Annotated in this window: 57 protein-coding genes, 1 tRNA gene and 2 other RNA genes (1 of these 60 cut by a window edge); 21 read left to right on the top strand and 39 right to left on the bottom strand. The window is 53.5% G+C overall.

What is annotated here, in order from left to right:
* The first annotated feature begins 116 nt into the window (after positions 1-116).
* Both mdtG and HVZ37_RS08950 read left to right on the top strand, forming a co-directional pair.
* A complete protein-coding gene (mdtG, locus tag HVZ37_RS08955) occupies positions 117-1337 on the top strand; it encodes a multidrug efflux MFS transporter MdtG (protein WP_044266048.1) in 1221 nt (406 codons plus the stop codon).
* 81 nt (positions 1338-1418) lie between these two features.
* Positions 1419-1793, top strand: coding sequence for a MysB family protein (locus tag HVZ37_RS08950; RefSeq protein ID WP_043001020.1), 375 nt, complete (start codon positions 1419-1421; stop codon positions 1791-1793).
* Here the strand turns inward: HVZ37_RS08950 and HVZ37_RS08945 are convergent, their stop codons facing one another.
* From HVZ37_RS08945 to mdoG, 3 genes are all read right to left on the bottom strand, one after another.
* Complete coding sequence (locus tag HVZ37_RS08945; RefSeq protein WP_043001952.1) at positions 1794-2021, bottom strand: YceK/YidQ family lipoprotein; 228 nt, start codon at positions 2019-2021, stop codon at positions 1794-1796.
* Positions 2022-2105: 84 nt separating this feature from the next.
* Positions 2106-4634: a glucans biosynthesis glucosyltransferase MdoH gene (gene mdoH / locus HVZ37_RS08940; RefSeq protein ID WP_181628353.1), complete on the bottom strand. Its 2529-nt coding sequence runs from the start codon at positions 4632-4634 to the stop codon at positions 2106-2108.
* Positions 4627-6162 (bottom strand): glucans biosynthesis protein MdoG, encoded by a 1536-nt coding sequence (mdoG, locus tag HVZ37_RS08935; RefSeq protein WP_181628352.1) that lies wholly within the window; start codon positions 6160-6162, stop codon positions 4627-4629. The genes mdoH and mdoG overlap by 8 nt, the downstream gene beginning before the upstream one ends.
* 280 nt (positions 6163-6442) lie before the next feature.
* Here mdoG and mdoC point away from each other — a divergent pair, with 280 nt between their 5' ends.
* Complete coding sequence (gene mdoC, locus HVZ37_RS08930; protein WP_043001023.1) at positions 6443-7603, top strand: glucans biosynthesis protein MdoC; 1161 nt, start codon at positions 6443-6445, stop codon at positions 7601-7603.
* 14 nt (positions 7604-7617) lie between these two features.
* On the opposite strand, the gene HVZ37_RS08925 is transcribed toward mdoC, so the two are convergent.
* The 6 genes from HVZ37_RS08925 to csgB form a co-directional block, all read right to left on the bottom strand.
* Positions 7618-9099, bottom strand: a complete 1482-nt coding sequence (locus tag HVZ37_RS08925) for a phospholipase D family protein (protein ID WP_196010554.1) — start codon at positions 9097-9099, stop codon at positions 7618-7620.
* Positions 9041-9574, bottom strand: a complete 534-nt coding sequence (ymdB, locus tag HVZ37_RS08920; protein WP_044258045.1) for an O-acetyl-ADP-ribose deacetylase — start codon at positions 9572-9574, stop codon at positions 9041-9043. The genes HVZ37_RS08925 and ymdB overlap by 59 nt, the downstream gene beginning before the upstream one ends.
* 89 nt (positions 9575-9663) lie before the next feature.
* Entirely contained in the window at positions 9664-9987 is a 324-nt protein-coding gene (locus HVZ37_RS08915; protein WP_054176590.1) for a type 1 fimbrial protein, read from the bottom strand.
* A gap of 145 nt (positions 9988-10132) precedes the next feature.
* On the bottom strand, positions 10133-10465 hold the full coding sequence (gene csgC / locus HVZ37_RS08910; protein ID WP_043001026.1) for a curli assembly chaperone CsgC: 333 nt from the start codon (positions 10463-10465) through the stop codon (positions 10133-10135).
* Between the two features lie 60 nt (positions 10466-10525).
* On the bottom strand, positions 10526-10978 hold the full coding sequence (gene csgA, locus HVZ37_RS08905) for a curli major subunit CsgA (RefSeq protein WP_044258048.1): 453 nt from the start codon (positions 10976-10978) through the stop codon (positions 10526-10528).
* Between the two features lie 40 nt (positions 10979-11018).
* Positions 11019-11474, bottom strand: a complete 456-nt coding sequence (gene csgB, locus HVZ37_RS08900; RefSeq protein ID WP_181628351.1) for a curli minor subunit CsgB — start codon at positions 11472-11474, stop codon at positions 11019-11021.
* A 762-nt stretch (positions 11475-12236) separates the two neighbouring features.
* On the opposite strand from csgB, the gene csgD reads away from it, so the two are divergent.
* Genes csgD through csgG form a run of 4 tightly spaced genes read left to right on the top strand, consistent with a single transcriptional unit; the run spans position 12237 to position 14583 of the window.
* Positions 12237-12887, top strand: a complete 651-nt coding sequence (csgD, locus tag HVZ37_RS08895; RefSeq protein WP_044258049.1) for a biofilm master transcriptional regulator CsgD — start codon at positions 12237-12239, stop codon at positions 12885-12887.
* Between the two features lie 4 nt (positions 12888-12891).
* Positions 12892-13281 carry a curli production assembly/transport protein CsgE gene (gene csgE / locus HVZ37_RS08890; RefSeq protein WP_043001029.1) on the top strand — a complete coding sequence of 130 codons (390 nt, stop codon included), beginning with the start codon at positions 12892-12894 and terminating at the stop codon, positions 13279-13281.
* 26 nt (positions 13282-13307) lie between these two features.
* Positions 13308-13724, top strand: a complete 417-nt coding sequence (gene csgF / locus HVZ37_RS08885; RefSeq protein ID WP_044258050.1) for a curli production assembly/transport protein CsgF — start codon at positions 13308-13310, stop codon at positions 13722-13724.
* A gap of 25 nt (positions 13725-13749) precedes the next feature.
* A complete protein-coding gene (gene csgG, locus HVZ37_RS08880; RefSeq protein WP_044258051.1) occupies positions 13750-14583 on the top strand; it encodes a curli production assembly/transport protein CsgG in 834 nt (277 codons plus the stop codon).
* A gap of 32 nt (positions 14584-14615) precedes the next feature.
* Here csgG and HVZ37_RS08875 read toward each other — a convergent pair whose 3' ends face one another.
* From HVZ37_RS08875 to ghrA, 4 genes are all read right to left on the bottom strand, one after another.
* Positions 14616-15107, bottom strand: coding sequence for a DUF1097 domain-containing protein (locus HVZ37_RS08875; protein WP_043001032.1), 492 nt, complete (start codon positions 15105-15107; stop codon positions 14616-14618).
* Between the two features lie 100 nt (positions 15108-15207).
* Entirely contained in the window at positions 15208-15762 is a 555-nt protein-coding gene (locus HVZ37_RS08870) for a molecular chaperone (protein ID WP_043001033.1), read from the bottom strand.
* Between the two features lie 23 nt (positions 15763-15785).
* Positions 15786-16523: a phosphatase gene (locus HVZ37_RS08865; RefSeq protein WP_043001034.1), complete on the bottom strand. Its 738-nt coding sequence runs from the start codon at positions 16521-16523 to the stop codon at positions 15786-15788.
* Between the two features lie 86 nt (positions 16524-16609).
* Positions 16610-17548: a glyoxylate/hydroxypyruvate reductase GhrA gene (ghrA, locus tag HVZ37_RS08860; RefSeq protein ID WP_043001035.1), complete on the bottom strand. Its 939-nt coding sequence runs from the start codon at positions 17546-17548 to the stop codon at positions 16610-16612.
* 234 nt (positions 17549-17782) lie between these two features.
* Between ghrA and HVZ37_RS08855 the strand changes: the two genes are divergently transcribed.
* The 3 genes from HVZ37_RS08855 to HVZ37_RS08845 all read left to right on the top strand — a co-directional run bounded on the left by HVZ37_RS08855 (position 17783) and on the right by HVZ37_RS08845 (position 18221).
* Positions 17783-17870: transfer RNA gene (locus HVZ37_RS08855), tRNA-Ser, on the top strand.
* 42 nt (positions 17871-17912) lie between these two features.
* Positions 17913-18045: non-coding RNA, RtT sRNA (locus HVZ37_RS08850), on the top strand.
* Positions 18046-18088: 43 nt separating this feature from the next.
* Positions 18089-18221: non-coding RNA, RtT sRNA (locus HVZ37_RS08845), on the top strand.
* A gap of 188 nt (positions 18222-18409) precedes the next feature.
* Here the strand turns inward: HVZ37_RS08845 and phoH are convergent.
* The 5 genes from phoH to putP form a co-directional block, all read right to left on the bottom strand.
* A complete protein-coding gene (phoH, locus tag HVZ37_RS08840; RefSeq protein WP_043001036.1) occupies positions 18410-19198 on the bottom strand; it encodes a phosphate starvation-inducible protein PhoH in 789 nt (262 codons plus the stop codon).
* A 518-nt stretch (positions 19199-19716) separates the two neighbouring features.
* Complete coding sequence (efeB, locus tag HVZ37_RS08835; protein ID WP_043001038.1) at positions 19717-21000, bottom strand: iron uptake transporter deferrochelatase/peroxidase subunit; 1284 nt, start codon at positions 20998-21000, stop codon at positions 19717-19719.
* Positions 21001-21005: 5 nt separating this feature from the next.
* A complete protein-coding gene (gene efeO, locus HVZ37_RS08830) occupies positions 21006-22133 on the bottom strand; it encodes an iron uptake system protein EfeO (protein WP_043001039.1) in 1128 nt (375 codons plus the stop codon).
* A gap of 56 nt (positions 22134-22189) precedes the next feature.
* Positions 22190-23023: an iron uptake transporter permease EfeU gene (gene efeU, locus HVZ37_RS08825; RefSeq protein WP_043001040.1), complete on the bottom strand. Its 834-nt coding sequence runs from the start codon at positions 23021-23023 to the stop codon at positions 22190-22192.
* A gap of 223 nt (positions 23024-23246) precedes the next feature.
* On the bottom strand, positions 23247-24755 hold the full coding sequence (gene putP / locus HVZ37_RS08820; RefSeq protein WP_043001041.1) for a sodium/proline symporter PutP: 1509 nt from the start codon (positions 24753-24755) through the stop codon (positions 23247-23249).
* A gap of 397 nt (positions 24756-25152) precedes the next feature.
* Here putP and putA point away from each other — a divergent pair, with 397 nt between their 5' ends.
* Both putA and HVZ37_RS08810 read left to right on the top strand, forming a co-directional pair.
* Positions 25153-29115, top strand: a complete 3963-nt coding sequence (gene putA / locus HVZ37_RS08815; RefSeq protein WP_181628350.1) for a trifunctional transcriptional regulator/proline dehydrogenase/L-glutamate gamma-semialdehyde dehydrogenase — start codon at positions 25153-25155, stop codon at positions 29113-29115.
* A 59-nt stretch (positions 29116-29174) separates the two neighbouring features.
* Positions 29175-29570: a lysozyme inhibitor LprI family protein gene (locus HVZ37_RS08810; RefSeq protein ID WP_043001955.1), complete on the top strand. Its 396-nt coding sequence runs from the start codon at positions 29175-29177 to the stop codon at positions 29568-29570.
* Here the strand turns inward: HVZ37_RS08810 and rutR are convergent.
* Together rutR and HVZ37_RS08800 are read right to left on the bottom strand one after the other, a co-directional pair.
* Positions 29567-30205 carry an HTH-type transcriptional regulator RutR gene (rutR, locus tag HVZ37_RS08805; RefSeq protein WP_044258058.1) on the bottom strand — a complete coding sequence of 213 codons (639 nt, stop codon included), beginning with the start codon at positions 30203-30205 and terminating at the stop codon, positions 29567-29569. The genes HVZ37_RS08810 and rutR overlap by 4 nt on opposite strands.
* A gap of 163 nt (positions 30206-30368) precedes the next feature.
* A complete protein-coding gene (locus tag HVZ37_RS08800; protein ID WP_043001044.1) occupies positions 30369-30542 on the bottom strand; it encodes a general stress protein in 174 nt (57 codons plus the stop codon).
* Between the two features lie 383 nt (positions 30543-30925).
* Here HVZ37_RS08800 and wrbA point away from each other — a divergent pair, with 383 nt between their 5' ends.
* On the top strand, positions 30926-31522 hold the full coding sequence (gene wrbA, locus HVZ37_RS08795; RefSeq protein ID WP_043001045.1) for an NAD(P)H:quinone oxidoreductase: 597 nt from the start codon (positions 30926-30928) through the stop codon (positions 31520-31522).
* A gap of 20 nt (positions 31523-31542) precedes the next feature.
* Complete coding sequence (locus tag HVZ37_RS08790; RefSeq protein ID WP_042319758.1) at positions 31543-31770, top strand: YccJ family protein; 228 nt, start codon at positions 31543-31545, stop codon at positions 31768-31770.
* 36 nt (positions 31771-31806) lie between these two features.
* Here HVZ37_RS08790 and agp read toward each other — a convergent pair whose 3' ends face one another.
* The 16 genes from agp to HVZ37_RS08710 form a co-directional block, all read right to left on the bottom strand.
* On the bottom strand, positions 31807-33048 hold the full coding sequence (gene agp / locus HVZ37_RS08785) for a bifunctional glucose-1-phosphatase/inositol phosphatase (RefSeq protein ID WP_181628349.1): 1242 nt from the start codon (positions 33046-33048) through the stop codon (positions 31807-31809).
* 87 nt (positions 33049-33135) lie between these two features.
* Positions 33136-33843, bottom strand: coding sequence for a winged helix-turn-helix domain-containing protein (locus HVZ37_RS08780; protein ID WP_044258062.1), 708 nt, complete (start codon positions 33841-33843; stop codon positions 33136-33138).
* A 49-nt stretch (positions 33844-33892) separates the two neighbouring features.
* A complete protein-coding gene (locus HVZ37_RS08775; RefSeq protein ID WP_044258064.1) occupies positions 33893-34651 on the bottom strand; it encodes a sulfite exporter TauE/SafE family protein in 759 nt (252 codons plus the stop codon).
* 86 nt (positions 34652-34737) lie between these two features.
* On the bottom strand, positions 34738-35226 hold the full coding sequence (locus tag HVZ37_RS08770) for a hypothetical protein (protein ID WP_181628348.1): 489 nt from the start codon (positions 35224-35226) through the stop codon (positions 34738-34740).
* A gap of 24 nt (positions 35227-35250) precedes the next feature.
* Positions 35251-35736, bottom strand: a complete 486-nt coding sequence (locus tag HVZ37_RS08765) for a TlpA disulfide reductase family protein (RefSeq protein WP_043001050.1) — start codon at positions 35734-35736, stop codon at positions 35251-35253.
* Complete coding sequence (locus HVZ37_RS08760) at positions 35723-36418, bottom strand: ABC transporter ATP-binding protein (RefSeq protein WP_043001051.1); 696 nt, start codon at positions 36416-36418, stop codon at positions 35723-35725. Before HVZ37_RS08760 ends, HVZ37_RS08765 begins: the two co-directional genes overlap by 14 nt.
* A gap of 4 nt (positions 36419-36422) precedes the next feature.
* Positions 36423-37553: an FtsX-like permease family protein gene (locus HVZ37_RS08755; protein WP_181628347.1), complete on the bottom strand. Its 1131-nt coding sequence runs from the start codon at positions 37551-37553 to the stop codon at positions 36423-36425.
* Positions 37543-38826 carry an ABC transporter permease gene (locus HVZ37_RS08750; protein ID WP_181628346.1) on the bottom strand — a complete coding sequence of 428 codons (1284 nt, stop codon included), beginning with the start codon at positions 38824-38826 and terminating at the stop codon, positions 37543-37545. The genes HVZ37_RS08755 and HVZ37_RS08750 overlap by 11 nt, the downstream gene beginning before the upstream one ends.
* Before the next feature lie 2 nt (positions 38827-38828).
* Positions 38829-40208, bottom strand: a complete 1380-nt coding sequence (locus HVZ37_RS08745; protein WP_044258071.1) for a Fe-S-containing protein — start codon at positions 40206-40208, stop codon at positions 38829-38831.
* Positions 40209-40274: 66 nt separating this feature from the next.
* Complete coding sequence (locus HVZ37_RS08740) at positions 40275-40802, bottom strand: iron transporter (protein WP_042319779.1); 528 nt, start codon at positions 40800-40802, stop codon at positions 40275-40277.
* 29 nt (positions 40803-40831) lie between these two features.
* Positions 40832-42769, bottom strand: a complete 1938-nt coding sequence (locus HVZ37_RS08735) for an FTR1 family protein (protein ID WP_054177336.1) — start codon at positions 42767-42769, stop codon at positions 40832-40834.
* Positions 42770-43032: 263 nt separating this feature from the next.
* On the bottom strand, positions 43033-43785 hold the full coding sequence (gene nqrC / locus HVZ37_RS08730; RefSeq protein WP_181628345.1) for an NADH:ubiquinone reductase (Na(+)-transporting) subunit C: 753 nt from the start codon (positions 43783-43785) through the stop codon (positions 43033-43035).
* A gap of 191 nt (positions 43786-43976) precedes the next feature.
* The gene (locus HVZ37_RS08725; RefSeq protein ID WP_044258074.1) at positions 43977-44483 is read right to left on the bottom strand and encodes a protein disulfide oxidoreductase; all 507 of its coding nucleotides are present in this window, start codon (positions 44481-44483) and stop codon (positions 43977-43979) included.
* Positions 44473-45096 (bottom strand): DsbA family protein, encoded by a 624-nt coding sequence (locus HVZ37_RS08720; RefSeq protein ID WP_181628344.1) that lies wholly within the window; start codon positions 45094-45096, stop codon positions 44473-44475. The genes HVZ37_RS08725 and HVZ37_RS08720 overlap by 11 nt, the downstream gene beginning before the upstream one ends.
* Complete coding sequence (locus tag HVZ37_RS08715; RefSeq protein WP_181628343.1) at positions 45093-46973, bottom strand: protein-disulfide reductase DsbD domain-containing protein; 1881 nt, start codon at positions 46971-46973, stop codon at positions 45093-45095. The genes HVZ37_RS08720 and HVZ37_RS08715 overlap by 4 nt, the downstream gene beginning before the upstream one ends.
* A 48-nt stretch (positions 46974-47021) precedes the next feature.
* The gene (locus HVZ37_RS08710) at positions 47022-47384 is read right to left on the bottom strand and encodes a hypothetical protein (protein WP_044327077.1); all 363 of its coding nucleotides are present in this window, start codon (positions 47382-47384) and stop codon (positions 47022-47024) included.
* Positions 47385-47565: 181 nt separating this feature from the next.
* Here HVZ37_RS08710 and cbpA point away from each other — a divergent pair, with 181 nt between their 5' ends.
* From cbpA to HVZ37_RS08695, 3 genes are all read left to right on the top strand, one after another.
* Positions 47566-48486, top strand: a complete 921-nt coding sequence (gene cbpA / locus HVZ37_RS08705) for a curved DNA-binding protein (protein ID WP_044258080.1) — start codon at positions 47566-47568, stop codon at positions 48484-48486.
* Positions 48486-48791, top strand: a complete 306-nt coding sequence (gene cbpM / locus HVZ37_RS08700; protein WP_044258082.1) for a chaperone modulator CbpM — start codon at positions 48486-48488, stop codon at positions 48789-48791. Before cbpA ends, cbpM begins: the two co-directional genes overlap by 1 nt.
* A gap of 117 nt (positions 48792-48908) precedes the next feature.
* Complete coding sequence (locus tag HVZ37_RS08695; RefSeq protein WP_061070261.1) at positions 48909-49988, top strand: 4Fe-4S binding protein; 1080 nt, start codon at positions 48909-48911, stop codon at positions 49986-49988.
* A gap of 40 nt (positions 49989-50028) precedes the next feature.
* Here HVZ37_RS08695 and HVZ37_RS08690 read toward each other — a convergent pair whose 3' ends face one another.
* Together HVZ37_RS08690 and HVZ37_RS08685 are read right to left on the bottom strand one after the other, a co-directional pair.
* Positions 50029-51144, bottom strand: coding sequence for an AI-2E family transporter (locus tag HVZ37_RS08690; RefSeq protein WP_043001062.1), 1116 nt, complete (start codon positions 51142-51144; stop codon positions 50029-50031).
* A gap of 305 nt (positions 51145-51449) precedes the next feature.
* Positions 51450-52232, bottom strand: a complete 783-nt coding sequence (locus HVZ37_RS08685; RefSeq protein ID WP_044258137.1) for a hypothetical protein — start codon at positions 52230-52232, stop codon at positions 51450-51452.
* Between the two features lie 395 nt (positions 52233-52627).
* Here HVZ37_RS08685 and pitA point away from each other — a divergent pair, with 395 nt between their 5' ends.
* Complete coding sequence (gene pitA, locus HVZ37_RS08680) at positions 52628-54127, top strand: inorganic phosphate transporter PitA (protein WP_181628342.1); 1500 nt, start codon at positions 52628-52630, stop codon at positions 54125-54127.
* 69 nt (positions 54128-54196) lie between these two features.
* Here the strand turns inward: pitA and HVZ37_RS08675 are convergent, their stop codons facing one another.
* Positions 54197-54931, bottom strand: a complete 735-nt coding sequence (locus HVZ37_RS08675) for a dTMP kinase (RefSeq protein ID WP_181628471.1) — start codon at positions 54929-54931, stop codon at positions 54197-54199.
* Positions 54932-55102: 171 nt separating this feature from the next.
* On the opposite strand from HVZ37_RS08675, the gene HVZ37_RS08670 reads away from it, so the two are divergent.
* The 3 genes from HVZ37_RS08670 to HVZ37_RS08660 all read left to right on the top strand — a co-directional run.
* Positions 55103-55846, top strand: coding sequence for a hypothetical protein (locus tag HVZ37_RS08670; protein WP_249418381.1), 744 nt, complete (start codon positions 55103-55105; stop codon positions 55844-55846).
* Positions 55847-55857: 11 nt separating this feature from the next.
* Positions 55858-56649, top strand: a complete 792-nt coding sequence (locus HVZ37_RS08665) for a hypothetical protein (RefSeq protein WP_044258098.1) — start codon at positions 55858-55860, stop codon at positions 56647-56649.
* Positions 56650-56759: 110 nt separating this feature from the next.
* Positions 56760-57671, top strand: partial view of a lipopolysaccharide biosynthesis protein gene (locus HVZ37_RS08660; protein WP_181628341.1) — the 5' portion only. The gene runs 426 nt beyond the window's last position; only the first 912 of its 1338 coding nucleotides appear in the window; it begins with the start codon at positions 56760-56762; its stop codon lies beyond the right edge, outside the window.

The raw sequence follows: 57671 nt of genomic DNA, 5'->3' as shown, positions 1-57671 counted from the left end.
TAGCGATAAAAGCTCCCCACATTGCGACCCTCTGCATCCAGGCGCATAATGAATATGCTTAATTTATATTCGTTTTTTGCCCGATCGCGCCAACAGCGCATCACACGCGGATCGCTATGTCACCCTCTGATACTCCCATAAACTGGAAACGTAATCTCACTGTCACCTGGCTCGGCTGTTTCTTAACCGGCGCCGCATTTAGCCTGGTGATGCCATTTTTACCACTTTATGTCGAACAACTCGGCGTAACGGGCCACAGTGCGCTCAACATGTGGTCCGGACTGGTCTTTAGTATTACGTTTCTTTTCTCTGCGATCGCCTCTCCCTTCTGGGGCGGGCTTGCCGACCGTAAAGGCAGAAAGATTATGCTGCTGCGCTCCGCGCTGGGGATGGCAATAGTGATGCTGCTAATGGGCCTTGCGCAGAATATCTGGCAGTTTCTGGTGCTGCGCGCGCTGCTCGGGTTGCTGGGCGGATTCATTCCCAACGCCAACGCCCTCATCGCCACCCAGGTCCCACGCAATAAAAGCGGCTGGGCGCTGGGAACGCTCTCTACCGGCGGCGTCAGCGGTGCATTACTCGGCCCGTTAGCGGGCGGCCTGCTCGCCGACCAGTACGGCCTGCGCCCGGTTTTCTTCATCACCGCGACGGTACTGCTGATCTGTTTCTTACTGACGCTGTTTTTTATTCGCGAAAACTTCAAACCCATCAGCAAGAAAGAGATGCTGCGCGTCCGGGAAGTGGTTGCTACGCTTAAAAACCCGAAACTGGTGCTGAGCCTGTTCGTCACCACGTTGATTATTCAGGTCGCGACCGGTTCCATTGCACCGATTTTGACCCTCTATGTGCGGGAGCTGGCGGGTAACGTCAGCAATATTGCGTTTATTAGCGGGATGATTGCCTCCGTACCTGGCGTCGCCGCATTGCTCAGTGCGCCAAGATTAGGCAAGCTGGGCGACCGTATCGGACCGGAGAAAATCCTCATTGCGGCGCTAATCTTCTCCGTTCTGCTGCTGATCCCGATGTCTTTTGTGCAGACCCCGTGGCAACTGGCGGTACTGCGCTTTTTACTGGGCGCTGCCGACGGCGCGCTGCTGCCGGCGGTACAAACGCTGCTGGTCTATAACTCCACAAACCAAATCGCTGGGCGCATCTTTAGTTATAACCAGTCGTTCCGCGATATCGGCAACGTCACCGGCCCGCTCATGGGAGCAGCGATTTCCGCTAGTTACGGCTTCCGTGCCGTCTTCCTGGTCACTGCCGGGGTGGTATTGTTTAACGCCATTTATTCCTGGAACAGCCTGCGCCGTCGTGCTCTCACACGAACAGCGGGATGATTTTTCAGCATTCATACTTGCATAACCGGAGAATCAGCTATTCTTTCCCTGATTACCTCATCAAATCAAAGGGAGACTCAGATGACCATGTATGCAACGCTGGAAGAAGCCATTGACTCAGCCCGTGAAGAATTTATGGCGGACCATCCTGAGCTTGAACAGGACGAAGCCAATGTACAGCAGTTCAACGTGCAGAAGTACGTGCTACAGGATGGCGACATCATGTGGCAGGTCGAGTTTTTTGCCGATGAAGGCGAAGAAGGCGAGTGCCTGCCGATGCTCAGTGGCGAGGCCGCGCAAAGTGTCTTTGACGGCGACTATGATGAGATAGAGATCCGCCAGGAGTGGCTGGAAGAGAATACACTGCATGAATGGGATGAAGGCGAATTTCAGCTTGAGCCCCCGCTGGATACCGAAGAGGGTCAAACCGCAGCAGATGAATGGGATGAACGGTAATTACTCGTAAGGGCCGTGATGCATGTCCAGCGGCAACAGCAGCGTGTCAAACACCAGCGAGAACGGCAGATCGAGGATAGTGACATAACGCCATGCTGAATCCCGGACATCCCACTGCACTCCCGGATAGTACTGGTTGCCATGCCCCTGTCCGGGGATTGTCCGGCTGATAATGCTGCCGCACCCGCTTAACAGCATCACCATGATGCCCACCGCTACGATTCGCACGTGATACCTCATTAATCGTTTTCTTCAGTATAAAAAAATACCGGCGCAAGCCGGTATTTTTCAGATGATTTCGCCGGGTGGCGCTTACGGCGTCTTCAGCGTCTGTGGGTTCAGGGTGATACCCTGATAATAGCTCACCCACGATGAATACTTCTCTGGCGAATTCCAGACACGATAGTGCAAACGCGCCATCGTCACCGGATCGCTTAGCAGTACCAGACGACGGTCGCGATTCAGTTTTTCCGGGGTCTCGTTCAGCGCCTGCTCAACGTGACGATCGCGGGCAATCTCCAGTACCTGGCTTGCACGGTGACGTGCCGTCGCCATCGCAGTGGCCAGCGCGTTAAACGATGGGTTAAACACCGCGTGCATGAAGCCATCGTCAAGCGAGCGGTTGCGGTTCATCACCAGATACTTGTCGGTATCCACCAGCACCTGCGGCGGCGAATATTCTTCCGGGATCAGGAACAGCTTCCAGCGTTTGGTACGCAAACCGACCGTTGAACGGCTGGAGATCACCGAAACAAACGGTGACAGGATCAGCGAGAAGACAATCGGTGCCAGCCAGAACAGGAAACGCAGATCCAGCCACGCCATACCGACCGCCCATACCAGACCCAGCAGCAGTTGCGAACCATGACGCATAAACGCTTCGCCCCACGGCGTAGAGTCATCGTCACGCTGCGGCGAGTTCCACACCACTTCCCAGCCCAGGAAGGCGCTCACCACGAAGACGGTGTGGAACAACATACGCACCGGCGCCAGCAAGACGGAGAACAACACTTCCAGCAGCAGTGACAGCGTTACGCGAATAAAACCACCGTACTCTTTGGTGCCTTTACACCAGATAAGCAGAATACTCAGCAACTTCGGCAGGAACAGCAGCACCATTGTCGAGGCAAACAGGGCTATCGCCAGTTCAGGACGCCACTGCGGCCAGACCGGAAACAGCTGGCGCGGTTGCAGGAAGTATTGCGGCTCGGTAAGCGCATGGACTACCTGCAGCGCGGTCGACAGCGCGAGGAACATAAACCACAGCGGCGCGGAGAGATAAGACATCACCCCGGTCAGGAACACGGCGCGGTGGACCGGGTGCATCCCTTTTACAAGGAACAGACGGAAGTTCATCAGGTTGCCATGACACCAGCGACGGTCACGCTTCAGCTCATCCAGCAGGTTCGGCGGCAGTTCTTCATAGGAACCGGGCAGATCGTAAGCAATCCACACGCCCCACCCGGCTCGACGCATCAACGCCGCTTCCACGAAGTCGTGCGACAGGATGGAACCGGCGAAAGAGCCTTCACCCGGCAGCGGCGCCAGCGCACAGTGCTCAATGAACGGCTTCACGCGGATGATGGCGTTGTGCCCCCAGTAATGGGACTCACCCAACTGCCAGAAGTGTAAACCGGCGGTGAACAGCGGCCCGTATACGCGCGTCGCAAACTGCTGACAGCGCGCATACAAGGTGTCCATGCCGGACGCCTTCGGCGATGACTGAATGATCCCGGCGTTCGGGTTCGCTTCCATCAGACGCACCAGACCACTCAGACACTCACCGGTCATCACCGAGTCAGCATCCAGCACCACCATGTAACTGTACTGGCTGCCCCAGCGACGGCAGAAGTCATCAATGTTACCGCTTTTACGCTTCACACGACGGCGACGACGGCGATAGAAAATCTGTCCTTCGCCCTGCACTTCTGCAATCAGCTCCATCCACGCCTTTTGTTCAGCAACGCAGATATCGGGGTTGTAGCTGTCGCTAAGAATATAGACATCGAAATGTTCGCCGTTGCCGGTCGCTTTTACTGATTCCCATGTCGCGCGCAGGCCAGCAAAAACACGATCAACGTCTTCATTACAGATAGGCATAATCAGCGCGGTACGGTGCTGCGGATTCAGCGGTTCGTCACCGGCCGTTGACGCCGAAATACTGTACTTATCGCGACCAATCAGCAGTTGCAGGAAGCCCATTAACGCGGTCCAGAACCCGGCGGAAACCCAGCAGAACAGCACCGCAAAGAGGATCAAAATACCGGTTTGCAACATGTACGGCAGCAACTGCATGAAGGAGACCCACAGGTCCTGCCCAACCATATCCGCCGGATTGATCAGCGCCCAGCCCTGATACGGCAGAATCGTCTTCATGTACCAGGTCGCGACGACCGTCTGCGCCAGCGTCAGCAGCAGCAGCGTATAGCGACGAAGGGTGCCAACGGTACGCCACTTCTGCTCGCTTTCCTGTTCTTCTTTCGTCAGACGCGCGAGATAGCGCGGCGTAACGTCACGTCCACGCAGACGATCCCAGAAACGCCCAACCGGGTTGGTGCGCCAGGGATCGGGAAACATCGAAGAACGTTTGGCTTTAGGCATTGCCTGAAGCTGATCGCGCCCTTCGTCATCTTTGATCAACTGCCCTTCGCCCAGCGAGTCTGGCCAGGCTTGTTGCAGACGCGCTTTGACAGAACCCTGCGGTGAATCGTCTTCTCGCGAGTAACGGCGATGCTCGGCATCCAGCGCTTCATGCACCGCGCGGATGTCAGTTGTCGGCAATGCCGCTTTCTCGATCTCCGAGAGCGGCATGGCGTCAATGTACTCAGTTGTCTTATTCATTGGCAGGTAACTGGTAGCTCCAGGTTTCACTCAACGTCTGATCGGCATTGACTAATGCCGCACGCATTTCAGTGGTTTTCTTCACATCTTTCACTTTCACGCGCATCGTCATACGCCAACCTTTGGTGATCGGGTTGTAACGGACTGTTGTTTCCACGATCTCGCCGTTGTCGCCAATGCTGGTTTGCGCGGTGACCGGGGTATCCTGCGGCAGTTTTTTCATGTCCGTGCCGGTGAAGTCCACCACGAAGGCGATCGTGCCGTCAGGCTGGCGAATGAGATTAGACTGTTTGACATCGCCGGTTGAACGACGCGTCTGCTGCACCCAGGCGTTATCTGGCGCATGAAGTTTGTCTTCATCGCGGCTGAACGTCAGGGTGTATTTAAAGTTCATCTCTTTGCCAGGCTCAGGCAGTTGATCCGGCGTCCAGTAAGCGACGATGTTATCGTTGGTTTCGTCATTGGTCGGGATTTCAACCAGTTCAATCTTACCCTTGCCCCACTCGCCTTTCGGTGTAATCCAGACGCTTGGGCGCAGATCGTAACGGTCGTCGAGATCTTCAAAGCGAGAGAACTGACGGCCGCGCTGGAGCAGACCAAACCCTTGCGGGTTTTCCATCGCAAAACTGCTCACCGCGAGGTGTTTCGGGTTATTCAGCGGACGCCAGATCCATTCACCGTTGCCGGCATGAATCGACAAACCGTTGGAGTCATGCAGTTCCGGACGATAGTTCGTCGCCGGTGAAGGCTGATTTGGCCCATACAGGAACATACTGGTTAACGGCGCCACGCCCAGTTTACCCACCTTATCACGCAGGTAGACTTTCGACTGCACGTCGACAACGGTGTCACGCCCAGGAATTATCACAAAACGATAGGCCCCGGTCGCACGCGGAGAGTCCAGTAAGGCATAAATCGTCAGGCGCTTGTCAGTTGGTTTTGGACGTTCGATCCAGAACTCACGGAAGCGGGGAAATTCTTCACCTGAAGGCAGCGCGGTATCAATAGCCAGACCGCGCGCAGAAAGGCCATACACCTGACCGGCCCCCAGGACGCGGAAGTAGCTTGCGCCAAGCATGCTGACGATTTCATCGTTTTTGTCTTTGCTGTTGATCGGGTACAACACTTTGAAACCCGCAAAGCCGAGATCTTTTACCGTGTCTTTATCATGCTGAACGTCGCCGAAATTGAAGTAGTCCGGGCTGTATTTGATTCTTTTAACCGTAGTTGCCGTGACTTCATTGATTTTGACCGGCGTGTCGAAGTACATACCCTGGTGGTAGAACTCGAGCTTGAATGGGGTCTTAAGATTGCTCCAGTATGCTTTGTCGCGATTAAACTGGATCTGCTGATAGTCCGCATATTTCATGTCGCGGAAAACGGAGGGCAAGTTACTTTTTGGCGCCTCATAGCCTTTACCGGCTAAGGATTGAGCTTGCTTTGCAACATCATCGATGGAGAAGGCCCAGGCCGACGACGTGTACAGCGTTAACATAACTGCCGCACCCAACCAACGCATTTTCATCATTTGTGGTTTATGTTTCATAATTAGTAAGCACTTCCCCCTTTGTGTGCTTATATCGATCCGATCTATTTTAATGGATAATCAGGCATTAGGACAACTGAATCCCTGCATTGTTCAGCACGCTGGCTCATGGTTTAGACGCCTCGCCGGGCCCTTTTTCACTTTGCGTGCTTATCCTGGAGACAGGTCGTTGTACTTGGTGTAGGGTTGCCACCGACTGTAACGAGTAAACGCCTTACCGATAAGACGATTAGTCTGAGAATCTGAGAATACGAAAACCTTTATGAATCCCGTACCCGCACAGCGTGAATATTTTCTTGACTCCATCCGCGCCTGGCTGATGTTGTTGGGTATTCCCTTCCATATCTCATTGATCTATTCCGGCCATACCTGGCATGTGAACAGCGCCGAGCCCTCATGGTGGCTGACTCTGTTTAACGATTTTATCCATTCATTCCGGATGCAGGTCTTTTTCGTTATTTCCGGTTATTTTTCGTACATGTTATTCCTGCGTTATCCATTGAAACGCTGGTGGAAAGTACGCGTTGAGCGCGTAGGCATTCCGATGCTTACGGCTATTCCCCTGCTGACATTGCCGCAATTTATTATGCTGCAATACGTCAAAGGAAAAGCCGACAGTTGGCAGACGCTCTCACTGTATGAAAAATACAACACGTTGGCCTGGGAATTAATTTCTCATCTCTGGTTTTTACTGGTTCTGGTGGTATTAACAACCGTCAGTCTGTGGATATTTACCCGGATGCGAAAAAACCTGGAGAAAGCGGAAAAAAAACGGCTGGCCGCCGTGTCGATGGGCAAACTGACGCTCATCTTTTTCTTACTGGGTATAGGTTATGCGGTGATACGGCGGACGCTGTTCATTGTTTACCCACCCATTCTTAGCGACGGCTTGTTTAATTTCGTGGTGATGCAAACGCTCTTTTATGTGCCTTTCTTTATGTTGGGTGCGCTGGCCTTTATCTCACCTGAGCTTAAAGCGCTTTTCACCACCCCTTCCCGGGGATGTACGCTGGCGGCGGCTTTCGCTTTCATCGCCTATTTGCTGAATCAGCGCTACGGCAGTGGCGATGCATGGATGTACGAAACGGAATATGTCATCACCATGGTGCTAGGATTATGGATGGTCAATGTGGTGTTTTCTCTCGGCCACCGTTTACTCAATTTCCAGTCAGCCCGCGTCACCTATTTTGTGAATGCGTCACTGTTTATTTATCTGGTACACCATCCGTTAACACTGTTTTTCGGCGCCTATATTACGCCACATATTACCTCGAATCTGTTGGGCTTTATCTGCGGGCTGATCTTTGTGGTTGGCATCGCACTGGTATTGTATGAGATTCATTTGCGCATTCCGCTGCTTAAATTCCTGTTCTCCGGCAAACCGCCGGTCAGACAGGAACAAAGCAAAAAAGTGACCGGCTAATGCCTGCGACCACGTTAAAGCAGCCACTCGACAGGCAATAGCGTCGCCAGTCGCACCAGAACCCGCTTCCAGAATCCTGTGGCGGGTTCTTTTTTTAACACCAGTTCTTCGTCCTGCTGCCGATCCACCCAGTTAATTCGCCCCCAGCGATCGAGGCGTAATTGCCAGGCCGCATCGCGTTGACTCTCAATGAACCGGTTATGGATAAGCGTCGCCAGCGTCTCGCTTTCAATCACAAATCCCATTTCCGTGTTCAGCAACGTGGAACGGGGATCAAAATTCAGTGAACCAATAAACACCTTACGCCCGTCAATACTGAACGTTTTGGCATGCAGGCTGGAACCGGAGTTCCCCGTAAGCCCCCTGTCGTGCAGTACCACCTGACGTTCACGCGTCGGCTTTAGTTCATAGAGCTCGACACCATAACGCAGTAGTTTCTTCCGCCAGCGCGCATAACCGGCATGTACCACCGCGACATCATTGGCGGCTAATGAATTGGTGAGAATCGCAATTTTGACGCCTTTACGCACCAGTTTCAGCAACTGCGCGACGCCTGCACGGGTCGGGACAAAATAGGCAGAAATAATGTCAATCCGCTCCGTCGGCGACCCCATCACGTCAAACAGTCGTTGTGGCAGTAAAGAGTGGCGCTGCGCTTTCCCCTGGCCTTTTAAGGGATCGTCACTTAACAGCCGGGTCTTCGCCCAGATAAGCGGTAGCGTTCCGCGATCGAGATGGGTCATAAACGGGCTGGTTTTCAGTTTATGCTGATATCGACGGGTGATGGGATCGTTGTACCAGGCGTCGGGTAGCTCAATACGTTCGGTGATCTCTTGCTCGGAGAGTGCCAGTACCGATTTCAACGTCGAAACCGACGCGCAATGCCAGTAGCGTTCGAAATCCTCAGCAACCTCCCCGACGACGGGTCCGATGGCCATCACGTCCAGATCGGAGAACAGCGGCTCCTCGCCCGCGCCAAAATAGGCATCGCCAATGTTTCGCCCGCCCACCAGGGTGACAACACCGTCTACGGTATAGCTTTTGTTATGCATCCGTCGGTTTAGCCTGGCGAAATCGGTCAGATAACCCAGCATCCGTAGCATGCGAAAAGAGAAAGGATTAAACAGGCGAACTTCAATGTTGGGATGGGCATCGAGCAGTTGCAGAGTGTCATCCAGCCCTGGCGTGTTGTTGTCATCAAGCAACAGGCGCACATGGACACCACGTTTCGCCGCCACCAGAAGAACAGCGAACAGCAGTCGCCCGGACATGTCGTCTTCCCAGATATAGTACTGAACATCCAGCGTGCGCTCCGCCATTTCCGCCAGCCGGTAACGGGCGGCAAAGGCGTCCAGACTGTTATCGAGCGCAAGAATGCCGCACTCTCCGGGGTGATTGTCGCACAGAGGACGCGTGGCGCGGGCGAGGCGAGTCAGCTCATTCATCGCCTTGTTGGGTAAGTAGACGCTGGTAGAGTCGGGTTGTTTCGTCATCATAACAGACAAAGTATATCTGCTCAGGCAAAGCGCGGCGGGTAATAAATTCCGAAACGGTTTTTAGCGCAATTTCAGCGGCGGCGGCTCGCGGATAGCCGTAAACTCCGGTACTGATTGCCGGAAAGGCAATGGACGTGTAGCCATTGGCCAGCGCCAGATTCAGGCTATTAACGTACGCATCCTGTAGCAGTTGCGCTTCGTTATGCTCGCCGCCACGCCAGACCGGGCCGACGGTATGAATGACCGCTTTAGCGGGGAGGTTTCCGGCAAGCGTGATCACCGCATGGCCCGTCGGGCACTCGCCCTGCTGCTGTCTGACTTTCATGCAGGCTTCCAGTAAGGCGGGGCCCGCAGCGCGATGGATTGCCCCATCAACACCTCCGCCCCCCATCAGCGAGGCGTTAGCGGCATTGACGATGACATCAACCGCGACCGTGGTGATATCCCCCTGGATAACATGAATACGCGATTCCATAGAACCTCCTTGCGTCACTCTATTCTGTAAGTGTACAGCAGGGGATACCCTGAAATCGCTTTTTTCGTCTGTTTGTCTGAATGACCTGTTTAGCGGTAGCTGATGTCCATCACCGCCAGTTTTTTCTTCTCATCCAGATAGTGCAAGTTAACTGCGGCGATCTGCTTGAAGTGTTGTGGTGCTTTTAGCAGTTCCTGGGGTGAGTAATAGCGGGTTTGCGTGCGCCCTGTGTTATAGCACGACATTGCAAGGCGCTGTTGCTCCAGACTCACATTGCAGGGCGGTTCTACAATTTGACCGGTGAAATGAATCACCCCGCCCTGTCCTCCCGCATCCGCCATTACGGTAAAAGAAAACAGGGCAAGAAGCGCGAGCAGCGGAAGGCTTGTTTTACGCGTGACAGGTAACAGCATGATGCTTTCCTCAATGAGTATTCATCCTTGAGGGGTGATGTATTCCCTGACGGCGACAGGCCCGGGAGTCACGCATTCCGCGTCACTCTATTCATAGTTCAGCCACCTCGCTTCTGCCAGCATCGACGCATTAATTGTCAGTCAGTTATGACGATTTCACAGAGGGCGGCCACTGTTGCGATAAATGCAGAGACTGGCCGTCAGAAACCGTAACCACGATTTTGACGGTGTCTTGTGCAGAGATATTTAAACTGAGTCTGGTCAAATCAATGGCCTGATTAGCGGGTAGAGACAGGGTCTTTTTCTGTCGTGACTGACTTTGCCCCGCCACACCGTCACGAAGGGCTAAAATCTGCACCTGGCACACACAGGGTTGTGTCAGGGTGACCTGCGGCGTAATTGTGTAAATGTCGCCTTGCTGGGTGGTTGCAAACGTTATCTGATTAGAGAGCGCCGCAAGGAGTAATAAGGTGTTCATGATGTCCTCCCGAAAAAAAACAGGGCTTTCGCCCTGTTTATCGTCAGCACATAAACTGAATTAGTACTGATTAGCGGTGGCGTTGTTGCCAAAACCAACCTGATGCACCAGAACGCTGGAATCGGACGCAGTCTGGTTCACCAGCGCGGCGTTATGTCCACCATACTGGCTCACAGTAATGTCCGAATTTTTGCCGTTCCACTGATCGATGGTGGCGTTGTTTTTGAAGCCGTTTTGAGTCAGATCGATGGTGCTGTTATCTGAGCCCTGGCCCACGTCGGCGCCGTTACCAAAGCCATTCTGATGAATGGTCGTATCAGATTTACGAGCGTCGCTTTGCAGCGCAAGCGCGGCGTTGTTGACCCCTGACTGATAAATGCTCAGGGTCGATTCCGGGCCGGAACTGCTCCCGCCACCGCCGCCACCGCCGCCGCCCCATTGCGGAACAGAACCAGCCAGAGCACTGCCAGAAACCACGATTGCTGCAAATGCTGCCACTTGTAAAAGTTTCATGGTAAACCCCCATCGGATTGATTTAAGCGTCGTCAATGGATTAGCGTTGAATAACGCGAATTGCCATTTGCGACTGTCTCTGCACTACAACTGCTGTTTTTTGCGTACCATACTGAGTAATATTTGCTTTATTTCCAGAACCTTTCTGGATAATCATCGCACTATTACCGTAATTACTTTGCGATATACTGGCATCATTGGAATGACCCGACTGAGCAACATACGCAAAATTATAAGCTCCTGATTGGTCAACTTTGGCCCGGTTACTTCCACCTTCTTGTGAAACTACCGACAAAAGTTTAGAGCCCTCCTGGCGTATCTTTGCACTATTATTCGTGCCCACTTGACCAATAATGGCTGCCTGATTAAATGAAGACTTACTTAATTCATTTACCGCAAAGTTATATTCGGAATGCGCTAAATCATAACTTGTTGCGGAAGCAATTCCAGGCGCACCCAGTACTGTTAACATCATAAATAACAATTTGTTTTTCATGTTGTCACCCTGGACCTGGTCGCACATCGAGAAAATAACGTTCTCATCAATTTACCTGTTAACGCCAAACGTAATTTGTTAACGTCGCGTTACGATGAAGAGTATGTCTGCGGAAACATTTTAAATAACTCACCCGCCAGTGGTATTTTTATATTCTCGCTCACACCAAAGTACTAAACAGGGCAGGAATAGCCTGTTATTTGCGCTTATTTTATTTTCTTCACAATTATCGGTCGTGCTTTTTCTCGCCGTCAGTCAGCAGGCTGTAAAGTGGACTTTCCAGGCTATGTTGTACGTTCAAAGAAGAGAGAGATGAGCAAGTCGTGACAAGCCTCGTTTTTTTCGTCATCAAAATGCGCGACGCCGGCGAATGTCATCACTGAGCAATTCCCACACCGATGAAGTACCAGAGCGAATTGTGTTTATTACTTTAAATTCAATTAATTAATATAATTTGTATGATTTTTTAAATCTGTGCAATAACGGCTGGATGTACAACTTTACTATCAAATCTAAACTTAAAAAAAGCCTTAAGATAACAAATTAATATATATTTTTACATTCTGTTACATGTTTAACACTTGCTTTAAGATTTGTAATGGCTAGATTGAAATCAGTTGTAGTTCATTTGTATTAATATTTGCCCCGTTCGGGCTGATTCTTATTTTACTACACACAGCAGTGCAACATCTGTCAGTACTTCTGGTGCCTCATTTCTGCAGGCAACTGTCAGATGTGCGACTAAAAAAGTGGGGTTTCATCATGTTTAATGAATTCCATAGTATTCATGGTCATACATTATTGTTGATCACCAAACCATCCCTGCAAGCTACAGCATTATTGCAGCATTTAAAACAATCTCTGGCCCTCACCGGAAAACTGCATAATATTCAGCGTTCTCTGGATGATATCTCCTCCAGCTGCATTGTTTTAGTCGATATGATGGAAGCGGATAAAAAGCTCATCCATTACTGGCAGGATAACTTAAGTCGGAAAAACAATAATTTAAAGACGTTATTGTTGAACACGCCCGATGATTATCCCTACCGGGATATTGAAAACTGGCCGCATATCAATGGCGTTTTTTACGTAGCGGATGACGAAGAGCGTGTCGTAAACGGTTTGCAAGGGATCCTGCGGGGAGAATGTTACTTCTCACAGAAACTGGCCAGTTATCTGATCACTCACTCAGGTAATTATCGCTACAACAGCAGTGAGTCAGCCCTCCTGACTCATCGCGAAAAAGAGATCCTGAATAAGCTGCGTATCGGCGCCTCTAATATCGAAATCGCACGTTCACTGTTTATCAGTGAAAACACGGTCAAAACGCATCTTTATAATCTTTTCAAAAAGATAGCTGTCAAAAACCGTACCCAGGCGGTTTCGTGGGCAAATGATAACCTCAGGCGATAACGCCATGAAACGCTATTTAACCTGGCTTGCAGCGGCGCAGTTGCTGTTCGCTGCCAGCACGACGCAGGCTGTAGAAGTTGAAGTTCCTGGGCTCTTAACTGACCACACGGTTTCGTCTATTGGCCACGATTTTTATCGTGCGTTTAGCGACAAATGGGAAAGTGATTATCCAGGCAATTTGACCATCAATGAGCGACCCAGTGCACGTTGGGGAAGTTGGATCACAATAACGGTTAATCAGGACGTTATATTCCAGACTTTTTTATTTCCAACGAAAAGAGACTTCGAAAAAACTGTTGTCTTCGCGCTGGCACAAACTGAGGATGCCTTAAACCGACGGCAAATAGATAAAACACTATTGAGCACCGGCGATTTAACGCATGACGAATTCTAAAAAGTGATTTTTGTCCGGAGGCTGTAATGCGTGTCAAACATGCAGTAGTAGTACTCATGCTTATTTCGCCATTAAGTTGGGCCGGAAATATGACCTTCCAGTTCCGTAACCCTAACTTTGGTGGAAATCCCAATAACGGTTCTTTTTTACTGAATAGCGCCCAGGCGCAAAACTCTTATAAAGATCCTAGTTATAACGACGATTACGGAATTGAAACTCCCTCCGCGTTGGATAACTTCACTCAGGCCATTCAGTCACAAATATTAGGTGGGCTGTTGACCAATATTAACACGGGGAAACCCGGCAGGATGGTGACCAATGATTTCATTGTGGACATTGCTAACCGGGATGGTCAGTTGCAGCTAAACGTCACGGACAGGAAAACGGGCAAAACATCGACGATCGAAGTGTCGGGTTTACAGTCGCAATCTACCGATTTCTAAGTACCGCCACGTAAGGACAATCATCATGCAGCGCTTACTTGTATTCGTCGCCGTCATTTTACTGAGCGGATGCTTAACCGCCCCGCCAAAAGAAGCCGCTAAACCGACCTTAATGCCCCGTGCGCAAAGTTATAAGGATTTAACGCATTTACCGATTCCAACGGGCAAAATTTTTGTCTCGGTGTATAACATTCAGGATGAAACCGGGCAGTTTAAACCCTACCCGGCCAGTAACTTCTCAACAGCCGTCCCACAAAGCGCCACTGCGATGCTGGTCACCGCGCTGAAAGATTCCCGCTGGTTTGTTCCACTGGAGCGCCAGGGACTGCAAAACTTGCTGAATGAACGTAAGATCATTCGTGCCGCTCAGGAAAACGGGACTGTCGCCATCAACAACCGAATCCCGCTACAGTCGCTGACGGCGGCAAACATCATGGTTGAAGGGTCGATTATCGGCTACGAAAGTAACGTGAAATCCGGCGGCGTCGGTGCGCGTTACTTCGGTATCGGCGCAGACACGCAGTACCAGCTTGACCAGATTGCGGTGAACCTGCGCGTAGTCAACGTCAGCACCGGCGAGATCCTCTCCTCGGTCAACACCAGTAAAACCATTCTGTCTTATGAAGTGCAGGCTGGGGTGTTCCGCTTTATCGATTATCAGAGACTGTTGGAAGGTGAAATTGGCTACACTTCCAACGAACCGGTGATGTTGTGCCTGATGTCCGCCATTGAGACGGGCGTCATCTTCCTCATCAACGATGGTATCGATCGTGGGTTGTGGGATTTGCAGAATAAAGCCGATCGCCAGAACGACATTCTGGTGAAATATCGTCATATGTCGGTACCGCCGGAATCCTGATGATCAGGATAAAAAAAAGCGTGAGGATTTCCTCACGCTTTTTTATTTTCCGCAACGGTTCGCGTACTGTGTCTTTCTCGCCGGGCCGCCAGCCACAGTCCACTATTTTTCATGGCATAGCCAAAGAGCAAACCGACCGCCAGTGAAGGCAAGACCAGCTTCCAGTCCCCCTGCCCGGCAAACGTGGCGCATGCACCGATAAATGTGCCTGGCACAAATGACAGTAAAACTTGCTTTGCCTGGATACACATCAGGAAGGCCACCACGCCGGTAATCACATAACCCACCAGTTCGAGATGCGGCGTCAACGCGCTACCGTAAATAATGACCAACGCCCACACCACGCCGCTCAACAGCGTGGAGGCCGAAATGGCCAACCCCTTTAACCCACCCTGCGGACAGGCGAAATAGGCGGTACAGCCTAAAAAGCCAGCCCAACTGAGTAAGCCAAGAGACACGGCCACCCATCCCCAGATACCGGAGAGAATGCCCGTTGTGATTGCAATGGAAAGAAGTATGTTCATGCCGCGCATGATAGCAGAAAACGACAATATGAATGAGATCACGCACACAATTTATGCAATGATTGAATCAAGTTGCATACAAAAGTGATGCGTATCACAATTATTCATCAGTCTCTTCTTCCAGTTCATCCCACATCGCGCCAATGGCATCGCGTGTTAACGGCGCCATCGTTCGCCAGAAAGGGGTTGCGGCGTGCGCTTCCACTTTACCGAGGAAGGTATCACACCACGGAATGATGTAGTCCGCGAACAGAGTTTCCTGCGCCTCGCTTTCATCCTCCGCAGACTGATCTTCCAGCCAGGAGGCGGCCAGCAGCAACGTACCAATATGATCGGCTGGCGTTTCGCCAAGCGGCATACCCCGTGCAGAAAGGAAGGAGCGCACTTCTGATTCTGTCGCCCCTTCCACCCACGCGCTGCGATACGGTGGCACCGCGCACTCCGCACCGACAAACAGCGCGTTGTAATCCGCCGCCAACGGGGTCATATCACAGCTTTTCTGCAGACGCGCTAACAGTTCATCTTGCTCAAGCGGCCAGCTCGCCTGGAGTTTACCCTCGCGAATCAGGGTAAAAAGCGGAACCAGCAAAGGATCCTGCGGTTGACGGTAATACAGCGATCCCAGTACGCGGCACAGGATTGAAAACTCGTTCATCAAAATATTCCAGCTCGTGGTAGTTAAAGTTCAGCAAATTCAGGAATCGGCGCCATTCCGCGTGATTCCAGGAAATTGAGTAATCGCTTCGGGGTCACGTTCAAAATACGATCTTCCGGGAAATTCACCTCTTCGATAATTTTCAGACACTCACCGAAATCGCCCATTGTAAAGGCGGTATGAGAATCTGAACCCAACGCCACCCAGCCACCAGCATCACGTACCGCTGCCGCTACCGCGCGACAGTTTGCTTCACTGCCTTTGCGTGAATGAAGGAAGGAAGAGTTGTTAATCTCCAGTGCAACATTGTATTTTGCCGCAGCCTCGGCAATTGCCGTGATATCAACGGGATACTTCGGATTCCCGGGGTGGCTAATGATATGCACAACGCCGCTCGCCATGGTGGCGATCATCGCCTGCGTATTGGTGGCTTCATCGTGGGGGGCGAAAACCGGCTCATGGAAGCCCGCGATGATCAGATCCAGTGAGGTGAGCATCGGCCCGGTACAATCGATTTCACCTTCGATATTTTTGATATTTGCCTCAATGCCTCGCAGGATCCCGACCCCATCCACCACGCGCGGCCAGATACGCATATTGATGAAATGCCAGTGGTGTGGAGCATCCGCCATGTCCGGACCGTGATCGGTAATTGCGAACAGTTTCAGTCCCTGACGCTTCGCCTGGGCGATGTAATCGCTCAGAGTACTATAAGCATGGGTGCTGGCGACGGTATGCATATGCAGGTCAACGGGATACATGTCTCTCTCCTGTGGTCATTTTTCGACAAGGATAGCAGGAATCGCCTGCGTTTATTAGTCGAAACCCGGCAGATGCCGGGTTTCCCTTAGTAACCGCGCTGACGGTCGACCTGCCCGGTCACCGCTTCGCCGTTTTCCAGATGCGAAATCGTGCGGGAAATATAGGCGACGGCTTCAGCAGGACGCGTGACTGCCGCAATGTGCGGCGTCATCGCCACACGCGGATGTTTCCACAGCGGACTATCCACAGGCAGCGGTTCACGGCTGAAGACATCCAGCATCGCCCCTTTGAGTTTATTACTGTTCAGTGCGGCGAGCAGATCATCTTCATTAACGTGCACGCCACGCGCGAGATTCAGCAGATACGCCCCATCCTGCAGTTGGTCAAGCAGTTTGCCATTGATAATGCCGACCGTTTCCGCCGTATTGGGCAGCAGATTTATCAACACGCGAGTCTGGCTAAGGAATGCGCCTAACTCTTCAGTGCCAGCGAAACTCTCAACGCCAGGCCAGGTTTTACGACTGCGACTCCAGCAGCGCAGCGGGAAACCCCAGGCCTGCAAACTTTCAGCCACTTTCGCGCCCAGTACGCCAGCGCCCATGATTCCCACGGTAAACGTCTCGCGCGTATATTCCGGCAGCGGTCGCCATTGGCTCTCGTTTTTCAGCGCCTGGTAATCATCAAAACGGCGGAACCAGTGCAGCACCTGACTGACCGCGTATTCCTGCATCTGCAAGCCCATACCAGTATCTTCGAGACGAAAGAGAGGAATGGCGGGATCCAGCATCGTGGGATGGGCTTTCAGTTTGCTCAGGATCGAATCTACACCCGCCCCAAGTGCGAACACCGCCTTAAGTTTACGCCCTTCCAACATTTCTACCGGTGGATGCCAGACCAGCGCATAATCTGCCGGATCGGTATCGCCCTGCTTCCACTCCCGGACTCTGGCACCCGGAATAGCCTTTTCCAGGGCAGCGATCCACCAGGGGGTATCAAACGTAGGGTGATAGAAAATGATATCCATATTGACTCCTGCGGGTTGTTGTGCGGAATTTTTCGCACTTATTATCATCGTTTTCAAAGGGATCATCAGCATAGCAAATTCGCTGGCGCTGGCAAAAAAAGCAGTTTTCGCCTAATTAACCTACAGGTTGCTTGAAGTTTGTATAAACGCACGATTTTTTGGAAAAGTTGATTGACGCAGGCGGTGTATTTCCCTAAATTAGCGCCCGTTCCAGTCGTTGAGGAACAACAATATGGTGAGGTGTCCGAGTGGCTGAAGGAGCACGCCTGGAAAGTGTGTATACGGCAACGTATCGGGGGTTCGAATCCCCCCCTCACCGCCATATTTCAGATAAGAGCCGGTATTTATGTATCGGCTCTTTTCTTTTATATTCCCAATGGGGGGGATGAGAATCCCCGACCGGGGGTCGACAACGGGCGCAGCCCGTTGGACGGAATGGCCGCAGGCCATGACGCCCGCAGGGCGAGCGAAGCGAGTCAATCCCCCCCTCACCGCCATATTTCAGATGAGAGCCGGTACTTATGTATCGGCTCTTTTCTTTTATATTCCTCAATGGGGGGGATGAGAATCCCCGACCGGGGGTCGACAACGGGCGCAGCCCGTTGGACGGAATGGCCGCAGGCCATGACGCCCGCAGGGCGAGCGAAGCGAGTCAATCCCCCCCTCACCGCCATATTTCAGATGAGAGCCGGTACTTATGTATCGGCTCTTTTCTTTTATATTCCCCAATGGGGGGATGAGAATCCCCGACCAGGGGTCGACAACGAGCGAAGCCAGTCAATCCCCCTCACCACCCTATGTGACATTCGCCTAAAAAACAAAGCCCGGTTTTCCCGGGCTCTGAGCGCAAAGATTGCTAACTTAACTGTACGCATTCAGCGTTCGTTGGCAGAGCGCCGAGCGAACGCAATCATCTTTATTGAAGCGAACAATCCCTATCATTTCATCTTCTTTAAAGCGGGCCAGCGCGTCACTGAGCCCTGACTGAACATGAGGGGGTAAATCGCACTGGGTAATGTCCCCGTTGACGATAACCGTCACATTCTCCCCGAGGCGCGTTAAGAACATCTTCATTTGCGCAGCAGTGACGTTCTGAGCCTCGTCAAGAATGACCACTGCATTTTCAAATGTACGTCCGCGCATGTAGGCGAACGGCGCGATTTCCACCTTACCGATTTCAGGTCGCAGGCAATACTGCATAAAAGATGCCCCGAGTCGTTTAACCAGCACGTCATAAACCGGCCGGAAATAGGGAGCAAACTTCTCCGATACATCTCCAGGTAAGAAGCCGAGATCTTCATCAGCCTGCAGAACTGGACGGGTGACAATGATCCTGTCTACATCTTTATGTATCAGGGCCTCTGCTGCTTTTGCCGCACTGATCCAGGTTTTACCACACCCGGCTTCGCCCGTAGCGAAAATCAGTTGTTTACTCTCGATAGCATTCAGGTAGTGCGATTGAGCCTCATTGCGCGCCATGATTGGCGTGGCGTCGCGACTGTCGCGCGCCATGCCAATCGCTTCTACGCCACTCATCTGCACAAGCGAGGTGACCGATTCTTCTTCACGCTGTTTATGACTGCGTGAGTCCCGTCTCAGCACACGTTTTGCTTCACGACGAGCTTTGATCACTGCTTTTTGTCTTCCCATGGATAGCACCTTGAGTTGTTGGTATTCATCACACGCGCCGTTGGCAGCGCGATTATGCGCACGAACATCTGCGGGTTGGCTTCCTTGTAAGCCATTGCTTGCCTTTCGAATAGACGCCACACACGGCTACGCGCACCGAATATGGCGTCAGTAACACGAAGAAGAGGGGAAAATGAGAGAAATTTAGCGGTGACGAGATGGCTACCGGAGGAGAGACTTCCGCGTAATAGGCTGCAAAAACTGTCAGAAACGTGTCCACGAGAGGACTTTACCATTCGCGATCTCCATAGTGAATAACCATCACTGCCGGGAACTACCGCTATTACGTATAATTACATCAGAACTTAGCAATAACGCAACAATATTTTTACCTGACGTTAACTAAATTCTCATTTCTGTTGGCAACAGTCTCTTACGGAGATATTACAAAATTATTTCAAAAAACGGATCATATAAAAAAAGAATATTTTCAGCCGCGTGAGACGCAACATACCCCGCCCACAGACGGGGTATCACTTTCAGGCTTCAAGCAGAGACTGGCCCAGATAGCGATCGGCCTGCTTGATTCCCGGTAGCGCGAAGAAATAGCCGCCGCCAATCGGCTTAACGTACTCTTCCAGCGCTTCGCCGTTTAGCCGCTTCTGCACGGTCAGGAACCCTTTTTCCAGGTCGTGTTGATAGCAGACAAACAGCAATCCCATATCAAGCTGTCCGGATGGCGTCACGCCAAGGGAGTAGCTGTATCCACGACGCATCATCAGGCTCGACTGCGTCTGCGCCGTGCGTGGATTCGCCAGACGAATGTGGCTGTCCAGCGCAATGACGTTGCCGTCCGGGTCGCTGGCGTAATCCGGCACATCATGTTCGTGCTGCATCCCCAACGGAGCGCCGGTGTGCTTATCGCGGCCAAAAATGGTTTGCTGCTCTTTGAGCGGCGTGCGATCCCAGAATTCGACGCGAAACTGAATCAGACGAACAGCCTGATAAGATCCGCCAATGGCCCACGCCGGTTCCCCCTGCTCCGCCGTCACCCACACCACGTCCTGCATCAGCTTTACATCGCTGCTGTCCGGATTCGCCGTACCGTCTTTAAAGCCCAGTAAATTGACCGGAGTCTCTTTACCCTTACTGCGCGCCGCATGGTCGGATATAAACCCTTCTCGCTTCCAGCGAACGCTCAGCAAATCCGGCGTATGTTTGATGATATCGCGCAGGGCATGGATCACCGTGTCCTGGGTGTTAGCGCAAATCTGTAGCAACACATCGCCATGGCATAACGCCGCATCCAGAGAGTCATTCGGGAAACGGGTCATTTTCTGCAACGTCTTTGGCATCTGCGCCTGTAGGCCAAAGCGCGTATCGAACAGCGAATGCCCCACCGACAGCGTCATGGTCAGGTTATCCGGCGCGATGAAGGCGCCGAGGATCCCGGAATCCATTGGTGGCATACGCGGGTTCGGCGTTTCCGGTGCCGGGCCGCCAGTGGTCAGGAAAGCAATACGTTTCGTCAGCAGGCGAAACAATCGTTCGAGCTCACCTTTATCCGATGCCAGAACGTCAAATGCCACCAGCATCATTGAAGCCTGCTGCGGCGTCAAAATACCCGCCTGATGGGGACCGTAAAAAGGCTGAGTCTCGCTACGAGCATCCGGCGACAAGGTTCCCGGCGCGCTTTGCGGCTTTTGCGCATGGGCGACCGGACAACCGCCGGCCAACGCCAGCGCGCCGCCGAGCGCGCCCATTCCTTTCAACAAACGTCTGCGTGACGGTTCGCTCACGCCGTTTTTATTATCATGCTGCATGGTGCTTAATCCAGACCCAGTACACCGCGTAATTGCGCGAGATCTTCCGCCAGCGTCGTAATCGGGCCTTTCAGCGCGTTGCGATCTGCATCGGTCAGTTTATCGTAAGTCTCAAAACCGTCTTTGGTGCGATATTTCGCGAGGATGGTATCCACTTTTTTGAAGTTCGCATCCACTTTTGCTAACAGCTCGCTGTTCTCTTTTTGCAGTTGCGGACGCAGCAGGTTTACGATCTTCTGCGCTCCGTCAACGTTCGCCTGGAAATCCCACAGATCGGTATGGCTGTAGCGATCTTCCTCGCCGCTGATTTTACTGGCCGCCACTTCTTCAATCAGTCCTGCTGCACCGCCAACCACTTTTGACGGTGGGAATGCCAGTTCACTGATGCGTTTTTGCAGATCCAGAACGTCGGTATTTAACTGATCGGCGTAGTTCTCCATCCCTTTGACCGAGTTATCGCCAAACAGCGCTTTTTCCAGACGGTGGAAGCCGGTAAATTTCGGGTCGGCGGCTTTTTGTTCGTAATCGTCTTCACGGGCATCGATGCTGCCGTCAAGATCGGAGAATAGCTCAGCAATCGGCTCGATACGTTCGTAATGCTGACGGGTTGGCGCATACAGTGACTTCGCTTTCTCCAGATCGCCCGCCTTAATGGCATCGGTGAAGGCTTTAGTTCCCGCCACCAGCTGCGCGGTCTCTTCGGTCACATAGGCTTTATAGTTGGTGATAGCGCCACCCAGACTCAGCAAAGCGTCACTCTGCGCGGCATCGGCCGTCGCGCTGCCCTTAACAATCAACTTCCCTTTCGGGTTCGTCAGCAGGCCACAGGTCATGTCATATTCGCCCGGTTGCAGATTGGCAGTCATCTTCTGGCTGAATCCCGGCGCGATGTTTTCGCGTTCTTCAACCACCATCACCCCCTTCAGGATCTCCCATTCCAGCGCTTTCTGACTGTGGTTTTGAATGATGAACTGGGTTTTGCCGGCATTAACCGTAATGCTCATCGGCTCACATTGTTTATCCGTTACCGTGACGTTAACCTGCGGAATATCCGCAGCATGGGCAGTAAAAGCAGAAGCAAACAGTGCAGCCATGCCAAGCTGCAGCGCACTACGGCGAAAGTGATTCGTCATGACCATCCCTTTAAATAAGTATGTTGTAACTACATAAGTGTTTGCGTCGCGAAGCGTCAAGGCGCTGCGCGGGACGCGGTTGTGCCTGTGCGCGGCGGCAATGCAAACACCACCAGCGCCGGTATCAGATAGATAAACCAGACCGCAACTTCACTGACGCTCGGAGCTTCCTGGTAGCCAAAAATGCCTTCCATCAAAGTGCCAAACAGCGAGTGTGTCGAAAGAATAGCGCTCATATCAAATGCCACGTCCTGGAAGTGATTCCACAATCCCGCTTCGTGGAAGGCGCGAATCGCGCCTGCAGCAAGACCGGCTGCCACCAGCAAAATGAACAGGCTGGTCCACTTAAAGAAAGCGCCCAGGTTCAGACGGATACCGCCCCAGTAGAGTAAGAAACCGAGAACAATCGCAGTCGCCAGCCCCATCATGGCCCCCACCGGCGGCCAGATCCCGACATCCTGTTGAAAGGCCGCCAGCAGGAAAAAAACGGATTCCAGCCCTTCACGCGCCACGGCGAAAAAGACCATCATGATCAGTGCCCAGCCGTGGTGATTACCGCGCTGTAATGCGCTGTCGACCGCCTGCTCCAGTTGGACTTTGACGTTGCGCGAAACCTTACGCATCCAGAACACCATCCAGGTGAGGATCACCACAGCAATCACCGCGACGATACCCTCAAACAGTTCCTGCTCCTTCTGCGGAAACTCACCGGTGGTCTCGTTGATGAAGATCCCAAGGCCCAGACACAGCGCCGCCGCCAGAAATACACCAATCCACATCACGCCAATCCAACGGCCTCGTTGGGTACGCTTCAGATAACTGGCTATCAGGCTGACTATCAGCGCGGCTTCCAGCCCTTCACGCAACATAATTAGAAACGGAACAAACATGCCAGACACCCTTAAACGTTATTCTTAGTCAACTGATGCAAAGAAAGGTAAATTGCAGTGATAGTGATTATCATTACGGCAAGAGAAAACTCAAGCAGAATGTAATGATAATGATGTCAGAATGTAAACACTTAGCGGGTTAATGATTGTGGCAGGAAGCGATAGCTGAAAAAGACAAAAAAGCCCGCACGAAGCGGGCCTGATTAGTCAGTGAACTGAGACGTTAGCCTTCCTGCAAACGCGATGGCGGTGCGGAATGATAGTGCGCGTCAGCCTCAGCAAAGCGTTTGAGCATCGCCGATGATGGCGCTTTACCCAACAGACTGAAGACGACGATACCGACGCTGCCGAAGATAAAGCCCGGAATGATTTCGTACAGATCCAGCCAACCGAAATGTTTCCAGACGATCACCGTCACGGCACCGATAATCATCCCGGCCAGTGCGCCGTTGCGAGTCATACGCGACCACATCACCGAGAACAGTACCACCGGACCAAACGCGGCGCCGAAACCAGCCCAGGCGTAGCTCACCAGACCCAGCACCCGGTTATCCGGGTTCGCCGCCAGTGCGATCGCCACCAGCGCGACCACCAGCACCATAATGCGCCCTACCCAAACCAGCTCCTGTTGGCTGGCACCTTTGCGCAGGAACGCTTTGTACAGATCTTCGGTAATGGCGCTGGAGCATACCAGCAACTGACAGCTCAGCGTTGACATTACCGCCGCGAGAATCGCAGACAGCAGGATACCGGCAATCCACGGGTTAAACAGGATTTGCGCCAGTTCGATGAACACGCGCTCCGCGTTCTGATTCACCGAACCCGCCAGCGCCGGATTGTTGTTGAAGTAAGCGATGCCGAAGAAACCGACCGCGACCGCACCTGCCAGACAGAGGATCATCCAGGCCATGCTGATACGGCGGGCATGAACGATGCTGTGGTGGGAATCCGCCGCCATAAAACGTGCCAGAATGTGTGGCTGACCAAAGTAGCCCAGGCCCCAGCCCATCAGGGAAATGATGGCGACGAAATTCAGCCCTTTGAGCATATCAACGTTCTCAATGCTCTTCTGTTTAATGACTTCCAGCGAATCGCCAAAGCCCCCAACGCTGATGATGACAATCACCGGCGTCAGGATCAGTGCAAAAATCATCAGACTGGCTTGTACGGTATCCGTCCAGCTTACCGCGAGGAATCCGCCAATAAAGGTATAGAGGATGGTGGCCGCCGCGCCTGCCCACAGTGCGGTTTCGTAGCTCATGCCAAAGGTGCTTTCAAACAGACGCGCCCCTGCCACGATGCCGGATGCACAATAAATAGTGAAGAACAGCAGAATTACCAGCGCGGAGATAATGCGCAGAACCCGGCTCTTGTCTTCAAAGCGCCCGGTGAAGTAGTCCGGCAGCGTCAGGGCGTTATTATTATGTTCGGTGTGCACGCGAAGGCGCCCGGCCACCAGCTTCCAGTTGATCCACGCCCCTAACGTCAGGCCGATGGCAATCCAGCTTTCTGAAATCCCGGAAATGAAAATCGCGCCCGGTAAGCCCATCAGCAGCCAGCCGCTCATATCCGACGCGCCCGCAGATAATGCGGTGACAAATGGCCCGAGACTGCGGCCCCCCAAAATATAATCATCAAAGTTCTTGGTTGAACGCCAGGCGATAAAACCAATCAGTATCATGCCAAAAATATAGACACAGAACGTCACCAGCATCGGTGTGCTAATTGCCATAAAATCTCCAGACTCTTCTGTTTTATTGCTCTGCCGGAACGTGGCAAAGCCTGTTGTATTTCCCGGGCGACCGTATCCTGCCGGAAGCGCGGTTTATTCACAATCGATTTAACACATCATTTACATCAAATTTAAATGCAGATGAACACTATTTTCTGGCAGGTTGCACTCTCTCACATTTTTCGCGGTTGCACCTTTTAAAAGTGTTAACTGCCGCAGAGAAAAAGATAGCGTTATTATTTTTCCCAACGTCATACATCTTTCTTTTATTAACATTTCATTCATTTTTAAGCTTGTTATACAGGTCACATTTAACGTGGTTGCACAAAGTTGCAACATAGTAGATATTTCTCGATAACGATAAGCAGTACCTCACCGAACAACAGGAGCAGATGGCATGGGAACCACCACGATGGGGGTTAAACTGGATGACGCAACGCGCGAGCGCATTAAGTCAGCGGCAACGCGAATTGATCGCACCCCGCACTGGTTGATTAAGCAGGCAATCTTTAATTACCTGGAAAAACTGGAAAACGATGACACGCTGCCAGAAATTCCTGCGCTATTGGCCGGAGCCGCCAACGAAGGCGATGAATCCACGGCACCGCAGGAAGAGATCCATCAACCTTTCCTGGAATTTGCCGAGCAGATCCTCCCACAGTCGGTCTCGCGTTCCGCCATTACCGCCGCGTATCGTCGCTCTGAAACTGACGCGGTCTCGATGCTGATGGAACAGGCGCGTCTGCCGCAGCCGGTAGCCGAACAGGCCCATAAGCTGGCTTACCAACTGGCGGATAAACTGCGTAATCAGAAAACAGCCAGCGGCCGTGCCGGTATGGTGCAAGGCTTGCTGCAGGAGTTTTCTCTCTCTTCGCAGGAAGGGGTGGCGCTGATGTGTCTGGCGGAAGCGCTGCTGCGTATTCCGGATAAAGCCACGCGCGATGCCTTAATCCGCGACAAAATCAGCAACGGTAACTGGCAGTCGCACATTGGTCGTAGTCCGTCGTTGTTCGTCAACGCGGCGACCTGGGGTCTGCTGTTCACCGGTCGTCTGGTCTCCACCCATAACGAAGCCAGCCTTTCTCGCTCTCTGAACCGCATTATCGGTAAGAGCGGTGAGCCGCTGATCCGTAAAGGCGTCGATATGGCGATGCGTCTGATGGGCGAACAGTTCGTGACCGGAGAAACCATTGCCGAAGCGCTGGCGAATGCCCGTAAGCTGGAAGAAAAAGGCTTCCGCTACTCTTACGATATGCTGGGTGAAGCCGCGCTGACCGCAGCCGATGCGCAGGCCTATATGGTCTCCTATCAGCAGGCAATTCATGCAATTGGTAAAGCGTCGAACGGACGCGGGATTTATGAAGGTCCGGGGATCTCTATCAAGCTCTCCGCCCTGCATCCGCGTTATAGTCGTGCCCAGTACGATCGTGTGATGGAAGAGCTCTATCCGCGCCTGAAGTCGTTGACGCTGCTGGCGCGCCAGTATGATATCGGCATCAATATCGATGCCGAAGAGGCCGACCGTCTGGAGATCTCCCTCGATCTGCTGGAAAAACTGTGTTTTGAACCTGAACTGGCTGGCTGGAACGGTATTGGTTTCGTCATTCAGGCGTACCAGAAACGTTGCCCGTTCGTCATCGATTACCTGATCGATCTGGCCACCCGCAGCCGTCGCCGTCTGATGATCCGCCTGGTCAAAGGCGCCTACTGGGATAGCGAGATCAAACGCGCCCAGATGGACGGTCTGGAAGGCTACCCGGTTTACACGCGCAAGGTCTACACCGATGTCTCTTATCTCGCCTGCGCGAAAAAGCTGCTCGCCGTACCGAATTTGATCTACCCGCAATTTGCAACCCACAACGCCCATACGCTGGCAGCCATTTACCAGTTGGCCGGACAGAACTACTATCCAGGTCAGTATGAGTTCCAGTGCCTGCACGGAATGGGTGAGCCGCTGTACGAACAGGTCACCGGTAAAGTGACGGATGGCAAACTTAACCGTCCGTGCCGCATTTATGCACCGGTTGGCACCCATGAAACACTGCTGGCGTACCTGGTGCGTCGTCTCTTGGAAAACGGGGCGAACACCTCCTTTGTTAACCGTATCGCGGATACCACGCTGCCGCTGGACGAACTGGTGGCCGATCCGGTCGAGGCCGTTGAAAAACTGGCGCAGCAGGAAGGTCAGACCGGTCTGCCGCATCCGAAAATTCCGCTGCCGCGCGATTTGTACGGCAAAGGGCGCGAAAACTCTGCCGGTCTGGATCTTTCCAACGAACATCGTCTGGCCTCACTCTCCTCTGCCCTGCTCAACAGCGCGCTGCAAAAATGGCGAGCGTTGCCGATGCTCGAGACACCGGTTGCAGAGGGCGAAATGAGCCCGGTGGTCAACCCGGCAGAACCGAAAGACATCGTCGGTTATGTCCGTGAAGCCAGTGAAACTGAAGTCGAACAGGCGCTGCAAAGCGCGGTGAACAATGCTCCTATCTGGTTTGCGACGCCGCCGCATGAACGTGCCGCCATCCTCCATCGCGCTGCCGTGTTGATGGAAGGCCAGATGCAACAGCTGATCGGCATTCTGGTGCGTGAAGCCGGTAAGAGCTTCGCCAACGCCATTGCCGAAGTGCGTGAAGCAGTAGACTTCCTGCATTATTACGCCGGTCAGGTGCGTGACGATTTTGATAATGAGACCCACCGCCCGCTCGGTCCGGTTGTTTGCATCAGCCCGTGGAACTTCCCGCTGGCCATTTTCAGCGGACAAATCGCCGCCGCGCTGGCTGCAGGCAACAGCGTACTGGCAAAACCCGCGGAACAGACGCCGCTTATCGCAGCCCAGGGCATTGCCATCTTGCTGGAAGCTGGCGTACCGCCGGGCGTGGTGCAACTGCTGCCTGGCCGGGGTGAAACGGTGGGCGCGCAATTGACCGCCGACAGCCGCGTGCGCGGCGTGATGTTTACCGGTTCTACCGAAGTGGCGACGCTGCTGCAACGTAACATCGCGACGCGTCTGGATGCACAGGGACGTCCGATTCCCCTGATCGCCGAAACGGGCGGCATGAACGCGATGATCGTTGACTCGTCTGCCCTCACCGAACAGGTGGTGGTCGACGTACTGTCCTCGGCATTTGACAGCGCCGGACAGCGCTGCTCCGCGCTGCGCATACTCTGTCTACAGGATGATATCGCCGACCACACGCTGAAAATGCTGCGCGGCGCGATGGCCGAATGCCGGATGGGCAACCCGGGGCGTCTGACCACCGATATCGGTCCGGTGATCGACAGTGAAGCCAAATCCAATATTGAACAGCATATTCAGGCTATGCGGGCGAAAGGTCGTCCGGTATTCCAGGCGGCGCGTGAAAACAGTGAAGATGTCCGTGAATGGCAAAGCGGTACATTCGTTGCGCCAACGCTGATCGAACTGGACAGCATTGACGAGCTGCAAAAAGAGGTCTTTGGTCCGGTTCTGCACGTTGTACGCTACAACCGTAACAACCTGGACGCGCTGATTGACCAAATCAACGCCTCCGGCTACGGTCTGACGCTGGGCGTCCACACCCGTATTGATGAAACCATTGCCCAGGTCACCGGTTCGGCGCACGTAGGCAACCTGTACGTTAACCGGAATATGGTGGGGGCGGTCGTCGGCGTACAGCCGTTCGGCGGCGAAGGACTCTCGGGGACCGGCCCAAAAGCCGGTGGGCCGCTCTATCTCTACCGTCTGCTGGCAAATCGTCCGGAAAATGCGCTGGCCATCACTCTGGCGCGTCAGGATGCGGACTATCCGGTAGACGCCCAGTTGAAAGCCGCGCTGATCCAGCCGCTGGAAGCGCTCAGCGAGTGGGCGGCCGATCGCCCTGTGTTACGTCAACTTTGCCAACAGTTTGGCGAACTGGCGCAGGCCGGTACGCAGCGTCTGCTGCCTGGCCCTACCGGGGAGCGTAACACCTGGACGCTGTTACCGCGTGAGCGCGTACTGTGTATCGCGGATGATGAACAGGATGCGCTGGTGCAACTTGCCGCCGTCACTTCGGTCGGGAGTCAGATTTTGTGGACTGACGATGCTTTCCACCGTGACCTGGCGAAACGCCTGCCGGCAGCGGTTTCTGCCCGCATTGCGTTTGCGAAAACCGACAGCCTGGCAACGCAGCCTTTTGATGCGGTGATCTTCCACGGCGATTCCGATCAGCTTCGTGCCCTGTGTGAAGCGGTAGCAGCCCGTGAAGGCGCGATTGTCTCGGTACAAGGTTTCGCCCGTGGTGAAAGTAATATTCTGCTGGAGCGACTGTACGTCGAGCGTTCGTTAAGCGTGAACACGGCAGCCGCCGGAGGTAACGCAAGCCTGATGACAATTGGCTAAGGCTGTGGTTAATTAAGGCTCCGGAAACGGGGCCTTTTTTTATGGAGCCAGAGGGAATGATGAAACGAATACTACTCACCTGCGCTGCGCTGCTGCTCAGCGGTCAGGCGCTGGCCGATGACTGCGCAAATGCCAGCACGCAAGCGGAAATGAATACCTGTGCCGTCACCCAGTATCAGACGGCAGACAAAGAACTGAATGAAACGTATCAGAATGCGCTGAAACGCGCAGCCCCGCCACAGCAGGAACTGCTGAAAAAGGCGCAGACCGCGTGGATCGCCATGCGCGATGCCGACTGCGCGCTTATCAGCTCCGGCACCGAGGGGGGAAGTGCTCAGGTGATGATCGCCAATCAGTGTCTGGCGGATAAAACCGCCGAGCGTGAAGCGTTTCTCGCCTCGCTGCTACAGTGCGAAGAAGGCGATATGAGCTGCCCACTGCCGCCTGCCAATTAACGAACGCGAATTCCCTCAATAATCATGCGTTGAACGTTTTCAACCGTCTGATTAAAAAAGGTTTCGTCACGCAGCGTTGCGCCCGTCACCGCCTCAACCTGAGGCGCAAAATCGGCGTAATGCTGTGTTGAAGCCCAAATCATGAAGATCAGATGATGCGGGTCGATCGGCGCCAGTTTGCCGCTCTTCACCCAACCGGCAATCAGGGCGGACTTTTCATCAATCAGCGTTTTCAGATCGCCGGTCAATTCATCCATCAACAGCGGCGCACCGGCCAGCATCTCCATGCAAAAAAGACGCGAGGCCTGCGGGTAATCACGGGACACTTCCAGCTTCAGCCGGATGTACTCTTTAATGGCAGCCAATGGCGCAAAATCTTCCCGAAACGCTTTTAAGGGCGCCAGCCAGATATCCAGAATTTGACGTAGCACGGCGACATACAGCGCCTCTTTTGACGGGTAGTAATAAAGAAGATTGGTTTTGGAGACGCCGGCCTGCTCGGCAATGTGTTCAATACGGGTACCGTGAAAACCATATTGTGAAAACGTATTTAATGCGGCTGTCAGAATCGCTTCGCGTTTCGCGCTGACCGCCTGCGAGCGTTTACCTGTTTTTTTCTCAGCACGTTCGGCCATGCCCTTTCCTTGTTCGGTGAATCTGTCAGTGGCGCATAGTCTGCGTGGCGTTTCCTTTCAGTTCAACCTGACGGGCAAAAAAAACCGCCGGAGTATCCGGCGGCGGTGGCGTCATCACGCAGTAAGGGGAGGCTGAACATGATGATCGACAAGTGCGGCAATGCTAGCTGTTACGGCTACCACCACTGCTCTTGCCCCCTTTTTTACCTGCTTCAGAGGCACGCTGCGGGTCATTTTTAAAATTCCCCCCGCTGTGCTGACCACCTTTCTTACCTGCTTCTGATGCTCTTTCGCGGTCTTCGGCAAAATTACCGGAACCGCCTCGATGGTTTGCCATTACTGACCTCCGTCATTGATTAGACATCATATTGCATAGGTACTGAGGAGTGACTCCTCACGCCACGGATGGCGGATGCCATTCACCTCGCGACGTGAAACTAAGCTTAGGCAATACAGAGCGTTCGGCCCGCCGCTGGTAATATCCTGCAACAGCTTAAGTCCGTGTTGAGAAATAATTGCCTCAGTTTATCAATAAGCCTTTCTTATGATTAGCAAAATTTAGCGGCGAGAAAATGTATCATTTTGCTACAAAACAGGCTGTCCTAAAATTTGTTATAAATCAAAGAAATGGTCGTGATATTTGCACTCTCAGCGCCACGTCATATCTTTAAAGAGGGTAGCGAATCGCTACAGACACGGTTAATACGAGGAGTAGTACAAATGGCTAAAGTTCTGGTGCTTTATTATTCCATGTACGGACACATCGAAACGATGGCGCACGCGGTAGCGGAAGGGGCAAACAAAGTGGACGGCGCAGAGGTCGTGATTAAGCGTGTACCGGAAACCATGCCAGCTGAAATTTTTGCCAAAGCCGGAGGCAAGACGCAAAACGCGCCCGTCGCCACCCCGCAAGAACTGGCGGATTACGACGCCATTATTTTTGGTACGCCAACGCGCTTTGGCAATATGTCAGGCCAGATGCGTACCTTCCTCGATCAGACGGGCGGATTGTGGGCGTCCGGCGCGCTGTATGGCAAACTCGCCAGCGTTTTCAGTTCTACCGGGACAGGCGGCGGTCAGGAACAAACGATTACGTCTACATGGACTACACTTGCCCATCATGGGATGGTGATTGTGCCCATCGGCTACGCCGCACAGGAACTGTTCGATGTTTCGCAAGTTCGCGGTGGTACGCCTTATGGCGCAACGACCATTGCCGGGGGTGACGGTTCACGCCAGCCCAGTCAGGAAGAACTCTCTATCGCACGTTATCAGGGCGAATACGTTGCCGGTCTGGCAGTGAAGCTCAACGGCTAATCTTCAACGGGAGGATAAGAATGCCAACTCAAGAAGCGAAGGCTCATCACGTCGGTGAGTGGGCAAGTCTGCGCAATACATCGCCGGAAATAGCCGAAGCCATATTTGAAGTTGCCGGATATGACGAAAAGCTGGCAGAAAAAATTTGGGAAGAAGGCAGCGATGAAGTGCTCATCAAAGCCTTTGATAAGACAGATAAAGACGCGCTCTTCTGGGGCGAACAGACCATCGAACGTAAAAACGTTTAAGCCGTTAAATCCCCCGCTTACGCGGGGGAACCTCATTTATTTCGCCGCCTCATTCAGCAGCGCGTCAAACTTGTCGATCGGACAGAAACCGTTCGCATCAATCGGGCATCCTTTCAACTCCAGGGTCACGCGTTGCGCCGGGGCTTTCAGCGTCAGCACATCCGCATTACGCAGCTGCTCTGAACTCTGATACACATACTCAATTTTCATCAGATCGCGGTTGGCCTTCGTGTCATGCCAGCGCTGGAAGACAATTTTGCCGCCAATCGGCGTACGTTCGTTTTGATCATGTAACTGATAGGGTTTGAATTCCAGTGCGGTAAGCAGTGAGGCGATGTTGGAGTCATGCCCCACCAGCACGGTAATTTTCGGCGCTTTCGACTGTTCGGTTACCAGCGCTTTGTCGATGTATTTCACCAGCGGTTTCGCCACGTTACGTGCGACCTCCGCAGAGGTAAACAGGCTGTCCTGATAGCCATTTTTCAGTTTCGACAACACCTTCCATTGCTGATCGGATTTAATTTCGCCCCAGGCCACCTGATCCATCGGGAATCCTTCGTAGTATTGCAGCGTGAAGGCGTCCACCAGCGAGTTCCCCACTTTCAGCGGTCCGGAGACACCGGGCTCCTGCTCATAGTTCGCGCTAAAGGTATCTTTAGCGTCAGTCAGCGAACACTGCTGTTTTTCCTTGCATGATGGCGAGTCTTTGTAGTTGATCATCTGTTCCAGCAACTTGTAGCTGTCATCAAGTTGCATCTGGCCGCGCTCTTTTTCCATCGCCTGTACGGCTTTCTCGCGGAAAGCCGCCGAATCATCGGTGATCACCGGGTTAAAGGTGGGGTCCATGGTGCCCATTTTTTCCTGGTGATGCACCGGAACATCGCAGCCAGGGAACGCGCCGGTGATAAAGAACTGGGCGGTCGCGACCGTACGCTGCAGACTGTTGGCATAGGTATAGACCGTATCCGGTGCCGGGCACTCGCCGGATTTCACCATCCCCTGCTCTGCCAGCCATTCACGCATGTAATGGCCCATATACACTTCCAGCACGCCACCTTTGGTGGTGAGCTGTCCGCCCGGCACATCCCATTCAGGCCATTTATTCGGAGTGGACTGCTCCAGCACGCTGCCATTGTTCGCCAGCGGCGCACGTAAGTTATGTCGACTCATCATCAATACTTGCTGTAGCTGATAGCCTTCCGGCGCCGTTTGTGCCTGCGCGGCAGAAGACACCATCACAACCCCTGCCACAGCGGCGGCAATTAACGATTTGTTCATCCCTACGACCTCGTGTTGTTATTCGTCATTCATAAGTGTGACAGATATATGACACATTTTTGGGAACGAGACCGCAAAAACAGGGATTCAGCGCATCATATTGATGCCAAATATCATTTGCAGCTTGCGGATCCCGGAGGGCGTGAAGGTGACCTGGCGGCTTCCCGGTGCTGTTTTGATCCACCGCTGCCCGGTAAGCCAGGTCAGTAGCGCCGCGCCAAGTACACCCCCCAGATGATAACGTCGCTCGCTCCAGTCCAGACAGCCGCAGCTAAATTTGCGTCGCGACACGCTGGCCTGTACGACAATGCCCAGATCCGCCAGTTTCTCCTCACCCAGAGGCGTCAGGGTTTCGCCATCTGCCGTCAGCCACTGTCGGGAAACCAGCGTATCAAACAGTCTCACCGCCACTTCTCCGGCCAGATGGTCATAACAGGTCCGCGCCTGACGCAAACTCAAAGGCGTAGTGATTTTCCGCGATGCCGTTGATGTCCAGGCGACGCCCATCAGACGCTCCAGCAGTTCCGCAATGTCTGCGCTTGCAAGGCGAAAATAGCGGTGCCGCCCCTGGGCGAGAGAAACCACGAACCGCTGCTCGCACAGACGGGCCAGGTGCGCACTGGCGGTAGACGGCGAGATATCCGCCACCGCGCTCAGTTCCGTCGCCGTCCATGCCCGGCCATCCATCAGCGCACACAGCATCCGGGATCGCGATTTGTCCGCCATCACCGCCGCCGTCAGCGCCATTCGTGATTCGAGTTCGCCGTCTTCTTCATTTACGACTATTGACGTCATACTGACCTCTCAGCCTCGGGGAGGGGTTAACCATGGCACGATTTTGTCATTAAGTCACAGCACGGAGCATCATTTCGATACTTAGCCCCATCAGACAAAACAGAAAGCAACGTTTAAAGACAACGGGTGAGATGACCCGTCGGATACGAGTGCCTGCCCACTGGCCGAGCAGCGCCGGAACGATGGCGAATGCCGATAAGCTCAGCGACTGCACGGGGAGCGCGTCGTGCCACCACAGACCCAGTGCTAACGCCAGCGTGGAAAAGGTAAAAGAGATACCGAGCGCCTGAACCAGTTCATCCTTCTCAAAGCCCAGCGACTGGATCCACGGCACCGCCGGCATCACAAAGACGCCCGTTCCGCCGGTCAACAAGCCGGTAGCGAATCCGACAACCAGTGAGAGCGGTTTTTCACGCCGCGGTGCGATCGCAATTCGTTTTCCCGCCAGGGTCCAGAGCGCATACACCATCAGCGCCAGCCCGAGCGCAAACTGTGTGCGGGAAGTCTCGCCACCGGTGATCCAGACGCTGGCCAACAGTGTGGCAATCACCACCGTTAGCAGCATAGGCCAGAGTCGCTTCAGCAACATCCGGGTATTTCCACCGCCGCCAAACTGAAACAGATTGCTGATAAGCGAAGGTAACAACAGCATAGCCGCCGCCGCAACCGGAGAGATCAGCGAGCCGAGGATCCCCATTGCCACAGTAGGCAGCCCCATGCCGGTGACGCCTTTCACCATCCCAGCAAGAACAAAGGTTAAGGCAATCATCACAACCTGGTCGGGGTCGAATGCAAAAAGAAGGGTCATGCTTCAGCGTCCTGTAAGGAGAAGATGACCTATCCTGAATGCTTGCGACGATGCTTGCTTCGTCAGCGAACGAAATGTGGTTTCCGCTATTCAGAGATAATGACTTCATGGCGGATGTTACGCGCGCAGTAGGCTGTCCCGTCTTTGAGATACAGTTCCTGAAAACGGCTGTTATCCAGCGGTTGTTGCAGTCGCGTACGCTCGGTATCGACAAACTCTTTTTGCACGCGATAATGCACCGCATCCTGTGTTTCGAACGCGATAAACTCGCGGGTGGCATAGGGCTTATGTTTCAGTTTGACATAGACGATGTACTGCACCGTGCTGAACGTAAGCCCGGTTCGCACGGCAATCTCCTTCATGGTCAGCGGTTCATCGGATTCATAAAATGCCTGAACCTGTTGAATTCTCTTCTGGCTATACGCCGACACACGCAAACTGAGTTTCAGCCGGTAAGCCATATTGCGCACCACCGTCACATTGGTGCACAGCATCTGCGCAATGTGTTGCGTCGAGAGGACGCCCGCGTTTTCACGCAGGAGAGCCAGGCTCTCGTCGTTCCAGATAAATGCCATCAGCGGTATCCCTCCACCGAAAACTTATTGCCCCGCGAGACGGGCGAACGTGGCGGCTAATTCCGCCGGTTTACGCATTCCCTGATGCCACTCCAGCACCCGGCCTTGTGGATCAATCAGGACCGAGGTCGGTGTGCCGATGACCTGGTATCGTTCCTGAGTGATTTTCATCTGATCGCGAAGGACCGGATACGACACCTGGTGCTTCGCCAGTAGCGCATCCAGGTTGACCGTACCCGGATCGGTATTCACCGCCACCACTACCACGCTATCGCCCCATTTCTGGCTGAGCGTTTCCAGCGAATCCATCTCCGCCAGACAACCACCGCAGCCTGCCGACCAGAAATTGAGGTAGATGGATTTTCCCTGCCAGCGATCCAGTCCGGACTCCTGGCCTTGTAAATCGAAGGCCGCCAACGCCGGAGCCGTTTCGCCGACAGCCAGCTTTTCCTCTTTACAGCCACTGAGCAATACCGCCAGTGAGAGAATGAAAACGTTAAGCCAGCGCATGTTGCATCGCCTCCTCTCCCAGATACTTTCCGTGTTGCAGACGCAAAATGCGATCGGCAAACTGCCCAAGCGCCGGGTTATGCGTCACCATGACTATCGTGCGCCCCTGGCGGTGCAAATCGGTAAGCAAATCCAACACCCGCTGTTCATTCTCTTCATCGAGGTTGCCTGTCGGTTCATCCGCGAAAATGACCGGCGGCTCATTCACCAGCGCCCGCGCAATACAGACACGCTGCTGCTCCCCACCGGAAAGCTGGCTGGGTAAATGGGTGACGCGGTGCCCAAGGCCGACCTGTTCCAGTACTTTTCTGGCTGCTGCCTCGTCCACCACGCTGTGGTAGTGCTGCGCCAGCATGATATTTTCCAGCGCGGTTAAAAAGGGAATGAGATGGAATTGCTGGAACACCAGGCCAATCTTCTCGGCGCGAAAACGACGCCGTCCCTCTTCATCCAGCGCGGCGGCGTCCGTACCCTCAAGAAACACCTGACCTTCCGTTGCGGTATCCAGACAGGTGAGGATGTTCATCAGCGTCGTTTTCCCGGAGCCGGAGGCCCCCATGATGGCGACAAACTCCCCTTGCGTAATTCGCAGGTTAATATCATCCAGGGCGGTAACGTCGCCAAACCGTTTATAGAGGTGACGTGTTTCGATCGCCACCTGTGGAATCTGCGTCACGGACATGGCGCTACTCTCCTTTCAGCACGTTAGCGGGTTCGACGCTGACCGCACGCCGTACCGGAACAATCGCCGCCAGAATGGCGACCAGTAAAGACAATACGAGGGTGATGGGCAGCACCGGCAGACGCAGCGAGATCGCCGCGTTGAATACCGTCAGTCCCAACAGTTGCGCCAGCAAATACCCCAACAACCAGCCGCACACTACGGCCGCAAGGGCGATAATGCAGGTTTCCAGCAAGATTTGCCGTACGATGTCGCCATTGCTGGCACCCAGCGCTTTTTGCAGAGCGAACTCGCGGGCACGCTCGCCGACTATCGCCATCAGGGTGGTATTCACGCACAGGGAAGAGAGCGCCAGAATCACCAGCGATACCAGTCCCATCAGCCCTTTGATCTTATCCAGCACCTGTCCTTCTGAGGCGGAGACTTTACGCACCGGGCGAATCTCCAGATCCGGATACTGGCTTTGCAACCGGCTGGCATAGCGATCAACCTGGCCAACATCATTACTGACGCTCAACAGGCCGTGGCTGATTTTCCCCGGCTGATGCAGCCAGGCTTGCGCCACGTCGAGGCTGACGATCAGCATGTTGTCCGTGGCGTCACCGGCTTCAACAATGCCTTTAATCTGCAGGTTTTTCCGCTGGTTATGATCGACCAGCGTGACGTTATCGCCGGGCTGAACGTTGAGGCGCTCCGCCAGCTTGACGCCAATCATCGCGTTGCGATCGTCGAAGCTGACGCCAATCCAGCTCCCCTGGACCTGCCAGTAAGGCACCAGTTTTTGCAATGATTCAAACCAGACGCCGACGATCACCACTTTTTCCAGTTCGGTACGCGCCATGCCGTATAACCACGGACTGGCACCGTGAACCAGCCCCGCTGGCGCATCATCCAGAAGGGTCCGTAGCTCCCGCTGTGGCATACTCGCGCCGTGCCCCGGCCCGATGTAGAAGTTGGCGCCGAAGGTGCGTAACTCTTCACTCATTTTAGTATTGATGTCGAACCATACCGCGCTCAGCGCCGTCACGATGGTCGCCCCCACCATCAGCGCGGCAAAAACCACGCTGACCCGCTGAAAACGCAGGCGCAGCGCCCGCCACACCAGCAGCCAGAGCATTGTCCGTTTAGCGGCCATACAGCACCTCCACGGGATACAGTCGCGCAATGCGCCGCGCCGGGAACCAGGTTCCGATCAGGGCAATCAATATCGCAACCACCAGTACACACGGCACCACAATCCACGCGAATTCAAGCGGTGCGTCGAACAGCATCACGCCAATCGCTTTCGCCAGCCCCCATCCGGCAACGCATCCCAGCGCCCCGCCAGCCAGCCCACTGGAAGCGGCTTCGAGGTAGAACAGCAGCATGATCTGCCACTGACGCGCGCCAAGCGCCTTCATCAGACCGATCTCTTTGGCGCGTTCCATAATCGTGCTGGTCATCAGCGAGGCAATCCCCATTGCCGATGCCGCCAGCGCGGCAATCGTCACCACCGCCATCAGCAACTGAATTTTGTCAATCACCCCCCCTTCAGAGGCGGCGACTTGCCAGACCGGGCGCACCTCCGCCCCGGAGATCGCCTCCTCCAGTTGGTGGGCGATAGAAGAAACATAAGCAGTGCAGTACCAGAGGTCGTACTCTTCCGCATTAAGCGCATCCAGATTTTCCCGCGCGCGACGTGAAAGCTCATTTTCCGGTACCGTCAGCGCCGAAACACGAATGGCCTGCACCTTGCCGGGCAACCCCAATAGCGTCTGCGCTATCGCGAGCGGCATCACCAGTTGGTTATCTTCCTCGCCGCCGCTGGAGAGGATCCCGCTGACGGTGACAGGCACTGTTGTATCCGCGTTGTTTAATACCAGCGTATCACCCGCTTTCCATCCTGTTTGTCGCGCCAGCGCATGCCCCACGAGCGTTTGCGGTGGACTGTTCTCGCCTTCCTGCGGCCAGTCGCCGGTCACCTGCCAGAACGGGCTAACCGTTTTCTGTCCGGTTTCATATCCCTCTTCATCCGGAATATCGACCGGTTGGCTGAAGAACGTCCCGAGAATGCGCACCGCGTTATCGTTCACGGTGACTTCAGCGCCCAGCATCGGCGCAAAACCGACAATGTTATTGCGCCAGAAAATATCTTTGATATTCGGCAATTCAGCTTCATCAAGGAAATCCTGCCCAGAGAGCGGATTACTGCTTTCGCTAAACAGCGCAGGCAATGTCGCTTGTCCGGCAGGCTCAATCAGGATGTTTGCGCCGTAGGATTTGAGCTCCCTCGACATTTTGTCACCGATATCGATCGACACCGCCAGCAGCGCCGAGATCAGGCTGGCTGCAAGAAAGACCGTGATAATCGCCAGCCCTTTACGCCGCAGGTTGCGTCCCCAGGATTGTCGTAACATTCGCCACAGCATCGTTACTCCTCCCTCAGTTCAGCAGGAACAAACTGTTCCGGCGTTTGACGAAAACGGTCATAGTTCTCTTCGGAGGAAAAGAACCAGGTCTTACCGCCGTAGCTGTACTTGAAGTCCGCCGAGGTATTGGTCAGCGTTGAACCATCAACCGGATCGGTCACCTGAATGGTCATCACCGTCGAGAAGTAGTTCACGCCAGCGGCCAGTTCTTTACCGGGGATCACTAACTCTTTTTCATCGTTGTGCCAGTTTTCAATCGGTACCGGATTGCAACCGCCGGGTTTGCCAATGGAAGGGATAAAAATATGTACCCCACAGGCGACGCAAATGACCTGATTGCCTTCCATCACATAGCCCTGATCGCCGCACAATAGACAGGCATCAAACACCACGCCAAAGCGCAGTTTGTCGGGATAACGGTTGATGATGAAAAAGCGCACGGCTTTGCCATCGTCAGCCACCCAGACAAAGCGATGCAACTTACCGTCCCGCAGTTGTTCAACCGGCAGATGAATACTGCCGTCGCTGGCGAGCGTTACCGGGATGGCTTGCGAAAGCTGCGGCGGCTGAGACGCGACGTTGTCCCACCACAGTTGCCCGGCAATCACCACCACGGCACAGCCGAGGGTGACCAGCCAAAGCCGTAGCGCATTACGCCGCTGCGCCAGCGCCAGGCGATGTGCAATCGGTTCTTCTGTTGCCCGCGTCTGACGATGGGCGCTCAGCAACGACGGCAGCCAGCACAGCGCCAGGAGCAGCAGTAATCCCACCGCCATCCAGTTATAGGCTGGCGCATTATTGGTCACTTTCGCCACAAAGCTCAGCAGCGATTTCGCCAGCGGCAGTACCTGTAGCTTCATCAACAGCAACAGCAAATTACCGCTTAACGGCAGCCACAGCATGACCAGCAGAATGAGGGTGAATGGCCAGTACAGCACGCGGATTCGGCGCAGCAGCATGGCGCAAAGCACGCCAGCCAGACAAAGGATCGCGAAGGCGAGCACCACTGCCGTCAAATTCAGCAGCAGTTCAGTATTCAGGACATGCGTGCTGGTTAAGCCACCGAGATTCGGATCGAGCGCCCAGTGACGCGCTGCGCCAAAGACCAGAATCCCTTGCCACAAATAGCGCACACGGTTTCCCGCCCACCAGAAGCTGAGCACAAACAGCAACGTGACCATCACTTCCGTTCCGACCAGTAACAGCTGTACCGGTTGTGAACCGCGCAGCGTCAGTCCTGCCAGCACGCCGGCCGCCAGACCAATAAGCAGCGTCCAGCCCAGAGGGCGTAAGGAAGGGGGATCGTTTCGACTCCAGAGAACGCCGGAGAGTAACGCGATGCAGAAAAAGACCTGTAACGTGGTGACGAAAAAGTAACTCATGACATCGACTCAGAACAGCGGATTGACTCGGCCGGGATGAGTTAGCATCCCGGCGCATCGGTTTTCTTAGTTCAGACCGACGTATTTAAATTCGTAGCTCACATCAAACGGTTTCCACCAGCGACCGACACCAGTGTCACTGTCGGTGTGACGGTGCATCCCCGCTTTTGACGGCGGTTCAATGTGGTAAGTCACTTTGTAGTTGCCCACGCCCATCATCTTGACGTTCGCGCCATAGTGAGGGCCATCGCTGGCGACCATCGGCATAAACGTTCCTTCCTGTTTTTCACCGGTATCGCTGTTGACCAGGGTGTAGCTGATGGTCAGATAGGGGATCCACTCTCCTGCGCCAAAGCCGTTTTTGCTGCCTTCGACCGCGTGAATATCCGCCTCAAGGTGAATATCGGCTTTGGCTGCCGGTAAGCCCATGCCGCGCGGCTCCATATCAATCGGCTGCAGATAAACGGCGGCCAGCTCCATTTCATTCATCACGACAGGCTCGCCCGCCGGGTACTCTTTAAAGGCGAACGCTGCCGGTGCGGTGAAAATTCCGGCCATCACTGCGCTGGCAATCAGGGTTTTCTTCATGGTCATCAGACATATCCTCTCGTCTAAAATCACAACTACAGAGTGTTTTTTATTGTTTCCCCAGGAACGGCGCTTTTTCGCCGCATAACCCACAGCGCAACCAGCGCAGCGAGCAGCAATACTGCCTGCGGTAACAGCGTTTCCACATAGGGATAAATCCCCAGCCAGCTGATTTCCGGGAAACCGTTAATCAACGTTGGCTGGAACAGTTTGCCTTCCACCAGCTCCAGTACACCTTTGCCCGCAAACACGAAGGCCATCAGATACATGAAACTGCCGGTAAACATAAAGAAGGGTTTCAGCGGCAAACGCACCACCGAATAACGCATGACCAGCCACGCCGCCAGTAACACGACACAGCCAATAACAAAGCCCGCGCCAATCGCCATGTGTCCGGCGACATCTTTGGCATCGCCGATCAGGGCGTAGTAGAACAGAACCGTTTCGGCGCCTTCGCGATAGACCGCGAGGAAACTAGTCAGCCAAAGCCCCACCAGCGACCCTGTCGTCAGCGAGTGGGACAGCTTGCCTTCCAGCCAGGCCTTCCAGTGTCGGGCTTCCACTTTGGACAGCAGCCAGTAGCTCATGAAGAACAGCATCACGACCGCAATCAACATCGTGATGCCTTCCAGCAGTTCCCGACTGGCGCCCGAGTTGGTGAACAGCAACTGGAAAATCACTGCGGTGATTACGCTGGCGACCAGGGCTACGATCACTGACTGGCGAATCAGCGGCAGCTTATCCTGATGATTGTTTTTCACCATGTAGGCGACAATCGCCGCCACGATCAGCAGGGCTTCCAACCCTTCACGGACGATGATCATCAGGCTGTAAAGCAGCAGACTCCATTGCGTCTCTTCTCCTTCGCCAAGCATCGTCACCGCTTTTTGCAGATCCTGCTCGAGCGCGCTCGCTTCTGACTGGAGTCTTTCTGCCGGTTGACCAGCCTTCATCAAGCTGACCAGACGGGTGAAGTAGGCTTCCAGCGTGGTTTTGAACGCCGAATCACGGGAGCCGATTTTGTTTTCCATGCCGCTGGCTTCGAAGCGATCGAAATAGCTGTCCTGAACATCCAGAATGGCATTCTGCGTCTCGCCGCGTTGATACCGCGCAATAGCGTCCTGAATGCTCTGATTGATTCCGCCCGCCACTTCACCCCAGTTTGTCCGCGTACTCTCCTCCGCCGCCGGACCGTTGTCTGCGGTTTGTGGGGCTGCAATCAGCTGATCGTCGCGGGTTGTCGGTAAGCCTGGCAGAATATCCTCAATATCCTGTAACAGCGTGGTGACCTGATAAGAGACGTCGTTGAGGCGATCGGGTTGAGCGGCAAGTGCAATCAGCGCGGAAAACTGTTGGTTGATGGCTGCGGCATCTTTGGCCGAGCGATTCTGCCTGACCGACATTTCCATCTCAGAGTTTTTGAATCCCTGATAGTGCGCCTGCTGGACATGCTGACTGGCCGTAGCGTAGTTCCCGGCCTGATAGTCATTCACCGCCTGGGCCAGCAGATCGTCGATAATACGGACGCTCTCTTGCCAGTGAACAGCGATATCCGTTCGGGTGAGCGCGCTGTGCTGCTCTTCCGCCACCAGTCGGTGTCCGCCGTCCAGCACCGGTTCGACTTCTCGTAGCGATGCCTTCAGCCAGTCGATTTTCGACTGCACATCAGCGAGCGGTTTTTTCTCGCCAATCATCCGCCGGATTTCACCGAAGGCGCTCTCCATTTCGTAACTTTTACTGGCGGAGATGTTGATGCGGATGGGGCCTTCGAGATTTTCAAACACCTCAAAGTAGGCCATTTGTACCGTGCGGCGCGCCTCATCGGTGCGCTGTTGAGAATAAAGTTCTGCTGTTTTATCAAGGCGTTGCTCAATATCCTCAATAAACGGAGCATAGTTTGTCGCGGCCCATACGCTAACGCTTATGAGCAGACTGAAGAGAGTTACCAGCAGTGAGAGGCAAAACTTACGCACGATACGCACCAAATAACACAAATGATAATTATTATCATTATCGATTTTTGCTGGCGTTGTACATGACCTGGATCATAAAAATGTCAACGGGTGACAAGTTATGTAAATTTATTTCATTGATATGTGATGGAGGGCGAAATCTGACGGCGGGTAATATACGCCCCCGACCGTCAGGAATTAAATGTTACGTTGCGTAAATCCGTAAAAAATGAGTGATACTGCGCCTACAGGCTTAAAGTAAATTATCCGCAGGTACACTTGATTCAGCGATACAACATCTCCGGGTCTTGTTTCAGTCGCTGCAAAAATGGGCCATAACCCTGCTCACTGATCCAGTAGTTAATACTCTTTTCAACGCCCGTTGACGTCAGCGTCGCACCAGAAATACCATCAACGGTATATTCATTATACTTCCCTGATTTCTCCTGAACTATTTTCAACGCCGGCGTTCCATTATCATCAGCCACCTTTTTTCCCGGCCATTGTTGACGCCAGCTTTCATCTTTCACTCTGGCCCCCAGAAATGGCGTCTCCCGCTGCTGATAATAATACAGATTGTTCACCGTACGACCGTCCAGTCCCAAAGAGAGAAATGCATGCATCATCGATTTCGCTCCTTTTCCCGAAACAGGAATGATAACCTGCTGAATCTTATTATACTTATCTTTTACCAGATAAACTTCCGCCAGCGAACAGCGTTGACGAATCTGTGCAGGGTCCTGCTCCGGAGCGAGTTTTTTACATCCTTGTGCGGCCGTTTTATCCGTCACCCACTCGCCGGAATCGAGATTCACCGTGCGCACGATAATCGCACGCTGATATAAACTCTCAATCGATTTTTTATCCTGAGCATCCGTCTTAAGTAAGCCCGCAGCCTGTAAAACAGCAGTTTTTTTTTCTTCTTCCGTCGGCGCCGTCATTTCCCCCTGAAACAACATAAACCAGGCGATCGCAATCAGAAAAATAAGGACGCAAAGCACCATCATTGATGCAATAATAACTTTACCCTTGCGCATTTATTTATAATCCCTGTAAGCATTAACATCGTTATATCGCTATATGATATGCCATTACTCCTTGTCATTTGCAATGATAAAAACCGCGAAAATATAGATTCAACCCGTTTACTTTCTGCCTTAAATATTTAAATCACATAGTGTTACGGCTATTTTATGGTGTAAAAAAACCGGGTTTCCCCGGTTTTGACTCAACTGATTTTCGCCCACCCTAGCCGCAGGCGCATCCCCCAGTAGCTGGTCCAGCCGCTGGTCGTAGAAACCACCTGCCCTTTTGACAACACAATCAGCGTGGGGGTGACGCTGATATCCCAACTGCGGGAAAGTGCGCCATTAGCATCGTTGACCACGGGAAAAGAGATCCCTTTACGCGCCAGCCAGCGCGCAATCGTCTGTTCATCTCCCGAACGCAGCGCGATGGTCAGCACCTTCTCCCCTTGTGCCTGCAAGCGGGCAACGTCCGGTGTGGTATAGCGGCAAACGCCACACCAGGTGGCCCAAAAATAGATCAGTAGCGGCTCTTCCTCACTTAATGCCGCCAGCGTTACCCGTTCGCCATCCAGCGTGTAAAGCGGTGTACTGTCGAAAGCCGTTGGTGCCTGTGGCGCGCGCCAGGCATCCATTAGCCACATTCCACCAGCCAACAGGAGCAAAAAAAAAACACCTTCGCGCAGCCATCGCCGCAACTTACTGACCATTTGCCACCGCCAGTTTTTCTTTAACGACTTCTTCAAGCACCTCCCAGGAGACGGCCCCCGGGATCAGCTCATCACCAACGATCGTCGCGGGTGTTCCCTGAACGCCGACGAGTCGCGCCAGTTGCAGATTGGTACGTAGCGTTTCATTGCTTTTTTCATCCAGTATGACCGGGCTGGCCGCCGATTTTTCCTGCGCCTGTTTAATGCTGACGTCAGTGTGGTATCCCTTCTTTTGCATCAGCTTTTCATGCAGCGCGAGGAACTGCTGTGGATGCTCACGCCAGGTGGTGAGCGCCGTCCGCGCAGAGAGCACCGAGCTTTCGCCTTTAAACGGCAGCGGTTTGATAATCACCGCCACGTCAGGGTATTTCGCCACCAGTTTTTCAAGCAGCGGATCAAGCTGTTTGCAGTACGGACAGTTGTAGTCGGTAAAATTCACCAGCGTCAGTTTTGCCTGTTTTGCGCCAAATCGCGGACTGGCCGGATCGTTAAACAACGCCTCCTGAATGAGGGCTTCGATCTGTTTTTCTTGCTCCGGGGTAAACGGCGCGACATCTTTGGCATGGCTGAACGCACTGAACAGGGTCAATAACAGGATGATCAGGGATTTCATGGCGTTTCTCCTTTCGCTTTAGCCAGTGTTTCTAACAGACCGTCGCGCGTTAATAACGTCGGCAGCGCCTGACCTTTCGGTAAGCCGGGACCATAGATTTGGTTATACGGTACGGCAACCTGGCCGCGTGATTTCAGAAACGCCGTAATGTCATCAGACGGCAGCGTCCAGTCGCCGCGCAGGGCCACGACATCCGGTTGCTGTAGCGCCGCCTGCACCGCGTCGGTGTTCAGCACGTTATATTTATTGACCTTGCAGGTAATGCACCAGTCGGCGGTCACATCGATAAATACGCGCTTATTTTGCGCAAGCGCGTCGGTGATCGCCTGCTCGCTAAGCGGCTGCCAGCGGACACTCTCTTTCGCCGCACTGTGGGAGGTAAAACCCAGATGAGGCAGAAGTAGCGTTGCCAGCCAGAGGGCCGAACCGAGCATCATTAAGCCGAGCAAGCGTCGCAGTCCGTTCATCCAGCGTCCCGGTCGCGGTAGACGAAGCGCCAGACCCGGACGCAGGGCGACCAGCAACCACGGCAGACTCATCCCAACGCCGAGGGCGAAGAAAAGCCCCCACAACACGGGCAGCGATGCCGTCAGCGCCACCGTCACGGCTGTACCGAGAAACGGTGCGCTGCACGGTGTCGCCAGCAGCGTGGCAAACGCGCCCTGCCAGAAATGTCCCGCCAGGCCTTTACCACCGTAAGTCGCCAGTCGGGTGGTCATTGATGACGGCAGGCGAAATTCAAACAGGCCGAACAGACTGGCGCTGAAGGTCAGCATCACCAGCACCATCGCGCCAATAAACCACGGATTCTGGAACTGGATACCCCAACCGAGCGCCTGATTGCTCAGTCTTAGCACGGTCATCAGTAATGCCAGCGCCATGAAGGAGATCAAAATCCCCCCGACCGACGCGAGGAACTGCCGTCGTATCTGGTGGCGGTTTTTCTCCTCAACGAGCAAAATCGAACCCAGCTTCATCCCCAGCACCGGCAATACGCAAGGCATCAGATTAAGGATCACGCCTCCCATCAGCGCCATAAGAACCACCTGCCAGAGCGGGAGTCTGGCGGATTCTGTCACCGGCGCATCACTCACGATAAGCTGGCTCTCCTGCGCCACACCGTTATCCGCCAGCACCAGCGTGAGCGATTTGCCGCGTAAATTCGGCGCCCCTTCCCCCCAGCTATCGTGAACCGGCACCGTCGCGTGCAGTCTGTCGCCATCGACCCGGATCAGCGGTTTAGCAAAATCCGTGTCCTCTACGCTATCGAGGAACAGCGCGGGTGCGGTCCAGCCACCGCGGCGCTGCGCCTCGATCACCAACTCGCCGTCACGCGCACCAGCGATCAGGGTTTGAGTCAGCCCCTGCGCCAGGGGCACACGTCCCATCGCCTGAGCATAATCATGCGCAAACCCGGCATCCTGTTGAGAGGCCGTAAGCGAAAACGGGTAGTCGGTCAGCAGACACACGTTGCTACAGGTAGAGAGCGTCAGCACACCGGCAATGCGGTCGGGAGTGTGTCCCCGGACGGCCAGCGGAAACGTGACCTGTTGGTGATAGCCCTGGGTGGTCATACCGGCGACGTCAAAACGGTCCGGTGTCGGCCAGAACCAGTCCACCACGGGCATCTCTCCTTGCCAGGCAATGGCAGGTGCAACGCCGCCTTCCCCCGGCGAACGCCAGTACGTCTTCCAGCCGTTTTCCAGTTTGACGTCGATCAGCAGACGGGTTTCCCCCTGTGCTGACGTATCGGCACGCAATCGTACGCTGGCATGATCGTTCTGCGGGGAACGCAGCCAGCCGCTCTCTGCCGCCCACGATGCGGGCAGCCAGAGTAATAACAGGCAGATCAGTCCCTGCCTGAAGGCATACATCATAATTTTTCTCCATGAATGATTAACTTACTGTACGAAACCGCCAGTCTGTCATTCGCGGAAAACGCAGAATCTGAGATGGACCCGAAGTCTGGGGGGAGAAATAACGCGTTGTGGGAAGAACGGTAAGCGTACGGTCCTGAACGGCGTTAACAAGGCAAGGAGTAAACAGAGCGCGAGGATCGCGCCTTCAAAAACGACCGGTGGCGCGGCAAGCAGCGATTTCGCACTGAGCTCGCACGGGGTCACGGGAGATGCATCCTCAGTCACGGACGTCGGCGACGCCGTCGCCGCGATCGCGGTGGTCTCCATCTGCAACGCATGCAGGCCCGCCATGCGCTGCGCGGTACAGACCATCACCACGACACATGCCAGGCAGAGGAACCACCATCCCATCCGTTGACGTTTCGCCATCACACCCTCACTCATTGACGCGAGTTATCTTAGCGGCTGGCGTGTTTTACGCAACCTCTGGGCTGTAAAGATATGTTGTTTCGCTGGTTGGCATTCATCCTCGACAGGATTACCCTACACTTATCGATGACACCTTTTAAGGGATCCCTTTAGCCTGTATTGATTAACCCGAGAGAACGCTATGGAATTAAAGGATTATTACGCCATCATGGGCGTGAAACCGACGGACGATCTCAAGACTATCAAGACCGCTTACCGCCGACTGGCCCGCAAATATCATCCCGATGTCAGTAAAGAACCCGATGCTGAAGCCCGCTTTAAAGAGGTCGCTGAAGCCTGGGAAGTGCTGAGCGATGAGCAGCGACGCGCGGAGTACGATCAGCTCTGGCAACACCGCAATGACCCGCAATTCAACCGTCAGTTCCAGCAGGGAGAGAACCAGAGTTACAACGCCGAAGACTTCGACGATATCTTCTCCTCTATTTTTGGTCAGCACGCGCGTCAGTCTCGCCAGCGCCATGCCAGCCGTGGACATGATATTGAAATTGAAGTCGCGGTTTTTCTTGAAGAAACACTCGCTGAACACAACCGAACCATTAGCTATAACCTGCCGGTCTACAATGCGTTTGGCATGATTGAACGTGAAATTCCAAAAACCCTGAACGTGAAAATTCCGGCGGGTGTCGGCAATGGTCAGCGTATTCGTCTGAAAGGCCAGGGGACGCCGGGTGAAAACGGCGGACCGAATGGCGATTTATGGCTGGTGATCCACATCGCACCACATCCCCTGTTTGATATCGTTAACCAGGATCTGGAAATTGTGGTCCCGCTCGCCCCATGGGAAGCCGCGCTGGGCGCAAAGATTGCCGTCCCCACGCTGAAAGAGAGCATTCTGGTCACCATTCCCCCCGGCAGCCAGGCCGGACAACGTTTACGCATCAAAGGTAAAGGTCTGGTCAGTAAAAAACAGACCGGTGATTTGTATGTCGTGCTGAAGATCGTGATGCCGCCTAAACCGGATGAACGTGCGACTGCGCTGTGGCAGCAACTGGCAGAGGCACAGTCAGGATTTGATCCGCGCAAAGATTGGGGGAAAGCATAATGGCTAACGTCACCATCACTTTTACGGTTACCGAATTTTGCCTGCGCACCGGCGTGACGGAGGAAGACCTGAACGAGATCGTGGGTCTGGGCGTCATCGAACCTTACACCGAAACGGCGGACAGCTGGCAGTTCGACGATCATGCCGCCACTGTGGTACAGCGCGCCCTGCGGTTACGTGAAGAACTGGCGCTTGACTGGCCGGGGATCGCCGTGGCGCTCACGCTACTGGAAGAGAACGCACGTTTACGACAGGAAAACCGCCTGCTACGACAGCGGCTCGCGCGTTTTATTACTCATCTATAAATATTGGGCAGCGTAAGCTGCCCAATTATCAGGCAATGATATAAATCAACGCTGGCTCAACGGGATAGCCGTACGATAGTAGCATTCAAAATGCCACTTTATGGACGTCAGAAGGCAATGAGCGAAAAAAGCAGAAAGCGCTGGCAACGCCGCCCCGGAACAACGGGCGGTAAACTGCCATGGAACGACTGGCGTAATGCCTCTACCTGGCGCAAAGCTACGCAGTGGCTGCTGATGGCGATCAATATTTATATTGGCGTGACGTTTTACTACTGGGTGCGTTATTACGAAACCGGCGGCACCAGTCTGTACGTTTCCCGACCTGGCGGCATTGAAGGCTGGCTGCCCATCGCAGGCCTGATGAACTTGCGCTATACGCTGGAAACCGGCATCCTTCCCCCTGTTCACGCCGCCGCCATGCTGCTGCTGGCCGCGTTTATGCTGGTAAGTCTGTTGCTCAAAAAGTCGTTCTGCTCGTGGCTGTGCCCGGTAGGTACGTTGTCTGAACTCATCGCCGATGTGGGTAAGAGATTGTTTGGTCGCAATTTTACGTTGCCCCGTTGGCTGGATATCCCTCTGCGCAGCCTGAAATATCTGCTGCTGGCCTTTTTTCTCTACATTTCGCTGTCGATGCCAGCGCAGGGCATTCAGTATTTTTTAATGTCGGCCTACGGGATTATTATCGATGTGAAGATGCTCGATTTCTTTCGCAATATCGGCACGATCACCCTACTGAGCATCGCCCTTCTGGTGGTCATAAGCCTGTTCATTCGCAACGCGTGGTGCCGTTATCTGTGTCCCTATGGCGCCTTGCTCGGGCTACTTTCCCTGCTCTCACCATTCAAAATCCGCCGCAATGCGCAAAGCTGTATTGATTGCGGGAAATGTGCCAAAAACTGCCCGTCGCAAATCCCGGTGGATAAGCTGATTCAGGTGCGAACGGTTGAATGCACTGGCTGTATGACCTGTGTGGAATCCTGTCCGGTGGCTTCAACGCTGACATTTTCCCTGCGGACACCAACGGGAAACGCTGAAATACGGCGAGGAACATTATCGGGTATGGCGATGACGCTGCTGGTACTCGGCATAATGTTTGCCCTTATCGCATTCGCGATGCTAATGGACGTCTGGAACAGCCCAGTGCCGGATCACCTCTACTTCCGGTTGATCCCGGAAGCGAGAATGATTGGTCATTAATGGATACCGGATGGGGCATCTGCCGCCATCCGGATTTGCATCACTCGGCTTTATTATCCTCAGCGATGCCATCCTCAATAAAATCTTTATCGAGTTCTTCGGTATTCCCCGCGTGATCGCGCCCGGAAAGAATGTTCCAGCAGGCGATAAACAGCGCGGCAACGAGTGGACCAATGACGAAACCATTGATGCCATAAATCTCCATTCCGCCCACCGTGGTGATAAGAATCAGGTAATCAGGCATTTTGGTATCTTTGCCGACCAGAATGGGGCGCAGAATATTATCCACCAGCCCTACCACCACCACGAAGAAACCGACGATGAAAAAGCCCTGCCACAGTTGCTGCGTCGAAAAAAGATAAATGGCGGCTGGCACCCAGACGATCGCGGAACCCACTGCCGGGATCAGGGACAGAAACGCCATCAGCGCCCCCCACAGAATGCTGCCATCAATCCCCACAATGTAAAACGCAATTCCGCCCAACGTCCCCTGCACGATCGCCACCACAACCGTGCCTTTTACCGTCGCCCGGGAGACCGCCGCAAACTTTGCAAACAGATGTTGCTTAACGAAATTCGACAACGGTAGCGAGTCGAGGATCTGCCGAACCAGAAACGGGCCATCCTTGAGCAGGAAAAAGAGCAGGTAGAGCATGATGCCGAAACTGATCGCGAAACCAAAGGTGCCTTTGCCAATCAGGAAGGCGCTCCCGGCCAGATATTGCCCGCCCTTTAGCACCACATCCGACAGCTTCTGCTGGATTTTTGCGGCGTTATCAAGGGAGTGATCGGCAAGAAACGAACGCGCCCACTCCGGCATATGCGCAAACAAGCTCGCCACCACTTCCGGGAACTGAGCGTCGTTATGCTGCAGCTTGGTGTACACCACATTCAGTTCAACGGCGAGTGAGGAGAGGATCAGCATTAGCGGGATGAATACGATCAGGCAGATAATACCCAGCGTCAGCAGAGACGCTACCCCGTTACGCTCCCCTAACGCCGAACGCAGCCTATTTTTTACCGGGTAGAAGATAACCGTCAGAATCGCAGCCCATAAAATGGCGGAAAAGTATGGCGACAGCACGTCGAAGAAAGCCCATGTCACCATGGCGAGAAGAAAGAGGAAAAACCCTTTATTCAGTCCGTTAAAACGCATTAGAGGATCCTGTAAACAAAGAAACTCTGTGGACTATAGGACTGATTGCGGATTTTACAAAGCCGACAAGACGAAAACCGCCAGCCAATACTTCACATTCAAAATGTGATAGTGCTTATTGTTTCACCAAAAGGGTTGGCATTTCGCTCAAGGGTTGCTGAATGCGGCACACACGAAGGGAGTGCCGCTGTCTCCCCGTCTTTCTTGAATACACCTGTTTCGCCTCTCTGGACGGACGCCAGGTCAGTTTAGGGAAGCGTCTGCAACCGTCTGCCAGCAGGATGACCTATGGCAGACGTCGCGCGTTACTGATAACGCGCCACCAGGTCCTTAACCATTGCGGCATACGTTTGTTGCTTAAGTTGCACAATCTGCTGTTCCGTCACCGTCTCTACGGATGCCTTCTGTCCAGGCTGCGGGGTTAGTATTTTGGTCTCATAATTAAACGGTGACCAGGTCGCCCAATCGCCACTCGCGACATCCACCAGCGTGAAACGCACCAGATAGCGTAGCGATGTGCTGTCAGGCTGTTTCCCTGCTTTAAAATCCGACCAGACCATGCTTTTGGTCGCGGCATCAAATCTACCGGACTGCAACGTCTCCTGATAAACGATAATCGCTTTCTGATGCCCTTTCGCCGCAATGTAGCGTAGCGCCTGCATCCAGTTGGTATTCTCAGCAACCGCCGCGTCCTGGTTCTCGTCTTTGCTTTTGTCTTTATTACAGATCGCTTTTTTTTGCCTGTCCGGAATGCCGGAAAACGTCGCAACCGTGTAATAGCGGCTCATTTCCTGCTGCATGACCGTCTCTGGCGCCCGATTGCCAGACTGTACCAGAATGACGGGTGAGTTCAGCGGTACGCGAAAATTGTCTTCTGCCAGTGCCGCCTGAATATCGTCTTCAGAGATCGCCAGCGTGGTTTCATTACCAAAAATATCTTTGTCCGTCAGCCAGGAGGGTGACGTCGTATTTCGGCCAGAACTCTCCACCTGCGATGTGGTTTTCTTCGCATCAATGGGGGAATGCGTGACACAACCCAACAAAATAGAGAGGGTTACACATGACAATATTACTGACCTGAAATCCATTTTACCCGGTTCCTTATCTAATCCGATATATTCCTGCATAGCAAAAATAATTATATACCTGAAGGAGCTCACCACAAAACAGGATTTACCCTTTTTCAATCATTCATAAAATAAATATTTATAAATCTTTTATAGATTCCGCTTTTATATTGTTGAGAATATATGCAGATTCGCCTAATGACTCAATCGACACTCACTCCATTATTAAAACCAGAAAAGCATGCCTCTCCTTTCTAAATTATCTCCTACCCCGTTGAATTAGATAAAAATAATCATCCAAAAAATAATGCGATACGGATGTCATATCAAAAAAAGGTGATATTTCACTTTGCCCGAATCACGAAAGTCACTGATAATGCGCCCGTTCGTCTCTTCAAAATGGCGGTATATCCCCTATGCTACATTTATTTTCTGGTCTGGATTTATATACCGGCTTGATGCTTTTACTTGCGCTGGTCTTTGTCCTGTTTTACGAAGCCATAAACGGATTTCACGACACCGCCAATGCGGTCGCGACCGTCATTTATACCCGAGCCATGCAACCCCATCTGGCAGTGATGATGGCGGCGGTTTTCAACTTCTTTGGCGTCCTGCTGGGCGGACTCAGCGTTGCCTATGCCATTGTGCATATGCTACCCACGGATTTACTGCTCAATATGGGGTCGTCACGTGGCCTCGCGATGATTTTTTCCCTGTTACTGGCGGCGATTATCTGGAACCTTGGAACCTGGTATTTCGGGTTACCGGCCTCCAGTTCTCATACCCTAATAGGCGCAATTATTGGGATTGGGCTCACCAACGCACTGATGAACGGGACTTCGGTAGTCGATGCGTTAAACATCCCGGCGGTGGTCAATATCTTTGCGTCGTTGATTGCGTCTCCCGTCGTCGGAATGGTGATCGCAGGCGGCCTGATCTTCCTGCTACGCCGCTACTGGAGCGGCACTAAAAAACGCGATCGCATCCACCGTCTTCCTGAAGAACGAAAAAAGAAAGGCGGTAAAAAGAAACCCCCATTCTGGACGCGTATTTCGCTCATCTCCTCAGCGGCGGGCGTGGCCTTCTCTCACGGCGCGAACGATGGTCAGAAAGGGATCGGCCTGGTGATGCTGGTACTGGTGGGGATTGCGCCTGCCGGTTTCGTGGTGAACATGAGCGCTTCAGGCTACGAAATCACCCGCACGCGTGATGCTGTCAGCAATCTTGAAATCTACTTTCAGCAGCACCCTGACGTGATAAAACAGGTAGTGGATAAGGCTCAACCGCTTACTGTACCGACAGCGAATCCCTCCTCAACCACCGAATTTCATTGCCATCCGGCGAATACGATGGATGCCCTGGGTCGCGTGAAAACACTGTTACCAGCAAACCTGGAGAGTTACGACACATTAAGCGTGCCGCAACGCGGTCAGTTACGACGCATCATGCTGTGCATCTCCGATACGGCAGATAAAGTGGCAAAACTAGCGGATATCAGTCGTAGCGACGTGCATCTGTTGAAAAAACTGAAAACCGACATGCTGAGCACCATTGAATATGCGCCGATCTGGATAATCATGGCGGTCGCGCTGGCGTTGGGTATGGGAACAATGATCGGTTGGCGGCGCGTGGCCACCACAATTGGCGAGAAGATTGGCAAAAAAGGGATGACCTATGCCCAGGGAATGTCCGCACAGATCACGGCGGCGATCTCCATTGGTCTTGCCAGCTATATCGGGATGCCGGTTTCTACTACGCATGTGCTCTCTTCCGCCGTCGCAGGAACGATGATCGTCGACGGCGGCGGATTACAGCGGAAAACCGTCACCAGCATCGCGATGGCCTGGGTATTCACGTTACCAGCGGCGATTTTGCTGTCCGGGTTTCTGTATTGGGCTTCCCTGCTACTTATCTAAGTCAACTGCCGGCTTAGCGAAACGGAATATACCTGAGAATGCCCAGTTCGCCAGACTGGGCATCAATACTTACTGAGGATGAAAGCTAACGGCGGGCTGATTACCGTCAGTGTGATGATAGCCACGAGCAGCCATAAACGCGGTTATCGCTTTTTCCGCATCCGCCAGCACTTCATCCAGCGGCTGATTAGCATCGATATCAACCAGAGGCGCGCCGCCAAAGGTCAGTTGTGGTGTTATCGCGATTTTTCTTGCCAGCGCTTCTCTACGGTGATCGGGTTTACGTGCACAAGCAACGTCGAGATCAACATTCAGTTTTATCACTAAATCCGGCTTATGGCTGGCCATCCAGTGAAACGCCGAGCGTTCTTGTTCGGCCAACCAACTCACGAAGCGACTCCCCTCTGTATTGACGGGAAATACGGTACCATCATAAGCGCCGGGGATTTGTATCTGAGGGTAGCGATCGGCTAACACAATGAGGCCCTGCCGACGACACGTCAGCATATGGCGAAACCGCAATAACCGACGCGCAACGAAAAACATAATCACTAATGCAGGTACCACTCCAGGTAATTTTTTTGCAGTTTTAACTTTATTACGTTCGATAACGTTACCTAATGAATTACCCATTAACGGTAATTTAACCACGGCGCGCCCTACATTTCCTGCCTGTTTACCCAGATGAACTTTTTCAGTCGGGCCATGTTTCTGCAAACAGATAACAAGATGTTCGCAGACCGTTGTTTTCCCCGAACCATCGCTGCCAATAACGGCTATTAGCGGAGGTTTAATTGATTGCATAAATACACCCTTAAACAAAAATACCCACCATGAATAATTTATTATCCGACTCTCCTTCCGGATATAATTGTTAATACTAAAACGACAATTACCCATTGTCACAACTTTATTGAACAGATATTCTTGGCACACAACCGCCGCTCTCAATTAATTATTTAAACTGGATCTTTCGTGAGTCAATATACTATTCCCACTATACCTCCCCCTTTCGCACGGGTGATTGCTATAGTCGGTTGCGATGGTTCAGGTAAATCAACCCTGGCAGCCAGCCTGACGTCGCATCTCGCCCTACAGTTGCCAACAAAACAGCTTTATCTCGGGCAGTCCTCTGGTCGTATTGGTGAATGGATTGAACATTTGCCTGTTGTCGGGGCGTTGTTGGGGCGTTATCTGCGAAAAAAAGCGGCACACGTACACCAGAGTCCTTCTGCACCGCCAGGAAACATCACGGCGCTGGTGATCTTCCTGCTCTCTTGCTGGAGAGCGTACAAATTCCGCAGCATGCTAATTCAGAGTCGGCAAGGCACGCTGTTCATCGTCGATCGTTATCCCCAGGCGGAAGTGCCCGGTTTTCGCTTCGACGGGCCACAACTGGCCAAAACGGCTGGCGGTAATCGGTGGGTACGACTCCTGAAAGCCCGTGAACTCCAGTTGTACCAGTGGATGGCCTCCTGGCGGCCTCTGCTGTTGATCCGGCTGGATATCGATGAAGAAACCGCCTTCTCACGTAAGCCTGATCATCCCCTTGCCGTGCTCCACGAGAAGATCGCGGTCACGCCGCATCTGACGTTCAACGGAGCACCAATCCTCGAACTGAACGGTCGGGAGTCGGCGGATAAAATTCTTACTGAGTCATTACGCTCAATTCAGACCTCTCTTCACGATCACCGGATCGGATTTGCGAGTCCTTTTTAAGACGGAACGACATGGACACAGAGAACTTAAGCCCCCAGAACGGGCCATTACCGGAATATATTCCGGGACTGATTGCCGTAGTGGGCTGTGATGGCACCGGTAAATCCACGCTGACGGCGGATTTGGTAAAAAACCTGCAGCAAAAGTGGGTAACTGAACGCCGCTATCTGGGACTTGTTTCCGGAGAAGATGGCGACAAAATCAAACGTCTGCCGCTTATCGGGACATGGCTTGAACGACGACTGGCGACCAAGTCGTCAAAAACGCAGAGCATGAGTACCCGGGCTCCCGCACTTTGGGCGGCGTTAATTATGTACGGGTTCTCGCTACGCCGGATGGCTAACTTACGCAAGGTCCGGCGACTGGCGCAAAGCGGCGTGCTGGTGATTAGCGATCGATACCCTCAGGCCGAAATTTCCGGTTTTCATTATGACGGACCGGGGATTGGCGTCGAACGCGCAACGGGCTGGGTGAAAACCCGCATGGCCAGGCGCGAATCCCGCCTGTATCAGGAAATGGCGTTATATCGTCCTGAACTCATCATTCGTCTTGATATCGATATTGGTACCGCATTTTCCCGTAAGCCCGACCACGACTACAACGAGTTGCGCGACAAAATCGACGTCATGATGAAGCTCACCTACAACGGCTCGAGAATTCTCGATCTGGATTCCAGAGCGCCCTACCGCGAGGTGCTGGAAAAAGCGCTGGCAGCCGCCTCCGTTACGGCCCGGGATTCTCAGCGCAGGCGCGTTTTATCACAACACGCCAGCGTCCTGCCCGAAATCGGGGAGCACCCATAGCAAAAGAATCTCTGAACTCAGGCACGTACGCGTCACTGGCCTGAGATTTTATGCTGGGCGGGTTTGCTCCTGCTGAGTGATCATTAACAGGTCTGGCGGGTTTTTATCCCATGAAAAAGTGGTTTGCTGATGGCGCGTTTCGCACCATCATTCGTAACAGCGCCTATTTAGGCTCCAGCAATGTGGTGAGCGCCCTACTGGGGTTACTGGCGCTTTCCTGCGCCGGTAAAGGGATGACGCCTGCGATGTTCGGCGTGCTGGTCATTGTTCAGTCGTACACCAAAGCCATTAGCGATTTTGCCAAATTCCAGACCTGGCAACTGGTCGTTCAGTACGGCACACCCGCGCTGGAAAATAATAATCAGCAGCAGTTCCGCGATGTGATCTCTTTTTCCTTTAGCCTGGATATCGCCAGCGGTGCTGCGGCGATCCTTTGCGGGATGGGGTTACTGCCGTTTCTTTCGCATTCATTAGGCCTCGATGCCGACAGCTTTTGGCTGGCAATGCTGTACTGCACGCTGATCCCTTCAATGGCCTCATCAACCCCGACGGGGATTTTGCGGACGGTAAACCGTTTTGATTTGATTGCCGTACAGCAGGCCACCAAACCTTTCCTGCGCGCGCTGGGCAGCGTTATCGCGTATTTCGGCGATTTTGGGTTTGCCGGTTTTGTGATCACCTGGTACGCCTCCAGCCTGGTCGGCGGCACAATGTACTGGTGGTTTGCCGCGCGCGAACTGCGTAGCCGGAATATTCACGGTGCGCTACGCCCACGACTGTTTGAGTCGGCGCGCAGCCTTGAAGGCGCATGGAATTTTGTCTGGGCAACCAACTTTGCCCACACGATCTGGTCTGCTCGCAACTCCTGCAGCACGGTATTGGTGGGTGTCGTTCTCGGCCCTGCTGCAGCCGGGCTGTTTAAAATTGCGATGACTTTTTTCGATGCGACAGGAACGCCAGCGCAGCTGCTTGCAAAGAGCTTTTATCCCGAAGTGATGCGCTTAGATCCGCGCAGCAAAAAG

Origin of the sequence: Citrobacter sp. RHB35-C17 (genome assembly GCF_013816795.1) — a bacterium.
GTDB classification, from domain to species: Bacteria; Pseudomonadota; Gammaproteobacteria; order Enterobacterales; family Enterobacteriaceae; genus Citrobacter_A; species Citrobacter_A amalonaticus.
The sequence above is the reverse complement of the archived record's forward strand: the minus strand, read 5'-3'. Positions and strand labels throughout refer to the sequence as shown.

Coding starts and splice junctions, on each gene's coding strand:
- efeO (WP_043001039.1), bottom strand. CDS start 22,133: ATGACGAATCACTTTCGCCGTAGTGCGCTGCAGCTTGGCATGGCTGCA.
- HVZ37_RS08685 (WP_044258137.1), bottom strand. CDS start 52,232: ATGGATTTCAGGTCAGTAATATTGTCATGTGTAACCCTCTCTATTTTG.
- phoH (WP_043001036.1), bottom strand. CDS start 19,198: ATGGGAAGACAAAAAGCAGTGATCAAAGCTCGTCGTGAAGCAAAACGT.
- mdoC (WP_043001023.1), top strand. CDS start 6,443: ATGAATCCCGTACCCGCACAGCGTGAATATTTTCTTGACTCCATCCGC.
- wrbA (WP_043001045.1), top strand. CDS start 30,926: ATGGCTAAAGTTCTGGTGCTTTATTATTCCATGTACGGACACATCGAA.
- HVZ37_RS08695 (WP_061070261.1), top strand. CDS start 48,909: ATGAGCGAAAAAAGCAGAAAGCGCTGGCAACGCCGCCCCGGAACAACG.
- HVZ37_RS08745 (WP_044258071.1), bottom strand. CDS start 40,208: ATGAGTTACTTTTTCGTCACCACGTTACAGGTCTTTTTCTGCATCGCG.
- HVZ37_RS08725 (WP_044258074.1), bottom strand. CDS start 44,483: ATGGTCAGTAAGTTGCGGCGATGGCTGCGCGAAGGTGTTTTTTTTTTG.
- HVZ37_RS08740 (WP_042319779.1), bottom strand. CDS start 40,802: ATGACCATGAAGAAAACCCTGATTGCCAGCGCAGTGATGGCCGGAATT.
- HVZ37_RS08690 (WP_043001062.1), bottom strand. CDS start 51,144: ATGCGTTTTAACGGACTGAATAAAGGGTTTTTCCTCTTTCTTCTCGCC.
- HVZ37_RS08875 (WP_043001032.1), bottom strand. CDS start 15,107: ATGAACATACTTCTTTCCATTGCAATCACAACGGGCATTCTCTCCGGT.
- csgG (WP_044258051.1), top strand. CDS start 13,750: ATGCAGCGCTTACTTGTATTCGTCGCCGTCATTTTACTGAGCGGATGC.
- HVZ37_RS08750 (WP_181628346.1), bottom strand. CDS start 38,826: ATGCTGTGGCGAATGTTACGACAATCCTGGGGACGCAACCTGCGGCGT.
- HVZ37_RS08770 (WP_181628348.1), bottom strand. CDS start 35,226: ATGGCATTTATCTGGAACGACGAGAGCCTGGCTCTCCTGCGTGAAAAC.
- efeB (WP_043001038.1), bottom strand. CDS start 21,000: ATGCAGCATGATAATAAAAACGGCGTGAGCGAACCGTCACGCAGACGT.
- csgC (WP_043001026.1), bottom strand. CDS start 10,465: ATGAACACCTTATTACTCCTTGCGGCGCTCTCTAATCAGATAACGTTT.
- pitA (WP_181628342.1), top strand. CDS start 52,628: ATGCTACATTTATTTTCTGGTCTGGATTTATATACCGGCTTGATGCTT.
- HVZ37_RS08800 (WP_043001044.1), bottom strand. CDS start 30,542: ATGGCAAACCATCGAGGCGGTTCCGGTAATTTTGCCGAAGACCGCGAA.
- HVZ37_RS08925 (WP_196010554.1), bottom strand. CDS start 9,099: ATGATGACGAAACAACCCGACTCTACCAGCGTCTACTTACCCAACAAG.
- csgD (WP_044258049.1), top strand. CDS start 12,237: ATGTTTAATGAATTCCATAGTATTCATGGTCATACATTATTGTTGATC.
- ghrA (WP_043001035.1), bottom strand. CDS start 17,548: ATGGATATCATTTTCTATCACCCTACGTTTGATACCCCCTGGTGGATC.
- csgB (WP_181628351.1), bottom strand. CDS start 11,474: ATGAAAAACAAATTGTTATTTATGATGTTAACAGTACTGGGTGCGCCT.
- putA (WP_181628350.1), top strand. CDS start 25,153: ATGGGAACCACCACGATGGGGGTTAAACTGGATGACGCAACGCGCGAG.
- ymdB (WP_044258045.1), bottom strand. CDS start 9,574: ATGGAATCGCGTATTCATGTTATCCAGGGGGATATCACCACGGTCGCG.
- HVZ37_RS08790 (WP_042319758.1), top strand. CDS start 31,543: ATGCCAACTCAAGAAGCGAAGGCTCATCACGTCGGTGAGTGGGCAAGT.
- HVZ37_RS08755 (WP_181628347.1), bottom strand. CDS start 37,553: ATGGCCGCTAAACGGACAATGCTCTGGCTGCTGGTGTGGCGGGCGCTG.
- HVZ37_RS08870 (WP_043001033.1), bottom strand. CDS start 15,762: ATGAACGAGTTTTCAATCCTGTGCCGCGTACTGGGATCGCTGTATTAC.
- HVZ37_RS08780 (WP_044258062.1), bottom strand. CDS start 33,843: ATGACGTCAATAGTCGTAAATGAAGAAGACGGCGAACTCGAATCACGA.
- agp (WP_181628349.1), bottom strand. CDS start 33,048: ATGAACAAATCGTTAATTGCCGCCGCTGTGGCAGGGGTTGTGATGGTG.
- csgE (WP_043001029.1), top strand. CDS start 12,892: ATGAAACGCTATTTAACCTGGCTTGCAGCGGCGCAGTTGCTGTTCGCT.
- nqrC (WP_181628345.1), bottom strand. CDS start 43,785: ATGCGCAAGGGTAAAGTTATTATTGCATCAATGATGGTGCTTTGCGTC.
- HVZ37_RS08665 (WP_044258098.1), top strand. CDS start 55,858: ATGGACACAGAGAACTTAAGCCCCCAGAACGGGCCATTACCGGAATAT.
- HVZ37_RS08865 (WP_043001034.1), bottom strand. CDS start 16,523: ATGTATCCCGTTGACCTGCATATGCATACCGTCGCCAGCACCCATGCT.
- efeU (WP_043001040.1), bottom strand. CDS start 23,023: ATGTTTGTTCCGTTTCTAATTATGTTGCGTGAAGGGCTGGAAGCCGCG.
- rutR (WP_044258058.1), bottom strand. CDS start 30,205: ATGGCCGAACGTGCTGAGAAAAAAACAGGTAAACGCTCGCAGGCGGTC.
- HVZ37_RS08950 (WP_043001020.1), top strand. CDS start 1,419: ATGACCATGTATGCAACGCTGGAAGAAGCCATTGACTCAGCCCGTGAA.
- mdoH (WP_181628353.1), bottom strand. CDS start 4,634: ATGAATAAGACAACTGAGTACATTGACGCCATGCCGCTCTCGGAGATC.
- HVZ37_RS08675 (WP_181628471.1), bottom strand. CDS start 54,931: ATGCAATCAATTAAACCTCCGCTAATAGCCGTTATTGGCAGCGATGGT.
- HVZ37_RS08720 (WP_181628344.1), bottom strand. CDS start 45,096: ATGAAATCCCTGATCATCCTGTTATTGACCCTGTTCAGTGCGTTCAGC.
- mdtG (WP_044266048.1), top strand. CDS start 117: ATGTCACCCTCTGATACTCCCATAAACTGGAAACGTAATCTCACTGTC.
- HVZ37_RS08710 (WP_044327077.1), bottom strand. CDS start 47,384: ATGGCGAAACGTCAACGGATGGGATGGTGGTTCCTCTGCCTGGCATGT.
- cbpA (WP_044258080.1), top strand. CDS start 47,566: ATGGAATTAAAGGATTATTACGCCATCATGGGCGTGAAACCGACGGAC.
- cbpM (WP_044258082.1), top strand. CDS start 48,486: ATGGCTAACGTCACCATCACTTTTACGGTTACCGAATTTTGCCTGCGC.
- HVZ37_RS08775 (WP_044258064.1), bottom strand. CDS start 34,651: ATGACCCTTCTTTTTGCATTCGACCCCGACCAGGTTGTGATGATTGCC.
- mdoG (WP_181628352.1), bottom strand. CDS start 6,162: ATGATGAAAATGCGTTGGTTGGGTGCGGCAGTTATGTTAACGCTGTAC.
- HVZ37_RS08760 (WP_043001051.1), bottom strand. CDS start 36,418: ATGTCCGTGACGCAGATTCCACAGGTGGCGATCGAAACACGTCACCTC.
- csgA (WP_044258048.1), bottom strand. CDS start 10,978: ATGAAACTTTTACAAGTGGCAGCATTTGCAGCAATCGTGGTTTCTGGC.
- putP (WP_043001041.1), bottom strand. CDS start 24,755: ATGGCAATTAGCACACCGATGCTGGTGACGTTCTGTGTCTATATTTTT.
- csgF (WP_044258050.1), top strand. CDS start 13,308: ATGCGTGTCAAACATGCAGTAGTAGTACTCATGCTTATTTCGCCATTA.
- HVZ37_RS08715 (WP_181628343.1), bottom strand. CDS start 46,973: ATGATGTATGCCTTCAGGCAGGGACTGATCTGCCTGTTATTACTCTGG.
- HVZ37_RS08915 (WP_054176590.1), bottom strand. CDS start 9,987: ATGCTGTTACCTGTCACGCGTAAAACAAGCCTTCCGCTGCTCGCGCTT.
- HVZ37_RS08810 (WP_043001955.1), top strand. CDS start 29,175: ATGAAACGAATACTACTCACCTGCGCTGCGCTGCTGCTCAGCGGTCAG.
- HVZ37_RS08765 (WP_043001050.1), bottom strand. CDS start 35,736: ATGCGCTGGCTTAACGTTTTCATTCTCTCACTGGCGGTATTGCTCAGT.